Here is a 57,671-nt window from a genome sequence, read left to right as displayed (position 1 = left end):
GATAAGATCTCTTATAAAGAAATGGAGCAGCTATTGGGAAAGATTATTGGCGAATTGCCGGAAAAATGCCGTTTGATATTTCTTATGGCTCGTCAGGAGCAATTAAAACCCAAAGAAATAGCAGAGAGACTTTGCATTTCGGAAAACACGGTGCGCGTACAAATGAAAATTGCTATAGAAAAGATTATCAAGCAAATAAAACCCTATTATCCGGACTTGACTCTTTCTCTATTATGGTCTTTCTTTTTCTCTTCTATTAGTTAAAGAATTTAAAAATATGGGATGCCTTTTAAATGAAATCCCATCAAGCCTACTCCTCAATTTAGAAACAATTAATTATGAGCGAGGAAAACAAATTTATTGATATTCTACGAAATGAATTAATTCATGACATCAGTGATCGTGAAAAAGCGATGTTAGAAGACTGGAGTCATTCTAATGATGATAATCGTAGTTTCCGCCAGTTGATTCGTGAAATGAAACTTTCTTCTGAAATCGAAAAGAAAGAAGAAGAAATGAAATCCTATATCTTGCAAGAAGTTCATAAACGGATAAACAGGAGCCGATACATCAGGCGTCTTCTAAAGATCAGCACTGTGGCCGCTTCTATTGCAATTCTATTGGGAATGACCGGCTATTTTTCATATAAAGAAGGTTTCAATCAAGTCAACAGTCAACCAATAGAGATGTCTAATCCATTCGGTATGTTATCAACAATCACTTTGCCCGATGGGAGTAAAGTCATTTTGAATGCCGGAACTACAATCACTTATCCCAATGCTTTTGTCTCAAAGAACAGGGAAGTCGAAATAAATGGAGAAGCTTTCTTTGAGGTGGCTCATGATGCCGAGCATCCTTTTATAGTGAAGGCTAATCAGATTAACGTTGAAGTATTGGGTACACAATTCAATGTAAAAGCATACGAAGAAGATGACTGGATTGAGGTTTCTTTATCAGAAGGAAAAGTTGAGGTGCAGAGTAAAGACAAGAAAAGAAGAATCTTCCTGTCTCCTGGAGAACAAGCATATTATGATAAGCACAATCATTCTTTGACTACACGTACAGTGGATATTGCCCATTATACATCGTGGAGAAACGGGATCTATTATTTCAGGGCACTTCCTTTGAAAGAAATAGTCAAACAGCTTGAACGTATTTTCAATGTAAATATTTGCATAACCTCTTCTAATATTGAGGATATTATTCTGACCGGCGACTTCTTACGAGGTGAGAATCTGGAGCAAATATTGCGTGTGATAACTGCAGATAAACGTTTAAAATACAGGATTGAAGAATATATGATCTATATAGATGAAAATAAAAGAGCTCGGAAAAGAATTTATTAACCCTAAAAAAAATGCCTATGATGAAGTGATATAGTAGTATGGAAAAAGCGAAAAATGCGCTAACATTTTTCGCTTCAGTTAAGACTAAAGTCTGTAATTGTTCATGGATTTACAAACCTAAAATCAATACAAAAATATGGATTTAAATTTAAAAAATAAACACCCTCGTCGTATTTATTATCTATTTCTTGTAATTATATTCTTTTTGGCATCTACGGAAATAGCTTATTCACAGGTAAAGAACCTATCTCTCCACTTAACAAATGTAACGTTAGAAGAAGCCTTGGTGCAGATCAAGCAAAAGGGAGAATATTCTTTATGGTATCGCAATGAGGAAATCAACCTGAAGAAAAAAGTATCCCTTGATATTAAGAATGGCAGCATCACCCAAATTTTGGATGCTCTTTTTAAAGGGGAGGATTTGGGATATATAATAGAGGATAAGCACATCGTTATTTTTAAAGCAGATGAAAAGAGTAAGGCCACTCAGCAAACAGGCAAGCGAATTACGGGTATAATTAAGGATAATACCGGAGAGCCGGTCATTGGATGTAATATCATGGAAAAAGGAACATCAAATGGTACAATCACCAGTGTGAATGGAGACTTTTCCCTGAATGTTGCGGAAAATGCGGTTCTACAGATTTCTTATATCGGATATCTTACCCAAGAGATTCCTGTAAAAAATAATCAGAATATAACAGTCACTTTGCAGGAAGATTCACAAATTCTGGACGAAGTAGTTGTTGTGGGTTATGGAGTGGCAAAGAAAAGTGACCTAACCGGATCTATTTCTCAGGTGAAAGCGGAAAGTATGCAAAACTATACTCCATCCAGTGTTGGCGATTTATTGCGCAACAGTATTCCGGGTATGAGTGTGGGATACTCTGTTTCAGCGAAGGGAAATAGTGATATGATGATTCGTGGTGACAATACGTTGACTGCCGGATCGAGCCCTCTGATTATTGTCGATGGAGTGATCTATAATGGTGATATTTCAGATATAAACCCGAATGATATTGAGAAGCTGGATATTATGAAAGATGCAAGTTCCGCTGCGGTTTATGGTTCGAGAGCCACCAATGGAGTGGTCGCTATTACAACCAAGAAAGGAAACTCTCAAAAACCTGTTGTCAACTTTAATGGAAGTATCGGTATAGCTACTACAGCGAACAGGGTAAAGCCGTATGATAAAGATGGATTTATTAAGTGGCGTTCTGATATGTTTAAGTCAGTTTATAGTGCAACTGTACCACAGACTCCTTGGAGCCCTTTTGATGATCCGCGTACGATAGATTCTCAATATTTGGATCAATGGATGGCCTACCATAGTACCACACCGGATAATCTGGTAGATGCCTGGTTGTCGGGACTGCGACTGACCGGATTGGAGATAGAGAATTACAAAGCGGGAAGAAGTATTGATTGGGAAGACTATATTTTTCATAATGGTCCGAGGCAGGATTATAACATAAGTCTTTCCGGGAAAAAAGAAGATTTTTCTTATTACTGGTCATTGGGGTATATGTCGAATGAGTCATTAGTAAAGGGAGATGAATTTTCTACCATACGTTCAAGGGTGAATATAGAGGGGAAACCTGCCCGCTTTTTGAAAGTAGGTCTGAATGCCCAATTTTCTTATCGTGACGAAAGCTCTGTTCCCGCAGATGTGGATCAGTATACCAAACTCACTCCTTACAGTTCCTTTTATGAAAGTGATGAAGAAACATTGAAATTGTATCCTAATGATGATAATCAAGCAAAACATCCTTTATTAAACTCTACATACAGGTCGCGGGAGCAGGAATATTTTACCTTTTTTCCTAAAATCTATGCCACTCTGGATTTGCCATTTGGAATTACTTATACGGTGAATTATACCACCCGGTTTGTCTTCTATCATAACAACATACATGATTCTTCTGAACACCCGGAATGGAAGTTGTTCGGAGGACGTGCTTCGCGTGAAAATTCTTTGAGAAGAGAGTGGCAAGTCGATAACATTATAAACTGGAATAAGACTTTTGCGCAAAGACATAAGGTAGATGTCACCTTACTGGCAAATGCAGAAAAATTCCGTAATGATACGGAGAAAATGAGTAACCAGAACTTTACTCCGAACGATATACTCGGATATCATGATATGGCTATAGGTAATTTGCCGGAACTTTCAAGTAATGATGAGGTCAGAACATCGAATGCTCTGATGGCCAGACTCAACTATGGTTTCATGAACAAGTATTTATTGACTTTATCGGTACGGAGGGATGGATCGTCTTTGTTCGGATATTCCAATCCTTATGCTACCTTCCCGGCCGCTGCTTTGGGATGGGTGATTTCAGAAGAAAAGTTTTTCAAAGTGAAGTTTGTTGATTATCTGAAGTTAAGAGCATCTTGGGGAATAAATGGAAACAGGGACATTACAAATTATGCAGCTCTGTCTAAAATGCTTGCTGAAAAATCATTGAATACCGATTTAAATGGAAATCCGATTACAATTCCTACTCTGGAAATAAATACAATGGGAAACAAAAAGCTTAAATGGGAAAAGACAGAGGCTTATAACCTGGCTTTGGACTTCAGACTATTTAATGGCCGTTTAAACGGAACCGTAGAAACCTATTATATGTCGACCACGGATGTATTGGTAAACAGAGAACTTCCTACCATCACCGGATACAAAAGAGTGTACGCCAATTTGGGAGAAATCAGAAACAAGGGATTCGAACTTTCTCTGAGCAGTATCAATATGAGGCAACATAATTTTGAATGGACATCCAATTTGATCTTCTCATTAAACCGGAATAAGATTATTACTATAACCGGTGAAAAGTATGATGTTTTTGATAAAGATGGTAACTTTATTGGGCAAAAAGAACCGGATGACAAGACCAATAACTGGTTTATCGGTCAGGCAAAAGATGTGATATGGGACTATAAGATTCTGGGAACCTGGAAGATCGGACAAGAAGAAGAGGCTGCCAAATGGAATCAGGCACCTGGTGACTTCAGGTTGGAGGACGTAAATGATGACGGGTTGTTGACAGATGAAGACAAGCAATTTCTGGGATATAAAACCCCACGTTTTTCGTGGACTTTGAGCAATACTTTTACGTTGTTTAATGACTTTGAATTCTCTTTTGTTCTGTATTCTCTCTGGGGGCATAAGGGGAGTTATAATTTGGCAAAACATGCAGATCATATTGAAGATCGCTGTAACTCTAGGGATATTCCTTATTGGACTCCTGAAAATCAGTTGGATGATTTTGCCAGATTGCGCTCTGCACCTGCAAAAGGAGTCGATTATTCAGTATGGTTCGATAAGTCTTATATACGTTTGGAAAATATAGCCTTAGCTTATAAAGTTCCTGCTAAGTTCTTGAAAAAGACTCCTATATCCAATCTTAAACTAACACTGAATGTAAAGAATGCAGCTATGTGGGCAAAAGACTGGAAATTCGGTGACCCCGAAGATGGAATGCGTTCACAGAGAATATTTACTTTTGGATTAAATATGACCCTTTAAGTTCTAAATTAAATTATATAGACATGAAAACCATTATGAAATATAAAACAGCGATATTGTCATTTACTGTCTGCCTGTTTAGCTCATGCGGATCAGATTTCCTTGATCCTAAGCCACTCTCTTTTTATGCTCCTGAAAATGCATTGATTGATGAGGCTGGATTACAAGCGGTATTGGATAAAGCAATGACGACTTTCAGAGGAGAATTTTGTGCCGATCAAGCGCCGTTCTGTACAAATATGAAATATTCGGATATAGCTGTAGACGGTACAACCGATAAAGCGACTCCATGGCAGGATTTGAACAATCAGATGCTTCCTGATGGAAAAAACAACGATTTGGCATATACCAAAATCGGATGGTACTGGGATAATTCTTTTATCAACATTAAAAACTGCAATACGATTATAAACAGAATCGATGAAGCTACATTCAAATCGGAAGAATCGAAGAATGCGCTATTAGGTGGAGCCTATTTTATAAGAGCCTATCGCTACTATATGAAAACCTTGCAATATGGAGATGTACCTTTGGTCTTGGATGAACTTACTGAACCCAAAGTTGACTATTACACCACCACAAAAGAATCCATCTGGCTGAAAATGATAAAGGACCTGGAGTTTGCCGTACAGCATGTTCCCGAAGCTAATAAAGTAAATGGTGGACAGGTGACCAAAGCTGCCTGTAAGCATTTGCTTGCTAAGTACTACTTGCTTGAAGGAAGATTCGATGATGCTATCCGAATTACAACCGAAGTGATAAACGGTGGAGTTCATAAACTCTGCACTGAACGGTTCGGATCAGATAAAAGCATTGCCAATAAAGATGTAGTATGGGATATGTTCCGTATTGAAAATAAAAGTCTGCCGGAAAATACTGAAGGTCTATTGTTAACTATCGATAGATATGGTATGGAAGGAAATACGAATGGTACTAATGTCATGCGTAATGCACTTCCTTATTTCGGACTGACCGGAGTTATTAAAACACCCAATGGAGCGAATGGTTTGTCGGATGCAGCTAAGAATGAAATCGGGCTTGTGGAAAAATACGGCAGAGGAATCAGTCGTATCCGTCCCACTTGGTATGCACAAAAAGGTGTATGGATTATCAACCAGGTGGAAGATTTTTCAGATTACAGGCATCGGACAGATAATGAAAACTGGATGACTATGGAAATGTTGGTCTATAACAATCCTGCGCTGAAGAAAAACGGAAATGAATGGTATGGAAAGAATCTACAATTGTATAATGATCAGGGAAACATTTTATGTAACGATACCATCAGATGCTGGTTTAGCTGGCCAAATTATAAAACCTGGTATCCCGATCCTGATCGCGTACAACCACAGGGAGGTCCGGGCGACTTCTATATTTTCCGTTTGGCTGAAACCTATTTGCTCAGGGCAGAGGCTTATGTATGGAAAGGCGAGTGGCAGAAGGCTGCCGAAGATATAAATACGATACGGAAAAGAGCCAATGCACAATATATGTATTCGGCTGCGGATGTTGAAAAGCAAAAGATAGGTGCCGTATTGGATGAAAGAGCGAGAGAACTGTACTATGAAGAACCGCGTAAAGTGGAATTAACGCGAATGGCTATTATTTATGCCCGGACAGGAATTCCTTGTTACAATGGGAAGACGTATACGATGGACAGGCTGACGGAAGATAATTTCTGGTACGACAGGGTAATAGAAGTCAGTGACTTTTATAATAAAGGTGTACGGACTCCATACGGAAACTATTTCACTTGTTCACCTTTCCATATATTCTGGCCTATTCCTTCGTATGCCATCAATACGAACTCCGGGGGAATCATCAATCAGAATAAAGGGTACCCTGGTACGGAAAAGAACATTCCTCCTTTGGTATACGAGGGTGATTAAAAAGAATAGAAGAATAAAATCAAAAATAATATGTTTTTAAATAACGATCCTATGAGATATATAACTGGAGCTGTGCTACTTTCATTAAGTTCGGGGGTACTTGCTGGAACTAAAGGAAAAGAAGAACCTGCCAAACGTCCGAATATCTTATTCGCGATAAACGATGACCAAAGTTATGCACATACCAGTTTTGCCGGTAGCCGGTTTGTAAATACACCGGGATTCGACAGAGTGGCTTCTAATGGAATCTACTTCACAAATTGTTATGGCGGCTCTCCGGGGAGTGCACCTTCCAGAAGTAGTTTGGTAACAGGGCGCCATCACTGGCAAAACAAGCAATCCGGGCAGCATGCTTCTTCCTGGATGAAAGAGCATGTTCCGTTTGTCGACCTTCTGGAAGCAAGCGGATATTACACTGGTTTTACAGGAAAAGGTGTAGACCCTTTCCAATATGCACGGAACGATCAGGATACATTATGGAGAAAAGGAAACGCTGCCGGGCATCCATTCAATAAACATAAATATGAAAAAAACATTTCTTCGGATTTGCGTACGGCCAAAGGAATTGGATTGACGAACTATTATGAGAATTTCCGTTCCTTCATGCAGCAACGTAAAGACGGACAGCCTTTTTATTTTTGGTATGGAGCTACCGAGCCTCATCGCGTCTATGAAAAGGGTTCATGGAAGCGCAATGGAAAAAGCCTCGATCAGGTAGATGTCCCCGGCTTTCTTCCCGATTCGGAAGAAGTGAGAGGAGATATGCTGGACTATGCCGTAGAAATAGAATGGGCTGATTCGCATTTGTCTAAAATGCTGGAATATCTGGATTCAATAGGTGAACTCAATAATACAATTGTTATAGTAACGGCAGATAATGGTATGCCTTTTCCCCGGGCAAAAGCCAATTGTTTTGAATATGGGGTACATGTTCCTTTCGCAGTTAGTTATCCGAAAGGTTTTCCGGGAAAACGCCGGGTAGATGATCCGATTAGCTTTGTGGATATTGCCCCTACCATTTTGGAAATAGCGGGAGTGAAACCGGATGGAATGCTTCCTATCTCAGGACGAAGCTTTATGAATATACTTAAATCGAAAAAAGAAGGAATAGTAGATCAGTCGAAAAAGTATGTGTATATGGGCCGTGAGAGGCATTCTTCTTCCCGATGGCAGAATTTAGGATATCCGCAGCGTGCTGTCCGCAACCAGGATTATCTGTTAATCTGGAACCTTAGACCGGAACGTTGGCCTGCCGGAGCTCCTCAGATGCTAAATAAGAAAACGGGCGAACTATGCCCCATGTACGGAATCGGTGAAGATGGTACCTTCCATCCCGATTGGGCATTTACTGATGTGGATGATGCACCTTCTAAGACGTTTCTGATAGAGAATCATAAGGACCCCGTTATTCGTCCTTATTTCGATCTGGCATTTAATAAACGTCCTGAGTTTGAGTTGTATTGTATTGGTAATGACCCGTTCTGCCTCGATAACCTGATAGGCAAGAAGGATTATGCTGAGATTGAAAATGAACTGAAACAAGCTTTATTAGAGGAACTGAAACGATCGGAAGATCCCCGCATAGTAGGACCTGATAAAGAAATATTTGAATCCTACATCCGGTACAGTCCGATAAGGGAATTTCCTAAACCGGACTGGGCAGAATGATTTGATTGCTGGAGGGGTGTCCTCGTTTCTAGATACCTCTCATTTCTTTATTTTCCCAAAGAGGATGTGTTTTTAACAGATCTTCTTTGGGAATTTTAATCCAACACTTTTTTAGATCTATGTCGGTTGCCTTATATAAGACGAAAAATTGCGTAATTTGTGTTCTGTCTTTATTCCCCATTTGCTTTTTTTCCGTACTTTCGTGCATCCATCCAATAAAATTAAAGAAGAACGATATGAAAATACGTGTAGGCTTTGGCTTCGATGTACACCAGTTGGTGGCAGGGCGTGAACTTTGGTTAGGCGGTATCCGCCTGGAACATGAGAAAGGATTACTCGGACATTCGGATGCCGACGTGCTGATTCATACCATTTGCGATGCCTTGCTGGGAGCCGCCAATATGCGTGATATCGGTTATCATTTTCCCGATACCGCAGGAGAGTTCAAGGATATAGACAGCAAAATATTACTGAAGAAAACCGTAGAACTGATTGCAACCAAAGGTTATTCCGTGGGCAACATTGATGCAACCATCTGTGCAGAACGCCCCAAACTGAAATCCTATATTCCTGCCATGCAGCAGACGCTTGCCAAAGTAATGGGAATAGATGAAGACGACATTTCCATCAAGGCTACTACTACGGAAAAGCTTGGTTTTACCGGTCGCGAAGAAGGTATCTCAGCTTATGCAACAGTCCTGATTACCAAAGAATAATTGATTCTGACCTGATAACTACCTAAAACTAATCACTAACATGAGGAGAATCTCTTTAACCCTTAGTCTGGCTTTTCTGACAGTTCTGTTCTGCCAGGCACAGGTTACCCCTTTAAAGTTTAACAAGAACGGAGAGTTTAAAATCGTCCAGTTTACCGACATCCATTTTCAGTATCACAATCCAGCTTCAGCCATTGCCTTGAAGCGTATCAACGAAGTGCTGGATGCCGAACGTCCCGATTTGATTGTTTTTACCGGAGATGTAGTTTATGCACCGCCTGCTGATACAGCCATGCGAGCCGTACTTGATTGTGCTTCCTCCCGTAAGATACCTTTTGTCGTGACTTTCGGTAACCATGACAACGAACAAGGCAAAACGCGTGCCGAATTATACGATATTATCCGTTCCATGCCTTACAATATCCAGCCCGACCGCGGTAGCGTTGAGTCTCCCGATTACGTCCTCACCGTGAAATCTTCGGATGGTAAGAAAGATGCCTCTGTGCTCTATTGTCTCGATTCTCATTCGTATTCCAAGTTGCCCGATGTGAAAGGGTACGACTGGCTCACGTTCGATCAGGTAAACTGGTATCGTCAACAAAGTGCAGCTTTTACCGCCAAGAATAACGGAAAGCCTTTGCCGGCTTTGGCATTCTTCCACATCCCGCTGTCCGAATACAACGAAGCGGCTTCTGATGAGAACGCCATTCTTTATGGTACACGTATGGAAAAAGCTTGTTCAGCTGCTATAAATACCGGTATGTTTGCTGCTATGAAGGAAGCAGGTGATGTAATGGGTACTTTCGTCGGACATGACCATGATAATGACTATTCAGTCATGTGGAAAGGTATCGTACTGGCTTATGGACGTTTCACAGGTGGTAATACGGAATATAACCATCTATCTAATGGTGCACGCGTAATTGTGTTGAAGGAGGGGGAACGTACCTTTACTTCCTGGATACGCCTGAAAGGTGGTGAGTTAAAAGATAAAACAGTCTATCCCGATAGCTATGTGAAAGACGACTGGCGTAAACGTCCGTTGGTTACGGAATAATACTGCAAGGAAAGTATATATTCAAATAGTTGAGGCTGAATCAAAAATCCTAGTTTGATTCAGCCTTTATATGTTATGACAATCTTATAAAGAATGATGTCATTTTGTGAAAGAGGATTACTTTACTTTTACAATAATCTGTGTGAATGATCGCGGAGCAAATGAATATGTTATTTTCTCACCGGAAGTTTTTATTTCTTCTTTCTTTATATCAACGTTCTGTTCGTTTACAGAGTTTGTAATATTTGTGTTTGCTCCTGATACAATATTGGCTGTCGCTTTTTTATCGAAAGAGCCGGTTTGAGAAAGGATATCAGCTGTAATAGCTTTGTCTTTATTACGGTTAACGACGTTGATCACTACTTCGTTCCGTGAAGGTTCGTAAGTGGATGAAACGTCCAGATAAGGAACTTCTTTATATTTATCAGTAGAATACGCTGGACTTTTTATGTATATGTCCAGTGCTTTTCCACGGCAGTTATTGGCAAAAAGATAGAGTGGGTAATAAGTGGTTTGCTTCCATAATTTATCATTGTCAACACGCATCGGAGCAATGACATTTACTAATTGTGCCATATTGGCCATCTTGACAATGTCACAAGTACGTAAGAATATATTGAGGTATTGAGCTACAATAAGAGCGTCCTGTAAATCATATATTTCCGATAGGGTATTGTCAGTACCTCCGAATGTCCGAGTCCATGCATTCCATTCGTCGAAAGCTATAAAAACATCTTTGGAAGAACGATTCTTCATTTTCGCTTCCTTTATCTGTTGTTCTACAATACGGATGTAGTTCTCTACTTCAATAGTATTTGTCAGATATGTGTAGTAATCTGAAGTGTTGTGCGAATAATGATGAAGAGAGATGTAATCGATGTAGTTATACATTTCGTCCAGTATTGTCCGGTTCCATTTATTCCAGTCGGCATCGTAATTGCTTGAACCGCTGGCTATGAGCTTGATGTCTTTATCAATCCAGCGCATTAATTTTGCTGTTTCTATTGCTATTTTAGAATAATCTTCGGGTGATTTGTGTCCCATTTGCCACGGACCGTCTACTTCATTGCCTAACCCCCAATACGTTACTTTATGCGGTTTTTCAAATCCATTTTTACAGCGAAGGTCTGAGTAGTATGTTCCTTTCTCCACATTGCAGTATTCCACCCAATTTCGTGCTTCATCCAATGAACCGGTTCCCAGATTGACACAGAAATAAGGTTCCACTTTTGCTTTGCGGGCAAATTGAATGAATTCATCTGTTCCTATCATATTACTTTCTTTACCTCCCCAAGCTAGGTCAATCCGAGTAGGGCGTTTGCTACGCTCTCCAATACCATCTTCCCAATGGTAACCTGAAACGAAATTCCCTCCGGGCCATCGTAAGATGGAAACTTTTAACTCTTTTGTCTGTTCGATGACATCTTTGCGAAAGCCATCTTCATCTGCTTGAATAGACTTCGGATCATAAATACCTCCATATATACCTTGTCCCAGATGTTCCGAAAAATTTCCGTATAGATGAGGATTAATCTGGTCAATTATGCGATCTGTGTCTATTTTTATAATTGCTCTTTCTTGAGCAATCGTATCATTGGGAAATAGAAATAAGAGAGAAGCAAATAATAAATTATAATTTTTCATAATGGTTGAATTAATAGATTTATAATAATACGGGAGTGTTGTTAACCGCTGCAAACATACATATAACACTCAAAAGTAATCATTCAAAAAATACTAGAAATCATTCAAACGCCTCAAATAACAGATTATTGATACTTAATGACGGCTTATTTTTACTTGTATTTGAATGAGGGGGATATCTTTGCATTACGATGTTGTTAACCCTCGTTAATGTTTTTATTGAACCTGTTTTATTAATCTTTAAAACTAATAAGATGATGAACGATTTCTTTAATAACAAGCTTGGCTTGTTAAAATTTATTCTCTTATCAATAGCCTTTGGAAGTTTCTTCGTATCAGAAGGCTATGCAACGACAAAGTCTGTTGCTATTACTCAACAAGAGAAAACTGTAAAAGGGAAAGTTACCGATGACAATGATGAACCTTTAATAGGGGTATCAGTACGGGTTGCCGGTACGAGTGCAGGTACTGTTACTGACTCTGATGGAATGTTTCAGTTGAATGTTGCTGGTTCCGATGTTTTGGAGTTTTCTTATGTAGGCTATAAAACTGTAAAAGTTACAGTTGGAAATAAACCATTTCTTTCTGTCATATTGAAAGAAGATCAGGAAATTCTGGATGAGATTGTTGTGGTGGGATATGGGACTAAACGTAAAGGGAGTATTGCTGCGGCAGTTACTACTATTGGTACAGAAGATATCGCCCGTACTACTTCTTCGACTGTTTCTGGAGCATTGGTTGGTAAAATAGCCGGTATCACTACCCGTCAGAAGTCGGGACAGCCGGGTAGCGGTACTTCTATTCAGATCAGAAATATGGGTACTCCTCTCTTTGTGATAGATGGTATTATAAAAGATGAGGCGCAGTTCAACAATCTGGATGTAAATGATATTGAGAACATTTCTATATTGAAAGACGGGGCTGCTGCCATCTATGGAGTAAAAGCGGCCAATGGAGTCGTACTGGTTACTACAAAAAATGGCTCTAAGAATCAAAAGGCTGCTGTAACTTTGGACTTCAATTACAGTTGGCAATCATGGACTTCTTATCCCAGAATGTTGAATGCGTATGAATGGCAATATGCTAATTATATGAAGGAGGCTAATCTGGGTACCCTGTCAGTTTCTCCGGATGTGGCTAGAGCTGAATTGGAAAAATGGCGTACGGGATATTATAATCCTGAAACCGGTGAAGACTATCGTGGATTTGATTGGAGAGATAACTATGTTAGTAATGCAGCACCGCAATCTTACATACATGCAAACCTGAGTGGCGGTGGAAATAAGACAACCTATTATTTATCAATCAGCAATATTGACCAGGATGCAGTTTTCAAGGACTATAATTTTCAGCGTACTAATATTCAGTCTAATTTCAATATTGATATCAGTGAAAAACTGAAGTTAGGTTTCCGGTTGAACGGACGTTTGGAGAATCGTACTAATCCAGCTCTTCCGGGTAGTGATGATTATGCAAATGCCCGTCAGGCGGTTTTTAATCTTCCGCCCATTTACCGTCCTTATGCAAATGATAATCCCAACTATTTGAATAATGTACCCGGTGCTTCTGGTCTTAACCTGGCTGCACTAACTATTGATAATGCAGGTAAATCAGATAACAATACTACCGTGGTACAGATTGATTGGGATATGGAGTGGAAAACACCCATTAAGGGGTTGACGGGAAAAGGCATTTTCTCCTATTGGACCTCTCAGAATAAGGTGAATAATCTGGAGAAAGGTTGGAAAGAGTATACTTATGACAGGGCTGCGGATGAGTATATTGTGGCCTATGATAAGTCAGCAGCTAATGAAACTTGGATGGAAAGATTTGATACGACTATCAAAGAATTTTCCGGGCAGTTTCTGCTAAACTATGACAATATGTTTGGTAAACATCATGTAACTGGTGTAGGTGGTTTTGAGTTTACCAAACGGGATTATCATTCGCTAAATGTACAGCAACATCCGGTTGAGAATGAGTTTATAGATCTTATTTCAACTAATGATAACAACTTGGTAAGCGAGAATAAAGCTATAACTTCTACAGCTAGCTGGGTATTCCGTGCAGGTTATGATTATGAAAACCGTTATATTCTTGATTTATCGGCCCGTTATGATGGTTCATGGAAATTCCCGAAAGGCAACCGATGGGGCTTTTTCCCCTCAGTTAGTGCGGCATGGCGTATTTCGGAAGAGAACTTTTTTAAGAATTCATCCGTAAGTAGTTGGTTCTCGAACCTGAAGTTGAGAGCGTCGTATGGTATGATGGGAGATGATAATCTGGGCGGTTTATATCCTGACTTTGCATACCTTTCCGGGTATACTTATTACAAAGGTCAGTCACTTATGCCTGATGACCCGTTCAGTTCTGTGAAAAGTAAAAAAGTAATAGGCTCGGCACCTAAGGGAATTCCTGTAACCACCATTTCATGGATGAAAATTAAATTGATGAATGTCGGTATTGACTTTGGTTTCTTTGATAATCGACTTACAGGAGAGTTTGACCTCTTTAAACGTATGCGTGATGGTATTCCGGGCACACCGAGTGATATTATGTTTCCGTTGGAGACAGGTTTGAGTGCTTTGCCTGAGAATATGAATTCTGATATGACGGTAGGATTCGATGCATTTGTGAAATGGAATGATAAAGTTGGAGATTTAAAGTATAGTGTTGGGGCTAATATAACATTTGCCCGACAGAAAAATGGTAAACGCCATGGAGAAATATTCGGTAATGCATGGGATAAATATCGTTGGGCACAATCCAATCGCTGGTCCAATGTAGTGCTCAATACAGATCAGGGTAATGCCGGAGGTGTATGGATGTGGGAAGTAATCGGTCGTTTTGAAACACAGGAACAGATTGATAGTTATCCGGTTGATCAGGACGGTCAAAACAATGCTACTGTTCGTCCAGGTGACGTAATACTTCGTGACGTCAATGGTGATGGAATTATCAATGATTTTGACGAACGTCCTCAAGCCTATGCATCGGCTGACTGGCCCTGGGATTCAAGTACATCCAATAAGAATCCGTTGATTTCAATGGGCATTAATTTAGGATTTGAATGGAAGGGGGTTGATGTGGCTGCTGACTTTGCCGGTGGTTTTAAAAATACATTTGTTGCTGACTGGGATTTGAAGTGGGGTGTAACGCGCAGCGTGAATGGATATTACTATAACAATATTGACGTATGGAGGCATGAAGATATTTTTGATCCGAAGTCTCCTTGGATTCCAGGGAAATTCCCGGCCTTGCGTGGACAGGAAAGTCATTCGGGGCGTTGGTGGAACAGTTTCTATACGAGAGAAGTTAATTACCTGCGTCTCCGTAATCTTGTAGTTGGCTATTCTTTACCCAAAAACTGGATAAGAAAGGTAGGTATGGAACAATGCCGCATATATTTCCAAGGAACCAATCTTTTCTGTCTGAGTTCGTTGCATGATTATGGTTTTGATCCTGAAATTTCAACAGTGAATGGTCAGGACTATCCGCAACATAAGGTATTGACATTAGGTGTTAACGTTAAATTTTAAAAGAAGAGCATAAATATGAAAACAAAAATATTAGTATATGCATGTGTCGCTTTGTTGAGCTTTACCTCGTGTGAAGACTGGTTGAGTCAGAACGATCCCAAAGAATTATCCGAGGATCAAGCATATTCATCTGTTGCCAGTATCAGTAGTATTGCTGCAAATTTATATGGGCGCATCAAGTTGGACCAGAACTTCGCTTCGGATAATGAATCTTATGATATATGCAGGTGGGATGAAGCTACCAGTAATAGTTATTATTGGCAATTTTCGAGTAATGTTGGTCGTACCTACCGTAATTACTATGATTATAATCTGATACGGGACATCAATATTCATATCAGGAATTTGTCAGAGAAAACCTCGCATTTGCCTGAAAATCAACGCGCTTATTTTCTCGGTGAAGCACGTTTTCTAAGAGCATTTACTTACTTCAATATGGTGAAAAATCTGGGAGGCGTACCTTTAATTACAGAAGTGTACGATTATAGTACTACTCCGATAGAATATGCTAAACCCCGTGATACAGAGGCAGCCGTATATGAGTTTGTTGCGACAGAAATGGATGAAGTGAAAGAGGCGCTTGATATTGCTCCGCAGGGAAGTAGCTTACTTACACGTGCCACTAAGGCTTCTGCATTGGCACTCAAGTCACGTGCAATGTTATATGCAGGTACTTTAGCCTATAATGAGGATAAAAGTAAAACAATGGGATTGACCTTGACAAGCGGAGCAGTCGGAATCTCTAAGAATAAAGCAACAGAATATCTGCAAAGTTGTATTGACGCCTATCTGGAGCTAAAGGAAATAGGGCGGTATTCTTTGCTAAAGGGTACTGGAAGCAGTCTGGGTGAGAACTTTAATAATGTGTTTGTATCCAAGACGAATAATCCGGAACTTATTTTCATTCGTGATTATGATGGAAGTACTGATTTCCCAAACAATTTTACAGTGTGGAATATTCCTCGTTCTCAACGTTCAACTGCTAATTTTGGTGGCCATGTGAACCCGACGTTAAACTTGGTCGAGAGTTTTGAAACTATAAATTCCGGTTTATCACAGCTGAATGCTTATGTGGGTAATGAGATTATCGAATCAATGGGAAATGAAACTTCCGCTTATAACTATGTTCTTTATGATTCTCCGATGGGTATTTTCGAAGGACGTGATCCGCGTTTGTGGGGAACCGTAATTCTGCCTGGTGCGGATTTCAGGGGAAAAGAGATTCAATTACAGGCAGGGCTGGCTGTGAAAACAGCTTCCGGTTATGATTTGAAAATGCTGGATTTAATCGAGAATGTATACGATCCGGACAAAAACTTTTATAATGGGCAGCAACTGACCAGCATTGACGGTCCTATCCGTAATAGTTATTATACCAGCCATACAGGTTTCTTGTTGCGTAAATATATAGATCCGGTTACTGGTTCCGAAGCATCAGGAAAGAGCGCAGTACCGTATATCATTTTCCGATATGGAGAGATTCTGCTTAATGCGGCTGAGGCTGCTTATTATCTTAATCAACTTGGTGTTGCTAATTATAAAGGCAGCAATACATTACAGTTGTCTTCTGATTGTCTGAATGAAGTAAGAGAACGTGCCGGAGGTACTGCTTTCCGTATTGAAAGTTCTGATTTGACACTTGCACTTTTGCAGAATGAGCGTAAGATAGAGTTGGCATTTGAGGATCATCGTTTTTATGATCTGAAGAGGTGGCGTATTGCTGATCAGATATGGTCGGGTGACTGGAATACTTCGACAGCCCGGATGACTGGCTTGTGGCCTTATAAAGTGTATGCTCCAGGACAGCCGGAAGATGGAAAGTGGCTTTTCCGAAGGGTGTATATTGAGCATCGTGGTAATGATAATGAGAAGGGATTACCTATCCGGTTCGGACAAGATATGTATTATGCAGAATATCCGATGACAGAAGGTAATCCGTATATTGAGAAGAATCCGAAACACTAAAACCTATTAATAGTAAATTGATTATGAAGAAGATTATTATATTATTATTGGCTACGATATTGTTTACTGCTTGTGAGTATGATAATTATGATGCGCCGAGCGTAACTTTCTCTGGGCAATTACTCTATAATGATAAACCATTTCTATGTGATGGTAATGATGCGCGTGATATATTTCTCTTTTTCCAGGAAGGGTTTGGTAAGGTAGACTGGGGAACGAAAATGCACACTTTGGCTGATGGTTCATACCAGCAATTGCTACATTCCGGAGAATATAAACTAACTTTAGGGAATGTAAAGTATCCGTTTGAAATAAATGAGTTTCCAGCTGGGACAGTAGGATATGATTCTATTTATTATGATCTGAAAAAGGATGTACGTCAGGATTTTCACATCACACCTTATTATGAGATATCTGATTTGGATGCAAAATTGGAAGGCATTAACATTGTTGCCAAGTTTAAGGTAAAGAAAGTTTCCGGAACGAGTAAGCCTGCTCCACGTATAGTGAAAGCTCGTATTTATTTAGGTATTAACCACTTTGTAAACAGTAAAAGTCCGGTTGTTGCCGAACAGGAAGTGGATGCTAATTTTAGCGGTGACGGAGAACTGACGGTGTCTATAGATGCGATAAAATATCGTACCGGCTATAAAGAGAATTACAGAGACAATGCTTTTTATCGTGTGGCACTTGAGTTGGAGAACATTCCTGATTATTATCTTTTCTCAGAAACGAAAGAAATTGCTGGGATTCCGGAAGAGTTTGATGATATTACGAATCAATATCTAAAGAATTATAAACAGCCGTTTAATGTTGTTTCCTATTTTCCGGATTCTCGCCGTGGCATCCTTTCAGACTGGTTAACATCTAACGCAGCCGTACAGTATACAATGTATGACGGTTGGAGTGACCGCTTGTTTATGTGTGCTGAGAACTGGGGGAATCCTACTGCCTTACAGGGGGCTGTTTATCAGACATTCACTTTGCCTGCAGGAAAATACCTGTTTATAGCTACCCGTGGTTTCAATTGGTGGGATATTGAAAATGAAGGTGGAAAAGACCGTGCTTTCTTTGTTGTAGCAAAAGGTAAAGGAATTGAATGGAAAAGTCCGAGTATTATAGCCCAGAGTGATTGTGGAGATCCTGCAAGTCGTGTTTCCATGCCACTTAATATAACTTTGGAACAAGAAACGGAAGTTAGTATGGGATATGTAGTCAATTTCCCGGGTGGAGAAACGAATGCATTATCATTTACAGCATTTACTATCTATGCAATTTAGAATATGAACAATAAAATAATGAAAATTATAGCAGTTGTTTTTTGCCTGATGCTGAATGCAGGATGTTCAGATAATGATGATTTAACAGAGGAGCCTCCAGGCCCGGTTCATAATGAAAATATTAGTATAGGTTCCGGTAATCCGGAACTTATGCTCGCCTGGAAAGAGAATACGGGTTATACAGTAACAATAGCAGGATGGGGGCAGAAATATATACCTGTCGATGAAGCGATTGTGTGTTTAGAGGTATTCCCAGTAGGTGTACAGTCGTCTAAATGGTACAGGGCAGCGTATCAGGAAGCAGAAAAACAAAATGATCGATTGGTTTGTAAAGCCAGGATAATCACGGACTCCGGTTCTGATTTTGAAGTGACAGATGTATATACGGTGGCGGAGAATGAAGATAAATTACGCTTGTCGAGAGTAGTAGATGTCATGAAAGCTTCCGGTAAGGATCATGCGTTTAACTCTTACTTTATGGTACGGAATGAAGTACAACAAGCTATTACCGGATGCGAATATTTCATACCTTCTCTCATATATAAAGATGAATCTAATTTAAGTGAATCCTCCATAGGCGCAGATTTTACTCATGATTGGATACTGGCTCGTGAGGAACGTATGGGATTACCTCTGGCCATGTTCAGAAATAAAAGTTCGGAGGTATCTGTTGCTTTGGCAGACTATAATCTAAATCCGGTTACTTTTAAGGAAGAGGTGGGAATGGATCATCTGGTAAATGCGGATATGCATTTCGGCTCATTGGGTTTTTATTTGGCAAGCCAAAGTCCTGCATTAGTATATTGCTTTCCTGGTTCTGAAGGTGAGCATACTTATGCAGACGGAGGTGGAAGTCGTGAAAGACGTTGGGCGCGTCGGAGTCATCCTGTACGGATTGGTGTAGAGCATGCCTATATGCTGGAATTGCAATTTAAGAAAGAAGTAGCTTTCCCAAAAGCGCTTGAGGAACACTGGAAAGCGACGTTCAATCTGTACAATCCTGAAGTATTGGAGGTGGATAACGAAGATGTAATGAATTACGGCTTGGAGGTTTTAGATCGTTATTGGCTGAAAGATAATGATGCCCCCGGTTTTCCTTTCTCCGTACATCTTCCAAGTGGGGAAGTGAATGAGATTTCTTATTCTATGGGATTTGTGGGGATGCAGATTCCTTGCGCATATTATCTTTACCGGAAAGGCTTGGAAACCAATAATCCCATCTATACGGATAAAGGAGAGCAGATACTTGATTTCTGGGCGGAGAACAGTTCGGCACCTAATGGGATGCCACGGATATGGTGGGATATATCTCCTTGGAATTTCTTTCGTAATCATAATGACTTACGTAATATGCAAGGTGGATTGGAGGCTATGATTTTAGCATGGTCGCATGCTGAAAAACATTTTCCCGGAAGTAAAACTAATTGGTTGGATTATTGCCGGCGGTCAGCTGACTGGATGGTGAGCCGACAACATGCTGATGGTAGCTGGGACAAAGCTTTTGACAATGGCGGGACTTCTATAGATTCGGGTAAACTACTTACTTCCAATCTGATTCGTTTTCTTACTTACATGTATATAGTTACTAAGGAAGAATGCTATAAGACAGCTGCTGTTAAAGCCGGAGAATTTTGCTATCGCGAGATTCATGAACCCTATAAATATGTGGGAAGTGTAATTGATAATCCGTATGTAAAAGACCGTGAGTCCGGGCAAAAGATTATTGAGGCTTTCCTTTGTTTGTACGATTTAACCAAAGATAAAAAATGGCTTGAAGGAGCATCCCAAGCGGCTTATTACACTGTAACCTATATGTATGCCTGGAATATTCCGGCGGCTGGAGGAAATAACCTCATGGCTTGGGATAGCAAAAAGACTACTGTTGGAATTACAATCATTTCCACCGGACATTCCGGAGCAGATTGTGGACTTTCATATAATTCTTTTGAATACCTGAGACTCTATGTTTTGATAGGCGATGAGTATTTCCTGCATATTGCCCGGCTATTGGAGAAAAATACGAAACAGACTATGGATTATGATGGTACGTTGGGGTATGCTTATCGAGGATTGCAGACGGAAGCCTTAAGATTGGTCACCCGTTGGGGAGATGGAGTAAATTTGTGGCTACCCTGGGTTACTGCATCTGCTTTAGATCCATTGTTCAAGATACGGGATGCTTATGGAGATATGGATATAGAACGTATAGGAACAGAATCTTTATCTACATTGAGACAGAAAGATGCGGTATATGCTGCACATCAGGGAATAATATATTAATTCAGGAGCTTATGGAAAAAGATGGAAGAATAAGAAAGGTTGTATTCCGGATACTGATGATATCAGGATTTTGTCTATTGGGCATATCCTGCCATTATCATGCCATGATCGGGAAAAGTGATTTGAAAACTATTTCTCAGGAATGTATAGAAGAAAGTGGTACAGAGAAAATCATTAAAAATGGTGATTATTCCCTTATACTAAGAGAAGGGGATGAAGGTTTTGCTGTATTTTTACAGAATGGTAAAGGGATAGTGGGAAGCCAAGAACTGCCTGCATGGATCACTGTCCGGGGAAGTGATACTTTACCAACGGGGGAATATATCGAAACTGATTATAAGCAACCTTATTATCAGGTCATAAGAAAGAAATATGGCTTTTGTGCTACAGCCAGTGTCAACACGGAAAAAGGGTCTGTATTTATTGTAGAAGATAAGTATACTTTATTAAAGGATGGGGTATTTGGGATATATAGAGATGTGAAGGTGAAAGAAGCGCGGGTAGAGGATGTCGGATTTGCCAGTACAATTTCATTTCAAACCGGGCTTCGTTCGTCTGATAACAATGATTTCGAGTATTTTATTCCTTCTGTTTTATATAGAAATACCTCTGAAGTAAGAGAGGATGCGGTTGCTGCTGACCTGAATACTGACCGGATGTATGTAAAAGAAACGCGTACGGGACTGCCGCTGGCTATGCTTCGGGAAAAGATAACAGGAACTACTTTAACCCTCATGCATTATAATCCTAGGATAGATGTCGGACAAAATCCTGGTGGTGGAACATTCTATGAGGTGAATGATGCGTTACAATATGGTTCAATAGGTTACTCTATATATCCTTTATTGTCGGTGGATTTTCATTATCCGTGTGCAGAAGGGCCCAGAACGTATGAAGTTGCCGGAAGAAAAAGGGATGCAAAGACTATATGGTCCAAAAGATACCATTCGGTGAAAGAGGGCAATATACATAGCTATTCTGTAGCCTTGATTCCTGATAAAAAGGATAATTATAATGAAGCTATGATGTATGCGTTTGGTATGGGCTATAAAACGGAAGAGCCGACAATCGTGGATATGAATATGGATGAAATCTACCGGCAGAATATAGAACTTTTTAAAGCTGAATATCGGATGTTGGGAAAGGGAAACATAAAAGCGGCAGGTTTACCATGGTCACTTGATTTACCTGATGGTACAAACACTGAAGGGATATCTTTTCAAATGGGTTTTGTGGGACAACAAATAGCCGTTGGATATCACATGTATCGTTATGGTCTGGATCATCATGATTCAGAGACTAAGGGGAAAGGTAAATCAATGGTTGATTTCTGGATTTCTGATGCCATCATGAAAACTTATTTCCCCACTGTATGGTGGGATCCTGCTGATAATGCCACAGCCGGACAAAGGCGGGAATATCCAAGTTTTCTTCGATGTTTTGTAGATGGTATGGAAGGACTACTGGATGCCTACCGTATTTCTGTGGCTCACAATGAACCTCAGGAAGCGTGGAATCAAGCTCTTAAAAGGGTTGCTTCTAATTTGGTGAAGAAACAAAATGAAGACGGTTCTTTTTATAGAGCATATAAGACGAATGGTGATGTTGAGACGGGAGGGGATAGGAATACTCATGGGACTTCTAAATTGAATACTCCGGTGGCTATTAGATTCCTGGTGAAGATGTTTGAACATACCGGAGAGACTAAATATAAAGAAGCTGCAATCAAAGCTGCTGATTTCTCTTACAATGAACTGTATTTGAAATTAGGGAAATATGTAGGTGGAACTCCAGACAATCCTAATACTGTTGATAAAGAGGCAGCCATATTTGCTCTCTACGGATTCAATGCTATACATGAACTGACAGGGGATCTGAAATATCTGAAAGCGGCAGAACATGCTGCAAACTGTGCTATGAGCTGGACGTATTGTTATGATTTTGCCATTCCTAACCGAGATGCAATGGATGCCCAAAAGAATCCTTTTGTTAAAGGAGGTATTACAGGGTTTTCTATTATTGCTACGGGACATTCGGGTGCTGATAATTTTATAGCTTATATGTTTTATGAAATGTATAAATTGTATATCAAAACCGGAAATGAACTCTATTTACATATGGCAAAACTCTTACAGAATAATACGAAACTGAATACAGACTTTGACGGTAGAATGAATTATAAATATCGTGCATTTATGCCAGAAGCAACTAATGTTGCTGATTTAGCTTTCAGGTCTGTATCCTTGTGGCTCCCATGGGCAAGCATTGCGAACATTGAGCCGATTGTTAATCTGGAAGAAGCTTTCGGAAAAAAAGATCTATCTCAGATTGATATGAGTTTACCTGAACTTCGCAGTAGATTGACAATCTATGGAGTAGGTGGAAAACCTCTCCATAGATAGAATGGCTTTGGTCTGATATATGATCGGAAAAGAACCATCTATTGTTGAGGGAGTAGTCTGTTTTGTGTATATTTGTAGATCACTTTCAATGAATCATATTGTATAGTTATGCTCATAAAGAAAAAAGAAATAGCGTTATTACTAATTTTTCTCTCTTTGGTAGTAACTAACCTTTTTGCCGAAAACTATTATTTTAAGCGATATGACAAAGAGAACGGGCTTTCTCAGCAAACTGTTTTCTGTGCAGTTCAAGATCGTAGAGGTTTCCTGTGGTTTGGTACGAAAGTTGGTCTGAATAGGTTCGATGGTACAAAGTTTAAGAACTATGTGGCCGATCCGGAACAGCCCAATTCTCTTCCCAACAATACAGTTCTTGCTCTGGCGGAAGCACCGGATGGTTCTCTCTGGTTAGGAACTTCAGATGGTTTATGTATTTACAATCCGGAGAAGGATACTTTTGCTCCGTTTGTCAGTGCTGACTTGACAATTGAAGGTTTAATAGATAATTTAGTTTTTGACAAGCAGGGAAACCTTTGGGTTATAAATTCCAAGGGCATATATTGCTTGGATGTAAAAAATGGAAATCATAAGTTTTTTGCTGCATCTGATTTCTTTGTGCCTACAGGGATAACAGTGACTCAGTCCGGTAGTGTGTGGGTATTAGGTCTGGATGGTAATATCTATTTGTTTAACCCTCAACGCATGGAGTTTTCGTCTTATCCTATATTGACAAAAGAAGAGAAAACAAAACATATTCTACTTTATCGGATTCTGGAATGTAGTAATGGAGACTTGGTTGTGACTACAGATCGTATTGGGGCCAGGCGTTTTTCCCCTAACAATGGTGAAGTTAAAGTCTTGTTTAGCAATGATTCTCAGAATAATCCTATTTATATCCATACGGCTATTCAACGGAATAAAGATGAATTCTGGTTTGGTACAGAGTCAGGCATTCATATCTATCAATTGGATTTGGGATTTATTGATCATTTACAGAAGTCGTATAATGATGCTTATTCGCTTTCTGATAATGCTGTTCATATGTTGTTGAAAGATCGTGAAGAAGGTATTTGGGTAGGGACTTTTTTTGGTGGTGTGAATTACTTGTCGAGTAATAATACATTGTTTGATAAGTATTTGCCGAAAGATGAAAAAGGAAGTATAAAGGCAAATGTTATTCGTGAAATTCATCCGGATGTGGAAGGAAATTTATGGGTAGGAACTGAAGATGGAGGGTTATGCTATTTTGATACCAAGACAAAAGTATTCAGGGCATTGACTAATCTGAAATGGGACGGACGTCCCATTTCCAAAAATATACAATGCTTGCTGGTTGATAAGAATATGATATGGATTGGAACTTTTGATAGTGGTATCTACCTGTTTGATTTGAAGTCGCAAAATATAATCAATCATTTCTGTAGTGAGAATACTGGTTCCGGATTATTGGTTAATGGGATCGTTTGTTTCAGGAAGACTTCTTTTAATGAAATATTGGTTGGTACAATGGGAGGGTTATACCGCTATGTAGAGTCAAAGAATAGATTTGAAATTGTTCCGCAACTGGACTGGGGACTTGTACATTCCATTTATGAGGATTTAGATCATACTTTATGGGTTGTTACAATGGGGAGAGGATTGTTTACATTTAAATATAATGGGATACATGAGAAGATAACAGTTAAGACAATGCCATTCATAAGTAACTATATCACTACTATCTTCGAAGATTCCCGGAAGCGTTTATGGATTGGTACTGAAGGAAACGGGCTTTTTCTTTATGACAGGACAGATGGGACATTTACTCAGACTTTATCTAAACTGGATTATTCCGGACAAATTATTTATCAGATTATAGAGGATGCCACAGGAATGTTATGGGTGACTACTTCGAATGGCTTATTGCATTATGATCCTGAGCTGAAAGCTTTAAGCAGGTTTACAACGTCGAATGGATTGCCGATAGATCAATTTAATTATAATTCCGGCTATCAGGATCGAATAGGCAATATTTATTTTGGCTCATTGAAAGGAATGATAGCTTTCTCGCCAGAGAATTTTATAAAGGTATCAGAACCATTAAAAGTATTCTTTACAGGTTTTCAGTTATTTAATAAAGAGATAGAGACCTATCAACCGGATTCTCCTTTGAAACAATCGATTATTTTTACAGTTAAAATAACATTGCGTTATGATCAGTCTACTTTTAGTATTGATTTTGCTATACCTACTTATTCTATTTCTCAGGATGTATGGTATAGATATAAGCTTGAGGGGTTAGATCATGAATGGATTGTTAGTCAAGGACCTAAGAAATTGTATTATACAAAGTTACCACCGGGGAAATACACCCTTCGTGTACAAGCTTCAAGAGAAAGCGGAACATGGACTGGCGAAGCTTCTTCATTGGCTATCATTGTAAAACCTCCATTCTGGAGTATGCCGTTTGCATATTTCTTGTATGTTCTTATTATCTTTACTACATTTACTTGGTTTTTCATCAGATATAGAAGAAAACTCAAAGAGAAAGAACGACATCAGATAGAAATGTTACAGAACGAGAAGTATAAGGAAATTCTTCAGGCTAAGATTAGTTTCTTTACAAATATTACTCATGAAATAAGAACCCCTTTGACATTGATAATGGGGTCACTGAACCGTATAATAAAGTCGGGAGAAAAGAAACTTGCTGAGAATGAAAATATAGCTGTTATGAGTAAGAATACTCAGCGTTTGCTCGATCTGGTAAATCAGTTACTTGATTTCAGAAAGATAGAGTCTTCTACCTTCTTGATGAGTTTTGTAAAACTGGATATCAAACAACTACTTGAAGAGACTTATAGCCGTTTTACTCCGATAGCTCAAACCAGATGCATTGATTTTCATTTTTCCATGCCTGATGAGGGATGTGAAATAATAGCTGATAAAGAGGCTTTGATAAAGATATTAAGTAATATGTTGAACAATGCGATTAAATTCTGTGACCATATTGTTGAGGTATCTTTAGTGAGTATACAGAAAGAAGACAATTCTATTGTTCGGATTAGGGTGAATAATGATGGAGAAAGAATCCCAAAAGATGTGACAACAGACATCTTTAAACCTTTTTTCCAGTATTTCGGAGAAGATGCAAGAGTACCGGCAAAAGGTTCCGGATTAGGGTTGCCTTTAGCTAAATCACTGGCCGAGATGCATAATGGCGCTTTTTATCTTGATAATTCCATTACTGAGATGAATTCCTTTGTGCTTGATTTACCCTTGGAACAGCATGATGTTGCAGAGCCGGGACATTCTCCTTTTTATAAGGAAACCTCTTCTGTAGAAGGAAATAAAGACTATATGCATAAGAGTATGTATAATGTACTGGTGGTTGATGATGAAGTGGAATTGCGTCAGTTTGTTTGTGAAGAATTAACCCCACAATATAATGTGTTGGTTGCTGATAATGGAAAACAAGCATTGGAAATATTGGAAAGTCATGTAGTATCGCTGATTATTAGTGATTTGATGATGCCGGTAATGGATGGAATTGAATTGTGTAAGTCTGTCAAAACAAATATAAAATATTGTCATATTCCTATTATTGTATTAACAGCTAAAGTTTCTTTACAGGCCCATATTGATGTACTGGAATCGAAAGCTGATGCCTATATAGAGAAGCCGTTCTCTACAGAGCATTTACTGGCTCAGGTCTCAAATCTTTTAGCTAACAGAGAGCTTATCCGTTCTACATTTGTCCGCTCACCTCATGCACATCTCATAAGTGTCGCGTCTAACAGTATAGATGAGAAATTTATTGGCAAGATGAATGATTATGTGATGAATAATTTGTCTGATTCCTGTTTGTCGGTTGAAAGTCTGGCTGAATATATGAATATGAGTGTATCTACACTTTATAGAAAAGTGAAAGCTATCACTTCTTTGGCACCTAATGACTTTATCCGTTTATGCCGATTAAAGAAGGCTGCCGAAATGTTGGCTAAAGGTGATCTTCGGATCAATGAAGTTGCTGAGAGTTTAGGATTTTCTACCACTTCATATTTTACCTCATGTTTCATGAAGCAGTTTGGAATTACTCCCAGTGAGTTTATTAAGTTGAATAAGAATAAATGAAATATCCCCATGTTTTGGACATGGGGATATAATCCTTTCTGTTGTTAATCAGTTTGCTCAGCAGAAGTAATCTGTTTTCCGTTCACCTCAACGTTTTCGAGTGTTAAGTTCACTACATTGTCCATCTGTATGGCTTTCGGTGCTTTCTTCACCTTTATATTCCGCAGGGTAATGTTGTATAGTTTGGCTTCCGGTAATCCATTTGCCATAAGTGCTACGCTATCTACACGGTTACAAGTCACATCTTCTATACAGATATTACGGAAGAGTGTCGGATGATTTCCACCGCGGTATCCGTGGTAGTTCGTACGGAAATTAATCACTCCCCACAGGCAGACATTCGCTTCTATCCGGCGCATATTCAGATTCTCGAAGTATCCGCCACGGTCCAGATTTGATTTGAAGTAAATTCCGTTGCGGCAACTGTCTATCTTGCAATCCTCGATAAAAATATTCCGTACTCCGCCGGACATTTCACTACCGATGGTAATAGCCCATCGGGCGAAGTGGCAATTCCGGATAATTACGTTCTCCGTAGCCTGTCCGATGCGCCAACCGTCCTGGTCGCGCCCAGATTTGATGGCGATACCATCATCCCCCACGTTGAAGTCCATGTTTTCAATCAGTACGTTGGTACTTGATTCCGGGTCGCAGCCATCGTTATTGTAGTTGTTGCTGTCTATATATACATTGCGTACGGTGACATTATCGCAGAATACAGGATGAATGATCCAGAAGGGAGAATCGTAGATTTGCACATCTTCCACCAGTACATTTTTGCAGCCGTAGAACTGTATCATGCAGGGGCGCAGGTAATGCCCTTCTCCAAATACACGTTCGTATACCGGAATGGAGTCGATGCCCATTTGACGCAGACGATTCACAGCAGGCTCTTGCAATGCATGCCAGCCGTTGAATGTTACAGCCCCGTTTCCATCAATCGTACCTTTACCGGTCAGGGCAATGTTGGTACATTGATATGCATAGATGAAAGGGGAGTAGTTGAAACATTCTGTTCCTTCCCATTTGGTCAATACCATGGGGAGATAGTCGGAAGCTACGGTGGAGAATTCCAGGCGTGTACCTTCGGCTACATGTAGATTCACGTTACTTTTCAGAAGGATGGAACCTTTGCTGAAATAGTTTCCGGCAGGAATGAGTACAGTGCCACCACCGTTTTGATTGCATTGGTTGACGGCTTCCAGTATGGCAGGACGGCTGTCGAAAGTCGTATCACTCTTTGCTCCATAGGCAGTTACGTCATATATGCTGTCCGGAAACGTAGGGGGAACAATCTTTTTCAGGATTTCGGGAACCCTTGCCCATTCACCGGATTCTTTGCGGGGAGTAGCGGTATTGTTGCATGCTGTCCAGAGGATAGGGAACAGACAGACCCCAAAAATAATTTTCTTCATGGTATTTATATAAATAATGTGTGCGGCAAAAATACTTGTTTCTTACCTAATATAAAGCGCAAAACATAATGTAACTTATAAAAAAACATTTTGTTTATGAATTACATTTATTAACTCAAAACAAATTGTGCTTTTATCCTACTTTCATTTACTTATTTTTATCCCAATATACAATGTTTCTTTTTCTGTACGCAAACCGTTTGGAAAATCTACATCAGGTATAAGAGCCGTAATTTGCATCTTAATATTTCCAGATCCTATTTCTTCACTATTAATACAAGCTATATAATTGTCCTGATTAACCATTATCATATCCTTTTTTTTAAATTCTACGAAACGATCTGTATACACATAAAACCTACAAGTAAAGTCGTAATCACTCATGTGCAACCCGTCTATCGGTTCCACATGAACGTTAATCTTAAATTCCGTTCCTAAGCTGCTCATAACATTATAATTTATTGTTCAACCATTTCACTGCAAGATATACCAGCCAGGCCGCAACAGCCCAGAACAGCAGGCAACAGCCCCACCCAAGACCGCCTATCCAAATGGGAAAATCTATCATAAGGCTGCTATGGCTTCTTCATAAACTGAATAATCAAAGGCATCTTTTCTTGCCCATCCTGCAGTATAGCACCCTTGGATGTATGCCATCGTGTAGGTATAGAACTCCGCAAGCTCATCAAGCGTGGTGAACGTGTGATAGACCGGCTCATCGTCCGTGCCAAACTTGAACTGTACCGGAAGGACGGATTTAGGTCTTCCGGTAGACACAGGCATTTCAAAGCTCTCACCGTCCACACCCGTAACTGTCTGCACGATGTAATCTTTCCCCGCCTTGTCCGGATTAGCCGCATCCCATGCCTGAACCTGCGGCTCGGTCATAGCGGCAAGGTCAAACACAGACTTATAATTAAACTGGTTCTCCATTGACAGCCATACAGGGATATCGTTCCACCGGCATCCTTGCAGAATGGAACCGTCCACCTGCTTGTTATGCCAGGCGGTTATCATCCCCTTCACTTCGTCAAGCTGCGGAATGTGGTACAACACTTCTTCCTCGTAGCTGTAGTTTCCTGTCTCGTTGCCTTCTTCATCCCTTTCAGGCATAAAGTCCCATCGTACCGCCCACTCTCCATCGGGAAGGGCTTCCACAAGGCTCAATATCTTATCACTCTTTTTTCTCATAATAGTATGATTTTCATTATTACCATTCCGGAGACAATTCCCACTGAGAATACTGCTATGGAAACCTCTGCCATCTGCTCTATTGTGAATTTCATTTTCATCCTCATAACACCGTTATTCTTGCATATCCGTTACCACTGTGTCCGGTCTCATTGCCTCCGCTTGGAGAAGGGAAAGAAGTAGAACCATCTTGTGTGCTTCCACTGTCAAGCTGCAAGCCCGTATACCCCGAAGGCCGATATCCTGCATTGGCTGCTATATTCACGAAACCAGAACCACCGCCTGAGCTATTAATCTGGCTCGTTGATGAATCGGAAGATGAAGAACCGCCACCGTACCAACCGCCACCGCCTGCACCACTGGCATACCGATAATTGGTAGTGGACTGGTTTTTACCCAAACCAAATTCACCGCCTCCGCTACTTTGTGTTCCGGGACTTGTGCCGCGACCGGAAGTTCCGCCACCCTGTTGGGAGGAGATGGAGGAACCGGAAGAGGTGTCGGTGGAAGTGGTTTCTATTACTTCATCCAGTGTATAACTATAAATAGAAGCTGAATCAGTTTTGTTTCTCACGTACAATATATACGTATAATTACCATTTGGAGCAGTAAATGTTGTTCCTAAATTCCCCATATTTGTAGAACCCTCATAATAAGATACATACGACACTTCATAATCATCACCTGATATAAGAAATCTGTATTTCTTTCCACCTTGTAACATACCCGCTTGATATCTATATAGGTAGTAAACACCACTTTGGTAGTAGTAAGGAACACTGCCACTTGAAATTCTATTGTAAGAAGTGCTAGAACCTGTTACTTCCGTATACCTTGCCGATCCTCCGGCACCACCGCCAGCCACAATAAACCGTGACAGCAAAGAAGCTGATGTACGGTTGGTGCGTCCGCCTGAATAGGACATGCCGGAAGTAACCAAAGCGATATCCGTAGCTCCACCACCACAGGCAGGATAACTTATGCCATAAGTATTACCGCTATTGTATGATGAGCGTCCGACACTTCCACCGCCACCATTCCAGCCGCCATTGACAAGCGATGTTGAACTTCCATTTCCACCTTTGCCTCCGACAAAGATGTATAGTGTGGTGACTTCGGTCAGCGTTATCTCACCTTCTGAATAACCGCCTTTAGAGCCGGTTCCAGAATATGAGTAGCTGTTTCCACCCTGCGCGCCCCAACACTGCAGCTTGTATCTGCCGGGAGGCAAGGTCACTTCCTGAACGGTCCCGGTATAGCTGTAATTGAATACCGTTCCGGACGGATATGTCTTACCTTTCTGTTTGACAAGCAAATCTACCGCCTTTTGAGGACTTCCTTTTGTAGTAGCGATGGAAACGTATTGCTGTCGGTCACTGAACGATTCATTCGCGTCACTTTTCACAGAGATAGGCGCGTTGCCTATCCCCGTGTAAGTGAGCGTGATGTAACCACCGCCCGATTCCCATGCAACCGTTTTTTCCATTACGATACTGTCCAGCTTGTGTTAGACGTAACATTGACAGATACGGCAGTACCATCCTGCGGTATGGTAATCTCGGTAGGACTGACAGACAAAGTAGCATCTCCGGCAGCTTGCTTAATCGTAATCTGAACGGATTGACCGCCTTTGGCAGTAACCTTCAACACTCTTTCCATTTCCTCTACTGTTTCATTCTCCGGTATGGAAAGCTCAAGACTGAATGAAAATTCGCTTGACGCTCCCGGATCGCCTTCAATCATTGCAGCATTATCCGTGGACGTACCGTTTGCTTGATACTGTGCAGGAATATCTACTTCGTGGCTGTCTCCAACAAAAGCGAAAGTCAGCTTGCTTGAATTGGATTTACCCTCAATAGTCAGCGTACCTCCGCCTTTCGGTGCAGCCATTTCCGCACCATTGTTGAAGCTGGCAAACTCAGCTTTCGGTTCCTGTGTTACTTTGTAGGTTGCCGGGGTAGTTACACCACTTCCGGTCACTGTGACCGTTCCGGTGCGAGCTACACGCCCGGTATGTGCGGTTGCACTGTTGCTTACAGTACCGTTTCCACTGCCCGATGCCGGACTTACATTTAACCAATTAGGTTTAGCCATAATTATTTTCTTTTTAGTTGAACAATTAGTTATTATCTATATGCCATTCCACATTGGAGATGACGCACACTTCTTCTGTATATCCGTTTTCCTCCATCAGGAATATATGCTTCGGCTCGACTTTAAGTATTCTCGCGGCATTGACCGAGCAGACCAATCCGCAAGATACTTTTAAACCTTCACCGACACGATGACAAGAAACCTTAATTCCTTCACCAATTCTTTCTGTATGTACATTTAAGCATCCCATCTTACCTGTATTTTTGGATGAATGCAGCCAAAGGAATTCCCATTGTAGGATAGGCAGCATACGGGTGCGGATTGCCAGTCTGGACATTATATCTATATCCACCACTATAACCCGCATAAGGCTTGGTTATCTCTTCATCGTTTACCATGTTGTAGCCATATTCATTATCACAAGTAATGGCTATATCAAGTATATAAATACTTTCTGACTCACGTTTATCAAAAGTATCAATGATATGTTTGCGGGCAGTCCACATAGCTGCACTCTTTTTGGTGTTGTACAAACCACTATCATTATCTTCCGTACCCATTGTAGATAATGGCAGCATAACAACAAATTTACCATCCGGAACAGCTTCCTTGTAAGAAGCAATCATAGTTTCCAGATTTGCATCCCATGTGCTAAAATCTATTTTATCGGGGTTTTCGGAGTTCATGAAATCATTTACTCCAAGAAACTCGGCACAAATAGAAGGTGGCGTCAATCCCCATGCCGAAAGGTATTTAGCGTAATTGAATCCCCATGTATAAGTATCATAAGTAGTATCAATCCAAGAACTGCCATTATATAATATATACTTACTGTTGGCATTGTCATACATTATATCTCCTGATGCAGGGTTTAATTTCAATCCTGTATTGTCATCAAATTTGATGGATTGAGTCTGGAAACGTCCCGCATTGTAGCTCTCATCAAAAGTCCAGTTGCCCGATGTGTTCTTGCGTATATCATTTGCCAATTTCCAGAAGGCCGTATCACCATAGTAACGGAAATTTCCTTCCGGTTGCCAAAAACCGTTATAGGCCTCCGTCCTACCTGTTGACACACGGAAATACCGTGCGAGTGTCCAACCTCCACGGCCTTCGTCGTAATATCCTGAATATCCAAGAGAATCACGAAGGCCTATAAGATTTATTCCAGGCACATAATTATTTGTAATAAGCGCATTTCCGAAGAATGCTCCATTGGTAATGCTGTCTCCGATTATCTGTACAGCTATTTCCCCGTCACCGGCCGAAGGAATGGACACTACCAATGTGGAAATCTGTTTGTCAACCTCCGTAAAATTTATACGCTCAATCAATGATGCTATAACGGTTTTTCCCTCCACTGGATTCTTGATGCTTGCCACTCTTTTCAATCTTCTCTGATAGGTAGCTGTCCCTGAGAATCTGACATCTTCCATATATGGACGGTATCTTTTTGTAAATGCTTCAACAAACAAGTCATTCTGCACTCCGTCCAGCATATATAATTTGCTTGGCAGACATATTTTGTTAACGAAGCTATCTGCAATCAAAGAGTCTGGAAGATATTTCTCTTTCAATTTATTCCCATATGGTACATATGGCAACAATGAATTTCCTTTATTTACCATAAAGGAGCCCTTATCATTGATCGGGATAGACACCCGGATGTATACCGCATTTTCAGGAGCCAGAACAGTCTGTAGGCCACCGGGATGATTATTTATTCCCGATATAAATTTCTTTGAAAGATCATACCAAGCGTTATATATACTATGACTGATAGTATAATTTTCTCCAGCTACTACAGCAATGAATCCACTGGCATCATAAGAAGGATTTGCAACGATCGTTCCATATACATAATTGACGTAATAACCAGATTTATAATCCGGATCGTTAGGATTTAACAGATTGTCCGAAGGTTCAAAAAAAACACTTTTCTCTTCCGTTACTGCACTGTCAGCTATCTTAGAAGTGGTAACAATACTATCCGGTAATTCAATATCAGTTGCATTATCAGGAATAAGAGACTTATTTATTTTTTTCGATACAGCGTAAGGTTCGTATGTTGTTGAAGCGGTGCCTTCCTCTACCTGTATGTTATCAAGTGAGGGAAAAAATACTTTGTCTATGCTGAACCTTGCAAATGCGGCACCTTCCTGCCATGTAAGAATTTTACTCGTAGAGTTTTGTACAGCAGCTATTACTGTGGTTTTATCGGAAGCATAAAGGAGGTTGTAAGAATTGTTTGTGTTTGTTCCATTGCAACACAATGTCTCACCTTCGTTGATTGGGATAAAACCCGTTACAGCGTAAGAAGAATTGGAAGCAAGCTGTCCCCATTGGTTCAGATATACATTGTCTTTTACATCCGCAGGATTGCAGCGATTTTTACCCATAACCTCCCGGATAAATGATACCTTATCTTCTGTAACAGCACCATCCGTAATCTTCTCAGTCGTAACATCAGGCAATAGCTCTTCTTTTACAATATTCTTTGGTGCCACATATTCTTCATAAGAAGTAGGCGAATTGCCTACTTCTACCTGTACATTGCTCAAATTGTTCTGAATAGAGAACCTCGCAAACGAAGCACCTTCCTGCCATGTCAATATCTGGGAAGCTGAATTTTGAAAGGCAGCTATTACAGTGGTTTTATCGGCAGCATAAAGGACATTGCAAGCTACAGAAGATATAGTTCTATTGCAACACAATGTCTCACCTTCGTTGATAGGAATAAACCCCGTTACGGCATAAGAAGCCCCATTTTGTGTGCCACCGGAAGAATTAAGATATACTCCCGCTTTTAAATCTTCCGGATTACAAAGGTTCTTGCCACGTATGACATTGAACATTTCATTTTTAGACACATAGTTAGCCAACTCCGTGAAGTCATACGTGCCAAGTGTCGCGCTAAGGTCATTCCATCCGGCAACATACCCAATAGGTATATTGCCAGCAACATAATAAGCATACGGTTTTGCTGTTGCCAAATCTCCTGCCAAAGCCCAAGCCGGTTCCGTCCGTGCAGGCAGCTTACCTACCGAATCAAAATACCCTACAAACGGACTTTCTGAAAAATGCTTTAACTTTTCTATCTCCACCTTTATTTTGGAGAAGTTCTCGTTCAAACGTGAGGCTGAGTTGCCCCAATTGCCTGTATTTTTAATTGTATTCAGATCCATTATACATTTATTTTACAAGTTAGCTGTAAATTTACGGCCAGCATACCAATGATATTCTTCACCCTCCTTGATGGATTCGATGGTATCCTCTGATATTCCCGTATCCTCGTCTCTCATGATATATATGGACTGCACTATATCATAAGTTTTGGTGTCAGGATTGTATAGCTTTATGCCACCGTCCGCAAGGCAGCTTACGCTATAGACATCCGCAAGACGACTGATAAGCAAAACTCTCATGTCCAGTACCATGTCGGGAGTTTCCGAAGCCGAAGGAAGATTGATTGTCCTATTATCCGTAAATATTTTTGTAATATCAAGATAGGTTCCACCGTGAAAATCGATATCGTATTGCCCGGAAATACCCTGTTCATCCATCTCTTTTTTAATATTCCTCCATACGGTGATGGACCGGCTCTTCTGGAACATGCGACCAAAAGAATCCCAATAAATCGTTCCGTCTGCCAACTGACCGCTTCCATCCTCATTCAACAGTATCTTTCCGTCAGCGATTTCCACCGTTCCCTTAAACATCCCGCCAAGCGCATAGACATATCCACGAAGGATGACATCGTTAATAATAGTCCTTCCTCCGTGGGTAATGACCGCATTAGCCATTGTCTTAAGCTCTTCCTCCGTAGGCTGATACTTCGGATTATTCTTATACTTCATGACGGTGCGGATGGCCTGTTCGAATGTGCCGCCTCCCCATGTGTATACGTCATCTTCATCATTGTATATGCCGCTTATACCTGCCGTCACACGTTTCATCTTACCATCCTGATAGTTGCCAAGCTGGATCATGTTTGACAGTATCAGACCGCCGATAATGTCCACACTTCCGTTTTTCAGCACATCATAGATGTAACTGAGCGATTGAAACTCCGCCATGCTCTTGTCATTGTCAAGAGGTGAAGGCTTCCAGTCCGTTGCTATCGTTCCTCTCTCTAACTGAACGTCACAAACGGTTGCGGTACCACTGAGCATGAATATACCTGCGCCTGAGAAGGTGAAGCTGTGCTTGTATCTCTTATATTCGGATGTGAGAGGCTGAGCCACGCTGAAATCACCGCACGACACAGCCACAGTCTCACCCTTTGCTTGATACGATATGACATATAATTCCTGATTAATGAGTGCAACGGATTGGGAAAGGCTACCTATTACAGCCGATCGACCGGAAACAGCCGTGGCATCTTCCTGAACCGTGGCCATGCCCGTCCAAAACTCCAACGCCTTGCTGTACATTTCGGTATCTTCGGTCAGTTCAGTGTCCGCATTCAATTCTTCCGTCTCATAGTCACCCGTGAATCCACTGTTGCGCAGCAGGTTCACCGTGCCCATCTGTTGGGCTTGCTGTATGAAGTCGGGAAGGTCGGAAAGATTACCGGCACCGGTACTACCTTTCTCAATATGAACGACACCGCTCAATTTGTTGTCACCCGGCTTAAGTTGCGTTTCCGGTTCAGGCAGGTGAAAGGAGTTTATACCTACATACTGGCGGTAATAGGGTGCTCCCTCACCCGCACCGGCATCAATGACCGCAACCTGACGAGACGGGTCATCCGTACCACGATAGCCAAGTTGCACGATGTCGTCAAAGGCTTTCGGAGCATCAGAGGCCAATGCGCACACAGCTTTGGAAAGGTCGATGTAATCAGGTCCCACTGCAGTGACAAGTCTCCAGAAGAAGTGGTTGCCAACTGTCCCGTCAGCCTGACGCTCCAGATTGAACGTCTGAACGTATGCCTGATCGTTTACCTTGAACTGGTTATATATCACCTGACCGTCGCCGTCGGAAGTATTCATATAACAACGGTATACGTCATCCAGTTCCTCCACACGGACGCACTTCATCGAGGCCGATGTCTTGAGCTCAGAGCCTCCGATGTGGAATACCTTCTGTATCTCCACCTCTTTGGCCGTAAACCTCATGCGGACATCCAGATAGTCAGTCTCGATATGCCAGTTGCCGGCATCATCTTTGTAGATGCCTACACCCGTGCTGCCCTGAGACCAGTCGCCGGTAATCAGTCCCTGAAGGAAAGTGATAACATATTCTACCGTGTCAGGAGCATTTTTTCGCAGGAACATCTCGAGACTTCTCAGAGAAGAATAAGCAGTATAATCACTCGGATTCTCCCTGTCTCCAGTTTTTAGAAGACGCACTATTGATTGCAATATCTCTTGTGAAACTGTATACTGCAAGTTATTAATGGAGTTTTCAACCGAAGATTTCCAAGAAGTATTAACCGAATTAGTACATTCAATAGTAGCTTCTCCCAAGTTATTCAGTTTGCGGGTCACGCGAGTGATACGGCTATCCCGGTATCCTTCATCAAAGTAAAGTGTACTTTTCAGGCGAATCCTTTGTCCCAAATGTAAAGGAATGTCGTTTTCATCTACATAGATATAATCCGTTTCTCCGGAATAAATAGACACATCCTTACTATATTCTTTAAGGAAATCATCCACAGCAAGCTTGTACTGCTCTTCCGCTTCAGAATAATAACTTTCTGGCATCCGGATATTTGTAAGCACATAAGTATCTCCGACAGCCGGAATTAGATTCCCTCCCGGTATCTGTATATTATCATCCGGATAAGTATTGATAATTTCAAATTCACTTGTGGCGTTATGCCAGTTACATTCGAAGGTTTTTCCAATCAATGCCCCGGATTTAAAAGTAATGTTGATCACTTCTCCGAACAGCATATAATCATCCGGATTGAACGGCAGCTCATTGTCACTAACGTAATATACCGTAAAATCTCCAGTCTCCTCATTAGTCTTTTCCTCTGAACGTGTAGCAGACAATGTACCTGTACGGTGTGGAAATATGCCAGCAAATGCCGCTTCTTCCCGGTACTCCTTGAGACCGAGATTGGTGTTCAGGTCAATATACTTCTCACGCGAGGGTAATTGTAATGTTGCATAGCCATAAACCGAAGGATCAATATTGATACTACTTCCAACAGGTATCAAGCGTGTAAACCATTTGATGGCATTCGTATTTTCCTGTTGTGACAATCCGGATTTCAGACCTTCCATATAACCAAGTTCCACCCTTTCTCCACGTTGACATTTGGAGAAATTCAGGTATTCACCATCCATCCACCATTCCGTTTCAAAAGTCTTGGCAATTTCTGCTGCTGCATCCCAACAATACATGCTGTTAAAATTGATATTTTGCCGATCTGCAACAATCGCTTCCCCAACTCTCCAGATGCCACCAGAAGTATTACGGTTCATGTTATCAACCAGTTTCTGAAGAAATTCTCCCGGTGTGCCATCATAGGAAAATACTGATTCAAGATCATTATCTCCATGATTGAGACGACAGAAGAGAATATCTTCCATGTCATGTTCGCGTGAGTAGAAGTTGATATTATATGTATATTTCTGAGTATTGGCCTGTTTAGGACGATATTCTTTCTTGATAGAAAACCGTTTACCGTCAACAAGTATATAGTCGCCTACGGAAAGTACAAAAAAATCCCAGGTAGTGAAGTTTACACTCACCACAAATTCCACGCCTACTTCCTCTGTCCATGAGGAAGTGGAATCCGGACTAACTATCTTTTTAACCTGTCCGTTTCTGTTATATATCGTCAGCTCCATTTATGATATTTAAATTGTTTTTAAACCTCGCTTAAAATACAGGTTTCGGTTCCCGAAAAGTTACCGAGAATCCGGCTACCTGTTGTCCTGTATCCCGTAGCAGCGTAAATTGGCTGTATTTGGGAAACTTCTTAAGATATACTTTATAGGTTTTCCCGATCTCTGGGACCCTTATCTCCAGCCATCCAGACCTTAATAACGCCAACACGCTGTTATAATATTCAAACCATTGGGCCTTCGTTTCAGCAACAATGGCCAATTTCAGGATGATATCCCGCGCTTTATATTTTGGTATCAATTCAGCAGGAAGCTCTTCACCGTCCATTTCCCTAAATTCTACCGTCGTATATTCTTTCATCTCAGGAGGCGCCATCAAAGCATCATAATTAGCATGTCCTCCCTGATTCTCTTCCCAAAGGAAACAACCATATGTGGCCATATCCGTGTCATTGATAAATAATAGCCCACTCTCTACCTCCATATCCTAACCATTTATTTTCACACCTCTGTTCCTCATCACCGATAAATTATCTGAAATATCCGACAAATATTTCAGGTAAGTACTATTCTCCGCAATGACAGCCATAGAGTCCGCCATCATCTCCAAGTTATCCGACAAGTTGTTGTCAATAGATATTACGTGATCCAAAGTCGCATTACCGATACCTTCAAGCCTTCCTCCTGTCTCTTCTGTAAGAGATACGTATCCTCCTGGCCTACCTGACTGGGTAGAACTTTCACTACTGCTCCAGCCAAAAAGGTCTTTAAGAATATCACGTTCTTCAAGTGCATCCGCTACTATTTTATTCCATCTTTCCTGCAAGTCACGATAATCATCCTTGCCTATATCTCCTGCATTGCTGTATTCGACGAATTTATCGTACCAATTTTCAAGCTGTTCAGTAAATTTGTCTGCAACCATATCCGTTAGGATCTTACGCTGCATATATTGCTCAAAATTATCAGCAAAGTCCTCGGCGTCGCTACTCATATCCATCAGCGTATCCAGAAAGTTATCACGTATGCTATCAAAAGACACCTGTGTCAACTGTTCTTTCACCTGTTGCTGTATATCCTCCAACCTTTCCGATCCTTCTATGATGCTGTCCAGATATCCACGTACATCGTCATCCAGTTTCGCCCAAAATGTAGGTGCTTCATTCTTAAGTTTAGCCAATTGTTCCGTTGACAGGTCAAACAGTCCCGTCATACGACCTTCTCCAATTTTGAACTCATCAAAAGCACTTCCAAGTGCCGCTCTTGCTTCATTCCAACCTACACTACTCATGTTTTTCCGTTGACGTACACCAATAGAATGAGACCCTATACTACTTCCTGAGTCCAGTCTTTCCCGGCCGAGTATACGATAAGACTCAATGCTCTTTTCTATCAGTTCTTCAGCTTCTTGTCCCACTTTGGCTGCTTCAGGGCCATAACTCATGGATATATATTCAGACTTCTTATCGATCAACTCATCCCATATTTGATTAAGTTTGGCGTATTCCTCAACCATTTCATTATAATCGGAATAATCTGCTCCTTTAAACAGCTTATCTGCTCCAATCCAACTCCAGGGATTCCAATCCGCCCCCATAATACCGCTGACCATATTACCAATACTGGAAAAAATATTGCTGACGAACTTGTCAATTCCTACTTCTCCGATATTATCAAGTATGGCAAATATCGCTCCTATGAGGCCACCGATTTTCTCCCCACTTTCCGAAAATACATCAACAACTTCTCCGACTATTCCTCCAAATGTGGATAAGCTCATTTCAGCATTTTCTCCTAACTGACTGATTGCATTGCCAAGCAATGTCAGATTAGAAATGGTCCGGTTCGAAGCTGCCTCTACGGTCCCTTTGGCGGTGTTCATTTCTGCTTCCGCCTTATTCTTCTTGTCGCGCGCCGCTTCAATGGCTACCGAGTCCCCGGATTTTAAGGCTGTGTTCAGTTCATCCTGTGCTTTTGAAACTGCTTTCACCTTATCCTCGTAATCTGATAGGGCTTCTCCAAGTCCTCCGAAAAAACCACCTTTTTCTACCAGTGAGGCATTTATATTATTGATTGCCTCTTCAATAGCCTTGATTGACTCAGGAGAAGCTTTTTGTTTAAATTCAGGGGAATTCTTAAAGGTGACAAGCTGTTTCTTGACAGCCTGAAGTTGTTTACGTGTAATTACTTCCAGATTACCGAATATCATCTCCCAATTGATTGATTTCTTCAGTTGTTGGAAGTCCAATTCCGACAAGGCCTGCCCCATTTGTTTCTCCAGAATTTTCTTCCTGTTCGGATCTTGTTCTGCAGCTATCTTAACCGCATATTCTTGTGCAATGGCAAGCCGTTTCTGCTGGATTGTTCCGAATTGTTTGTTATATTCATTCCAAGACTTTGTACTATCTGACAGGAAATCCCGCTGTATCTCCGTATATTTTTTTACGTACATCTGATATGCAGCGATACGTGACTGGTTGGCAGTAGTCTTTATCGCCTGTTCTTCTTCAGGGGATATTTTCACCCCGGATTCCCGTGCTTTCCGAATACGCTTAAGATCTTCACGCTCATACTTATCTATCTCGGCTATAGAGTCATTATATTCCTTGCTGGCCTGTGCCTTACGCTTTTCGTATCCTTCCTGCATTACAGACAACAATGTTTCTTCAAGTTTTTTTTGTGCGCGTATGCGGGCATCTGCAAGCTCATTCTGATAATCCAGAGAACTTTTCCCGGATGGTTTATTGTCTTTATAATCATATGCCTTCAATTCTTTTTGGGCTTGCTTAAGTTGCTCTGTAGCATTTTGGTACACTTTGACAATATCTTTATCTATACCGATGGAAAACAAATCCTTTCCTTCTTTTGCCGCAGCATCCAATGTCTTTTTTATGTCAGACTTTATCTTGTTCAAAACACCTTCTGCTCGCTCCTGCTGTTGTTTCCAATAATCAGAAGTTCCTTCTTCCGGTTCAGGAAACAGTTCAAGAGTATTAATATGGTCTGATATTGTTTCGATATCCTTGTCGTATTGCTTTACATTTGCACGAAGATCAAGCCATAATTTCTTCTGTTCTTCTACCATATCCATCTGATCCCTAATGGCCTTATTGGTAGTGACATCATAATCATCACCTTGGCTCTTTCTCAAATTGGCAATAGCCTTATCCAACGTTTCTTGGGATTTTAAATATGAAACATACTGATTCTGAGCTTTCGTCAATTCCTGAGCTCTTTTTATGGAAAGATCTGCGGCCTTATCCGCATAATTTCTTGCTACGGCACTTGCATATATCTCTTTGCTTAGAGATTTATAGGCTGTCCCCAGTTTGTCCAGGTTTATATTTTCTCCATCCAGAATATTGGCATACTGAGGATACTTCTTCATCCATTCATTAGCCGCAGTGGTACGTTCCTTTGTTGACAAGGACGTGTTTTTTAATTTATTATACAGTATGTCCAGGTGTGCCTGTTCGTCTTTAACATCTTCAGTCGCTTTTTTACGTGCCAATGCCATCTGTTGTTCAGCACTCAGCATTTCCAGAGTGGCATCTTTTGCCTTGAAAAGTCCCTTTGCCCATTCTCCTATTTCCTTGCCATATGTCACACTTATCATGATCGCTGCCGCCATCGCCGTCTGCCAGGAAAACAGAGATGAAAGTAATTGTTTCCAAACCGGCGTTGCTTTCTGGCCGGCTGCTATTAACCGTTCATATTCCTTCCGTGCGGAGGCTATGGCATCCGTAAATATCGGAATGTTATTGGAGATAGCCAGGAAGAACATCTGCGGTCCCATCGCCAGTGCCGGAAGCTCACGGGCGATCTGTTGCAGACTCATACGGACATTGTACAGTTTTGGTGCGGGATCTTCCGCAATAAGAGGAGTGGAACTGGTCTGTTTTTTCTGCTTTTCATATTCAGCAAGCTGTTCTTTCAGGTTATTGATAACTCCGGTAAGAGCCTGTACATCCGCCAGGTCCTTATCATTGACAATCCCTGTCTTTCCTGCTTGCTTATTAATCTGTACACCCAAGGCCTTTAACTCTGCTTCCATTTGCGCAATGACAAGTTTGACATATCCGGACATATGGTCAAGATTGCCCTCCACTGATTTTCTTCCTTGCAGTGTCTTGTCATCCAGCAATATTTCCAGCCTTACAGGTTCCATTTATTTACAGTCCTAATTTTGTTTGATAATATTCTGTTGTAAATCCTTCCGGATCATTTTTTGATTTTTCCGCCATATGTTCTTTCTCTTCTTCCGCAGACACATAGCGGGAAACATCCATGTTCATAGCCAACAATTCGGCATAGCTGAGTTTCCAAAGGATATAATGCTTGCTGGCTGAGAATCTCTCCATGCTTTGCGCGACGATACCGAGGATGCTATGAGGTGGCTCCTGGTGCCCCTTTAACTCATCCTTTGATTTTGGCTTCCGATTGGGTTTAGGATGCTTTCGATCCTTGACGCCAATGGAATAATACTGCAAAAAGACTTTATATCTATATCCCTGAGCAGATGCATCATCGCTTCCGCCATCATGGCGGGGTGCACCCTCCATCTAAGATACCAGGCTACCGGCTTCACCAACAGAAAGCCTGATAAATATCCCGTACATATAGAAAGAGCCACCATTTCACTGACTATTCTGGCATTCTCAGCAATAAACTTCATACGGCCATTATAATCCATTGCCTCTACCTGTTGCGGAGTGACGTTTATTTTCAGGTATTTCAATGCGATCCTTAACAGGCATCCGGTAGGAGGACGGCGCATCACCAGATGTGACTTTCCCGTCCTTCTTCCGAATATACGCTTGGGGATGACAGGTATTCGTATACCTGCATCGAGCAGCATCTCGGCTGCGCGACGTTTCTCATCGGTTCTCATCATGCATCACCCGTAGACGGTAATTCCTCCTCAGGAGGCACCTGCCCCGGAGCAAAAACCTTGTAAGGACTCTTTCCCTCACCGGCATCCTGCATTTCCAGTTCGCATTCAATTCCGAGTACGTTGGTAAAGTTGATACCATTGCTGAAATTGCATGTCAATGTGCCGTTATAAATACGGATGGTATGTCCGGACGTACATTCGATGTCGAATACACCAGAGATTTCCTTATCCTCGGAAGGAGGAGTGTAATTCCCGTTGCTGTCAACCTCTCCACCCATGACCTGCTTCATATTCTCTCCCGTAAGCTCGATCAGGGTAAGTGTCCACATCTTTGTACCAGGTGAGGACTTGAGGACTTTGAACGGTGCATTACGCTTCTGGGCCGCCCATATACGTGTCTTGGTAGGCGCGTCTCCACCGGGCTGTAGCCCGTCCTCTGAGATCAGCCCCAATTTTACACCATTGTGCTTCAGGTTCGTTACGCCATAGATGGCGCCATCGTCTTTTACTGCCATATTGTTTTTCTTTTAAATGTTCTAAATCTGTTTTTAATCCACCACAGTCCTATTATAAGCATTATCGTTACGCTGATACCTGTGGCAACCTTTATCTTCTGCCATAAGGAAGGTTTCGCTTCCTTGGTCTTTTCCTCCTCCATCAAATTGGAAACAGAAGTCTCCAATATTTTTTTCGTTGTCACTGTTTTCCGCAGATCTTCCGTCTCGGCGGTAATGACCAGGCCGCCTTCACCGTCTGATTCCACCTTTAGCCCGATACCATTCTGCTTTATTGAGGTTCCGAATCCTTGTGGCAGTTTACCGACCATCTGGAGGTGGTCTGGAGGCAGAGGCAGGCTCGTCTGCGTCATCGGGACCGATTCGTAGGTTGTTTCCTCGGTTTCGGTCCTGGAAAGAGAGTCCAAGCGGATGGCTGTTCGGCTTTCCCTGCCCGCTGCGCATCCAAACAACAGCAGGACAACACTCAGCATACTTGCATTTATAGCACTCCCTGATAGCTTGTTCCAGATAGATGATTTTTTCATTGACCTTGCGTGTTTGTTCAGATAATGAGATTATTGTTTGTGAAAGGTCATCGTATAATTGCTTATAGGTACCTTCACTTTCCTTGACCGCACGGACCTTATAGACCTTGCGGTCCCGGTACCAGCCTATCGCCATGGCTATGCAACCTGTAGGCGCCAGCCAGTCCTGCAATAATGTAATGATAATACTCCAGTCCATACGTATGTACGTTAATGATTACAAGAGATTCCAGCCTGCCTCAATATCTTCCATCACGGCAGGGATGCCATTTTCCACCTGTGACATCGCAGCGACGAAAGCGCACATGGTTTGGCGATCGTCCACATCCGGTATATAGCTTTCCGGCACATGCATTTCCTTGCATACCCGACTGATATACCCTGAGGTATTGTTTTCAACCGGAGGGGCCCACCGGTGAATGAAATCCGATATTGTACGGCAACCGTTTATATTACGATAGTTGCGCAACAGCTTCAGACCTGCACGGTAACCATAAGCCATGCTCTCAAACTGGCAGAAAGAACGGTCACTCGAAGGGCGTACTTCACCCAGCCACAGTGTGGTGGCAGAGAGGCGGATATTCAGCGGGTTATTGTTCCTGAGTCCACGTGGTACAGCCATGATTATTCTTCTTTTACGGTCGTTTTTGTAGTCTGTACGGTCTGTACTTCCGAATCTTCGGATGGTGACTCAGAAGGTAATTTGACTTCCACAACATCTCCTTCAAACCAGTTCTTTCCGTCATAATATAGAGAAGTTGACTTGCCAGCCGGTATTTCCACAGCCTGTACGGTTGCCTTGTATGTGGCAGCCTTGTTGACTACGGTCAGACGGGCGCCGGGCAGTATGTCGGTAGCGACAATGTTGTATGTGGTCGCTGCAGTAGGCGCCAGTTCCACCATGTCGTTTTGCGTAGCCATTGTGATGGTTGTACCCGTCACGGTAATCAGATTGCCTTCACGCGCATCAAGCAATACCACTTCCTCACCAAAAGCCGTATTGGTATCTGCAGTCATCAGCATCTTGAAGAAATAACGTTCACCTGCATTGGTAAGCTTGTCGATCTGCACGACATTGAAATCATTCTGCAGATTGACTGCACCCCAAAGGTTAGATTTGTCCGTGGGTGTGGCTACCGTTCCGACAATTAGACCATCCGGCCATGAGGCCACCGTCTTGATGGTGGTTCCCTTGAAACGGAGGGAATTGGTTTCCGTCCAGTTCGCACCCTTAGCATAACGCATGGTGAGTTCGTCATCATAACGGTCCGCATCGTTCACGGACATAATATACACGAAGGAGGGATTGTTCCTCAATACCTGGGGAGTGGCCTTGCGCACACGCATCAAACGGGTAACCATGGAATCCTCGGAGGAAGATTTGACACGGATCACTTCCGGATCTTCGAAGATACGCATCAGGATACCGTTGAACAGATGATCGTCATCTGAGTTGTCATCGACATAGATGCCGTTCACGAAGTGATCTCCCAGCTCAAAGTCCACCTGGTCTGCAAGCGAGGAAAGCATGGTATTCTGAACATCGGGTGGCAGTTCACGGAACACAAGCTCGCCCTTGGGTTGGAAAGGACGCCATATTTGCTCAAAAGAACGCGGGTTGAACGTGGTGAAAGCCATGAAATCGACCGGCTTGAGTTCCTTCTCAGAATAGTCAAAATCGCCCTTGGAATCATTGTCTTCCGGCTGTTCGACACGTTTTCGCAACATTTTCCCCACCTTCATGCGTGGGATTGAGTATTTCTTCTCTACATTTGGGACTATGTTGATAAGTCCTTTCTGCACCAGCTCATTGCCGGTAGAAGCTTTGGTGAGTATCTTAGCAAGTACCTCACCGTCGTAATTAGTGTTCTTGATATTAATCATATTCCTTTTTTTTATCAATTGAAACCGTTATTTTTCTTGATCTTGTCCCAAGTCTCCTCCCAAGTGTCCTTGTGGTTCGCCGGCTGATTGATTATATCCATAATGCGCTTCTTCACCGGAAGGGCATTCACAAGGGTCTTGCCCTGTTCATAGTCTTTTTCCAGCATGGCTTCGTAAGCCGGACGTTGTGACGGGGAAAAACGTTCCTCCATCTCGGCCTTGTCCAGAAATTCCTTCATCTCCTGCTTACGTGCTTCCACCTCTTTTTGTTTATACCCCTGGATCTCCTGCTTAAGGGATTGGTTCTCAGTGACAAGGTTGTCATACTTTCCGGCCTTGTCTTCCAGTGAGCCGATAATCCTGATCATATCGGCTTCGTTCGCACAGTTGGCAAACGCAGTTCTCTTCTTTAATTGTTCATACATAAAAGTATCGGGTTTTGAGTTAGTATTCAGCCGGTTATTGAAGATGGCATAGATATCTTCGTTCGTGCTTTCTTCCGGAACCGGTTCTTCCGTATCGTAAATTCCGTCAATAAAACCAAGGTCCAACGCCTCTCTTGCCGTCAGCCAATGATCCTTTCCGTCAAAGTAGGTATCCTTAATCTCTTGTTTCTCCTTACCAATACGGGCGGCATACATTTCCGCCAGAGTATCTTCCAGCCCTTCTATTTCCATTGCCATATCCTTGAGGTCCTGTTTGTTGCCATAACATCCTCCATAGACATTGTGCAGCATTAACCGGGCATAACGGCTCATTTGTACAGGCTTTCCGCAAAGGGCGATCACGCTGGCCATACTTGCAGCTACGCCATCCACATATATGTGTATGTCCGCGTCACTATTACGGATGGCATTAAATATGGCAAGTCCCGTATATACACTGCCGCCAAGGGAGTTTATACGAATGTCGATACTCTTATATTGCGCAGCATAACCATATAGTTCTGCTGCGATATCGGCATCGTTTACTGGACCGCCAATATCTCCGTATATGAGAATGCACGCTGTATCGGGTGAAGGAATCATATTGAAGAAAGTCTTTTTCATCGCTTTCATTGTTTTTTGCTGCAAAGATGAGCGTTTTTTTTACCAAATGCAACCCGTATAAAACATGATGCATTTTTACAGGTGCATGATACTCCTATAAAGCCTTATTATATATTTAACACATTGCATATCTTTTGTTTATATCCTAACTTTGCGAATAAATAAGATATAAATATGGCAGACCTAAAAACAGAAGAAAAGAAAGCACTTGCTAAAGAATTATTCCTAAAATGCGACCTTACTCTTGAAGAAATCGCAGGTAAGGTAGGAGTAACCAGGCAAACCATTGCCAGATGGGCGTATGCAGGTACGTGGAGTGAATTGAAGGCGAGCCTGTCCATCACACGCGAGCAACAGATAGCCTATATGTACCGGCAGATTTCTGAAATCAATGATAAGATACTCGGAAGGAATCCGGGAGAAAGGTATGCAACTGCTGCGGAAGCCGACACTCTGAACAAGTTGGCGGCTGCTGTTAAGAAGATGGAGACGGATATCGGAATTTCGGATATTATCAGCACAGGAATAAGGTTTATCAACTGGCTGCGTACAGCAGACCTGGACAAGGCTAAAGAATATACCATATTGTGGGATTTGTTTATTAAAGACCAGATAGCCAAATGAGATTGACACCCGACGAAAGACAAGCATATGCCTTATGGGAAGAATTCAAGCTAAACATGGAAAGGGTCACTCCTGCGGAAACGGAGCTGACAGAAGCTGAGAAAAAGAAAAAGCTGAAGCGTCTGGAAGCAGACCCTGTAGAATGGATCATGTATTTTTTTCCGGAATTTGCAAAGTCCGAATTTGCTCCATTTCATATCCGTGCGATTCGCAGATGCACCACCCACATGGAATGGATGGAAGTGTTGTCCTGGGCGCGAAGCCTGGCAAAGAGTACCGTGGTCATGTTCATCGTGCTGTATCTTGTGCTTACCGGAAAGAAAAAAAACGTGATGATGGCCAGCGCAACGGTGAATGCGGCCATCCGCCTGTTGGCTCCTTACAAGAAACAGTTGGAGACCAACGCTCGCCTGAAGGCCTTTTATGGGAATCAGGTGACACTCGGAAAGTGGAGTGAGGAAGAGTTTATCCTGAAGAATGGGGCGTCCTTCCGTGCCATAGGTGCAGGAAGTGCTCCACGCGGATCACGTAATGATGCAGACCGTCCGGATGTACATCTGCTGGACGACTTCGATACCGATGAGATATGCCGCAACCCCGACCGTCTGGAAGCGCAATGGAAATGGTGGGAAGAAGCGTTTTATGGAACACGAGACATTGCTGTGAAACTGCTGGTCATATTCTGCGGGAATATCATTGCAAAGGACTGCTGTATTGTGCGGGCGGGGAAAATGGCTGACTCTTGGGATATCGTCAACGTACGTGATGAACATGGGAAATCCACCTGGCCGCAGAAGAACAGCGAGGAAGCCATAGATGTCGCGCTTGCCAAGACCAGCACGGCCTCCGTACAGAAAGAGTATTATAACAATCCGGTATCCGAAGGGTCGATATTCAAGAACCTGGTCATGGACACAATACCACCGCTCAGGAAATTCAAGTTTCTGGTCATATACGGTGACCCGTCCCCGGGAGAGAGTAAGAAAAAACAGGCAAGCTATAAAGCGGTATGGCTTATGGGAAAGATTCAAGGCAAGCTGTACATCATCAAGGGACGCCTGTTCAGGGGAAGCAACGAAGAGTTTATCGAGTCATTCTTCGACCTGTATAGTTTTGTGGGAGGAAAGACCAACGTGTATTGCTATGTGGAAAACAATAAGCTACAGGACCCTTTCTTTAAACAGGTTTTAAAACGTCATTTAAATCGCCTGAAAAAGAAAACTACAGTCCAGTTGAACATACTACCGGACGAAGATAAGAAAACCGATAAGGCGACCCGCATCGAGGCGAACCTGGAACCTATGGACCGGGAAGGAGAACTGGTATTCAACCGGGAGGAGGCAAACAGCCTGGATATGAAAGAACTGATGGAACAGTTTAAATGTTTTGAGATGACTTTACCGTACCCGGCAGACGGACCTGACTGCATAGAAGGTGGCAACAGAATCATAGACAACAAGACCGCCTTAATGGACAAGACATATACCCAATCCCGCGCAAACATGCGCAGATTGAATAAATACAGGAGGTGATTATGGCAGAATTTATTAACATGGAAGATTATGACGCAACCATCCATCAGGATATCCTGAATGCAGTGACAAGGGAGGATGATGCCATTGTGGAAGTCTGCGAGGACCAGGCTATAGCTGAAATGCGCGGATATATGGAGTCGCGCTATGATTGCGATAAGATATTCGCTGCAAGAGGAAATGAACGGAATACGCTTGTGCTGATGTTCGCAAAAGATATTGCGATATACCATGTGCTATGCGTGCATAACCCTCAGAAAATATCCTCTATCCGTAAGGAGCGGTATGAAAGGGCCATAGAATGGTTGAAATCCGTTGGAAGGATGGAGATCAGCATTGCAGATGTGCCGTTATTGAACAAGGACGCACTGAAAGAGAAAATGCCTTTCCAAATGAGAAGCAATCCGAAACGAGTTACACACTATTGATATGACAAGAAAAAAGAATAGAGGACGGATTACCGTCAGCGGAAATATGCCGTTACCCGGACGAAAAGAACCGGGAACGGTCATCATAACACAGCCCAAGAGGTTTTTCCTTGATATGAGCGCCTATATGATGGGTGTCAAGGGAGCGGAGAATGTGGATTTCTCACAACGGACGAAACTGTATGATATCTATACGGACGTATTGTCAGATGGGCATTTGTCAAGCGTCATAGAGAAAAGAAAAGCCGCCTTGCAATGTTCACAGATAGAATTCAGGAGAAACGGAAAGCCCGATGAGAAAATAAACACCGTTCTGAATTCACCGTGGTTCTTTGACTTTATAGGAGATGTAATGGACGCCACCTTCTGGGGATTCTCCCTCTTCCAGTTCTACCTGGACAGTAAGGGATGGATGAATTACGAGCTGATCCCTCGCAAGAACTATGACCCTGTCAGGAGACTTCTTTTACACCGTGAATCGCAAATGACAGGTACCAGCATTGATGAGTTCAAGCACACGTTGTTTGTCGGGAAGCCTCGGTCACTCGGAAAACTCATGGATATCGCTCCCTATGTTATATATAAAAGGAACGACCTGGCCGACTGGGCGCAATTCTGCGAGATCTTCGGCATGCCCATACGGGAATATACCTATGACGCCGGAGATGACGAAGTGCGTAACCTTACAGTCAAGGATATGGAAGAACAGGGAGGAATGGCGGCATTCCTACATCCGAAAGGCAGTGAGTTGAAACTTATCGAAAGTGCCGGAAAAACGGGAAGCTCTGATCTCTACAAGTCTCTCTATGACACCTGTAATGACGAAATCAGTAAAATCGTACTCGGTAATACGCTGACTACGCAAGCATCCGAACGGGGGACACAAGCTCTCGGTACCGTTCAGGAGAAAGGAGAGAAACGCATCAACCAGGCAGACCGCATACGCATACTGAACATCCTTAATTATGATATGACGGATATATTCAACACTTTTGGATACAACACTGCAGGCGGTGAATTCTATTATGTGGAGCCCAAGGAACTGACGGCGACACAGCAAATGGACATCATCGGAAAGATGAAGAATATGGATGTGCCGGTATCTGATGATACTGTATACGAGATATCCGGTATACCCAAACCAGACAATTACGAGCAACTCAAGCGGGAAAAGAAAATGGAAGCGGGACAATCGCAACGTCCTGCAGAACAACCGCCTGGTACCGGAAACAGGGAGAAGGAAGAAAAACAGAGGAATGGGTTGTTAAAGGAACTGAGGGATTTTTTCGTCGGAGCCCCGAAAAAAGGGGCTTTAGAATGGTAATGAATGACCTCTACGGGAAGAAATGCCCCGTTTGCCATCCAAGAAATACGGCGGCGGGAGGCATAAGTATATCCGCGGAAATAATGGCGAAGGTCCTGAGGGATATTTTCGAAAAGAAATTCAATGTCAGGGAAGATATTGATGGGGAACTGTACGAAGCAACATTGGAAATATTCAACCGGGCTGCCGATGAAGGGTTCACAAGCATTGAACCTGATGATCCAGAATTCGACTTCCTGGAGCAAATACGTGGAAACAATGAAGTATTCTCTGCCTTTCGGACGCATCGGATGCAGAACGACATAGCTGCACAACTGCTTGATACGGATGGACGCCTGAAACCTTTCCCGAAGTTCCAGGAAGACGTACAGTCCATTATCGGCGAATACAATACCAACTGGTTGCAGACGGAATACGATACGGCCGTATTGCGGGCTCACCAGGCTGCAGACTGGAAAAAGTTCGAACGGGACAGTGACATCATGCCCAACTTGAGATGGATGCCGACAACCAGCGTTGAAGTAGATGAAATACACCGTCAGTTCTGGAGCATAAGGCTCACATTGCCAGTCAACGACAGTTTCTGGAAATACCACCGTCCGGGAGACCGGTGGAACTGCAAATGCAGCCTGGAACAGACGGATGATAAGCCTACCCCTGCAGATGGGATACCTGTTACCGATGAGAAGCCGGCACCCGGACTGGATAACAATCCGGGAGAGGACGGAAAGCTGTTCAGCGATTCGCATCCGTATATAGCTGACGCCTACCAAGGAGCCGGTAAGGCTGTAGAAACGTTTTTGAAGAAAAGGAGGTAACATGACCATCAAGGAAGCCATCAGGATGCTGGAAGCTAAATGCAAGCTGATAGAGAAGACTTGTAAGGATACCATACCACGGAAGATAGGCGTTAAGGCTGTCAACCTTACCAACCGGAACTTCCGGGAAGGAGGATTCAATAACGGAAGCCTGCAGCCATGGAAAAAGGCCAAGAGGCAGGAGGATGATTTCCAGAAGAAAAAGATGGCATCGAGGTACGGACCCTTGCTGTCATCCAGAAATCATCTCTCCAGAAGCAACGGATATGAAGTGCAGGTGGAAGGGAACAAGGTCAGGGTAATCCTAATCAATCCGGTGGATTATGCAGCCATAAATAACGAAGGAGGTACCATCCAGACTAATCCCAGGGTAACCAAAAAAATGAAAAAATTTTTCTGGGCAAAATACTATCACCTGGCAGGCATTACAAAAAAAATGGGTAAGAAAGCCCGCAGGCAGAAGCAGGAGAACCTGCCACCGGAAGCGTTGAAATATAAGCGCCTGGCATTGACAAAGAGGGCAACCCTGAGAATCAGGGCGGATATACCGAAACGTCAGTTTATCGGGCCAAGTAAAGACCTTGATGAAATAGTGAAGACAACCGTTATAAATGAACTTGAAAAAATTTGGTAAAATGACAGAAACATTATTTAACGACGTTCAAAGTCGTATAGCAGAGAGAATGCCCTGGCTGAAGGGCCAGGTGGATGAAGATTACGGGCAATTGGAAATGCTCTATCGTGAGGATGCGGATTCAGACACATATCCTCTTATATTTCCATTGGTGCTCATTGATGCTCCCACATGCGAGTGGTCCACGCTCAATGGTGTAGGAGTGAGCATACAAGATGGCGTATGCCGTATTGTGGTAAAACTGGCGATAGATTGCTATGACGACACGCATTATACCAGCGGAACTGCTGACAAGGCCAAGGAACGTATGCAGAAAAACAGGGAGGTCAACAGGGCTTTGCAACTGTTTAAACCGGAAGGAGCGAAAGGACCGATGTTGAGGGTGTCAAGTAGGAACTATACCATGCCGCACGGTATCAAGGTCTATGAACAGACGTATGAATGCAAGGTAAGGGAAAACCTAATCCTTGAAGAGGGATAGCTGACGTGAAGGACGGGAACGGCGGACACGTGGGGAAGGTTTTATCTCCATATTGTCCAACATTCCAAGATTGGCATGAATAATGGCGCGAATACGGTCTATGCTCAGGAAAAACTCTTCCTCGGAGAGGATACGGTAAGTATCATCGAACCGGATTCTACGGATTTCCGTCCAATAATAATAGCGGCGCAATAATGCCTCGTTACGCAATTTGATAAGATTAGAACTACGACCTTTTACCATACCTTGAAGCTAACTAACTGCAAATATACTAAAGATTTAATACTTATGCAAAAAGGAGGGTTATTAAATGAAAAACCCTCAACGCTTTCATTTTAAACTACCACGTAAAAAACGAAACGACACACCGGTCTGACGTTGAGGATGAATCTTTAACGCAGGCCGGTGCGCTTATGTTCACCTGCCATATAATATTTAACTATTAAATCGATAATTATGTATAAAAGCGAGGTTTTCATGAAGTTACTCAAGTTAGTGGCAGAAGAAACAGAAGTTCCGGAAGAAAATATATTGGGGAACGATAAGGACATGGAGACGACCGATGCACGCTATGTACTGGTAATATTGCTTTCAGAAGTCGGAATGTATCCTAAACAGGTAGCTATACTGCTTAACAGGACATCGCGCGGAATACGTCACCTGATGTCCCGGAATATGACCTCACCGATGATTGGAATATATCTGGAACGAGTGAGGAAGAGGGCTGGAAGTGAAGACTCAAAGAGGGTACGCTAAGTGAGTACTTTTGCTGCACGGTCACATGGCCGGAATTCCAAAAATATTTGTTATGGAAGCTGAAGTAAAAGAAGTTATTAAGGAAAAGGAGTATGTTCACGGGGATCGTGACTACGACTGTTATGATTATGGACGTGACCGCTTTGCATCCAAAGGGGTAGCAGGTGCAGGCCTTGGACTGGGTATAGCTGGTACTGCCCTTGGACTGTGGGCACTCTCCCGTAGAGGAGGCTTGGGGTTCGGAGGCGGAATGCCGGAGAATGTCAACATCAACACGGTCAGTGATGCAATCGCCGGACGTTCGGGTGGTGCACCCACTGCATTCATGGCGTGGGAAAAAGGTTGTGAGGAAGCACTTGCTTTGACTAACGCAATGTGGGGACTCAAAGTTAACACTCAGGAGCAGATGTATGCTCACCGCGATGTTGACGTAAACGAAAAGTTCCAGCTATGGAAGTCACAAGTAGATGCCGATTTCGGCTTATACCAATCACAAGTGAACGGCGACTTTGGTCTATACAAGTCACAGCGTGACTTATACGACGTGTTGAACGAACGCTACAGTGCCAAGTTCAACGAACTGGACAAGAAGATTGCTGTATTAGAAGCTACACGTCCTTACCAGGATCGTTTGATCCAATGCGAGATTGACAAGGCTTTCACAGCCTCAATCAATTACACAGACCGTAAGACTTGTCGCGCAATCTATGGTGTTGTTGGTTTGCCTTCTACTCCGACTGTTACAGTTTTGGAGGGTGCAAACCCTTTCGGATGCAATTGTCGTACTCAGGCAGCGTCAAATCCAGCAGCATAAAAACTGCAAAAAGCGTGAAGAAACGCAAGAAACGTTAGTGGTAAAGCCCCTTCGGGGGCGATACCACTTTCATTTACCAACCACTAACAACGATTTATTATGAATTTTGGAGATCCGTTATTACAGCAAAGAACTTTTTCATTGCCCGAACTTGAAAAAGAACAGGAAGTAATGCAGCAGAAAATAGCTGAAATGAAAAGAAATTATCAGCAACCTTCTCAGCCGGTTACTCCCGTATGGGATGAGATAGATCAGGTAACTGCTTCACTGACAGACAAGGAGTTCGATTACTTACAACATAACCAAGAATTCCAGGAAAGCAGTGCAAATATACAGCAAATATTACATCGTGAATATATGCGTATTATGCGCCCTATTGTGGAAAATAATACAAAAGATGGAAAGGATGCTTTAGACAAACATCTGACGCTTTTAAAACGCATTCAAAAGACAGCTAAAGACGAAGCCAATAAAAAGGAGGCACTTATGAATGAATACATAATGCAATACTCTCATCTTACCTGGCAGGAATTCATTGATATGAAAAACGGCAAGCAGCCAGTACCCAAAACACCTAAAAAATAAATTCGATGGAAGCAAAGGAAAAACTTTTAGATTTGAAAAACAAGACCATAGACTCACTGGAGGTATGGATTGACGGAAGGATAGATGACTTTGTTGCTCAGAATCCTAATTTAAAAATCGCCTCTGTATACATGAAGAGAGGAGCTAAGAATTATCTTACACGTGAGAGGGGTAAAATAGAGAATGTAATTGATAATGCCGCATTATTCATTTGCGATGAACAGGGAAATATAGATGCGGACATGTTGTTCAAGGACATGATGACCATGTTCCGTGAAATGGATGAAACACCGTTCGGGAAAGGATTAGTACAGGGAACTGTAGGAAAGGGAATAATTCGTCTTAAATTACCGGATAATCCGATATTTAACCTTATGTTCGGAAATACGGGTGCAATCAAAATTACCGAAGCTGATTTCCTTGAGTTGAAAGAACTTTTTAATACATAAGTATGATGGATTATAAAAATATGATAATGGCGGCCAAGAATACCGGCATATCGACAGAAAAAGCCATGTGGCAAAGTATAGACGGAATCAATGGGATGCTCTGCAAGATGAAAGAGGAACATCCGGACTTATTCTGGAAATTTATGCGTGAACAGCATGGAATACTTTACGGAAATCATTATGACGAGGCGTTTGCCATATATGACGCATCATTGATACGTTATACTGATAGGAACGGAAAGAAATGTGAAGGGCCATACTGGACACTTGAACAGATTGAAATCTCCACCAAAGGTATGACTTTTCCTGCAGGGACTACGAAATGGGACAAATACGTCGCTTTTAACTCCTTCTATGCAGATACCTGTACTGTTTTGGAGGAAGAGTCGATCATCAAAACCGCACATAAATTCTATTTTATGGATGAAGATGGTCCACAGGGAAAAATATGGATATCTATGGAAGCCATGTATGAAGCCAAATAAAAGATTTACCCAAGAAAGACTGGAAAAACTGCTCTGTAAAACAATACCCTTGGCTATACTGGCAAGGGTATTGCTGTTATTTACATAAAATTTCATGAAAAGTTATCCATTCATTTTTTTATAGATTTGAATTAAACAAACCCTAATAGTTTACCATGTTTTTCCAACACTTTTACTAATTCATCCTCCTCTATTTCCTTCATACTTTTCCTGATGCAGTACTCTTCATCGGAACAGTGGTAAAATAATTCTCTAATTTCATTTACCATTTCCCAGCATTCTTGACGTATCTCCATTGCCTTGTGTTGGAGAGAATAAGCATTCTTTATTTCCTGCTCCATATCCGGCAAAAGAAGCTTGATAAGTTCGTCATACTCACATTTATATAAGTGAATTGAAACACCGTCAGTTATATCAATATCAATTCTTCTGTCTGATAGATCATTGTTTCTTATCTTCATAGTCATATTATTATTATTTATTTTCATCTTCTCTGTCGCCAGACTTATATTTCCAATAGCTATCCAAACAAGAATATATTGTAACGCAGATTACCAAAACTATTACAGTAAACCAAAACCAATCAAATTCCATATTATTAGTTATTCGTTTATATTAGGAACCTGGCCCACTTTCATATAGTAGTCAATGCTTTCAGGTGCAGAGGGTATCTTTCCTTTTATCATATCAACTACATGATTCCATGAACGCATTACATTTCGATCTAAACATGATTCTCTTTTAGGAGAATCAAGCGCATTTGCTACCATCCGAAGTGTATCAGCTATTTCTTTTAGCTCCCAAAGAGGAACTTTTATCATTTTAGTCAATTCGCTCATATTTATTCAGTTTTGAGGGTTATTTTCCTAATGATTTTATAATTTTCCGTTCTCTTTCGGATAACTCCCATATTATAGTATTATCCTTTTCTGCTGCTGCTTTCT

General features: G+C 41.8%; 47 protein-coding genes (1 of these 47 running past the window's edge). 25 read left to right on the top strand and 22 right to left on the bottom strand.

From position 1 onward, the window contains the following. The 7 genes from DW182_RS16005 to DW182_RS15975 form a co-directional block, all read left to right on the top strand. On the top strand, positions 1-264 hold the 3' portion of the coding sequence (locus DW182_RS16005) for an RNA polymerase sigma-70 factor (RefSeq protein WP_118217011.1). The gene continues 357 nt to the left of window position 1, outside the view; 264 of the gene's 621 nt are visible here — the last part of the coding sequence; its start codon lies beyond the left edge, outside the window; it ends in the stop codon at positions 262-264. A 74-nt stretch (positions 265-338) separates the two neighbouring features. Beyond that, entirely contained in the window at positions 339-1,346 is a 1,008-nt protein-coding gene (locus DW182_RS16000) for a FecR family protein (RefSeq protein ID WP_118296163.1), read from the top strand. Between the two features lie 136 nt (positions 1,347-1,482). Then, positions 1,483-4,872, top strand: a complete 3,390-nt coding sequence (locus DW182_RS15995) for a SusC/RagA family TonB-linked outer membrane protein (protein ID WP_118296162.1) — start codon at positions 1,483-1,485, stop codon at positions 4,870-4,872. 35 nt (positions 4,873-4,907) lie between these two features. Further along, positions 4,908-6,761 carry a RagB/SusD family nutrient uptake outer membrane protein gene (locus DW182_RS15990; protein ID WP_225663101.1) on the top strand — a complete coding sequence of 618 codons (1,854 nt, stop codon included), beginning with the start codon at positions 4,908-4,910 and terminating at the stop codon, positions 6,759-6,761. Positions 6,762-6,812: 51 nt separating this feature from the next. Next, positions 6,813-8,429 carry a sulfatase gene (locus tag DW182_RS15985; RefSeq protein ID WP_118296190.1) on the top strand — a complete coding sequence of 539 codons (1,617 nt, stop codon included), beginning with the start codon at positions 6,813-6,815 and terminating at the stop codon, positions 8,427-8,429. A 236-nt stretch (positions 8,430-8,665) separates the two neighbouring features. Beyond that, positions 8,666-9,145, top strand: coding sequence for a 2-C-methyl-D-erythritol 2,4-cyclodiphosphate synthase (ispF, locus tag DW182_RS15980; protein WP_118296161.1), 480 nt, complete (start codon positions 8,666-8,668; stop codon positions 9,143-9,145). A 40-nt stretch (positions 9,146-9,185) separates the two neighbouring features. Next, positions 9,186-10,202, top strand: coding sequence for a metallophosphoesterase family protein (locus tag DW182_RS15975; RefSeq protein WP_118296160.1), 1,017 nt, complete (start codon positions 9,186-9,188; stop codon positions 10,200-10,202). A gap of 117 nt (positions 10,203-10,319) precedes the next feature. Here DW182_RS15975 and DW182_RS15970 read toward each other — a convergent pair whose 3' ends face one another. Then, positions 10,320-11,846, bottom strand: a complete 1,527-nt coding sequence (locus DW182_RS15970; protein ID WP_118296159.1) for an alpha-N-arabinofuranosidase — start codon at positions 11,844-11,846, stop codon at positions 10,320-10,322. Between the two features lie 254 nt (positions 11,847-12,100). Here DW182_RS15970 and DW182_RS15965 point away from each other — a divergent pair, with 254 nt between their 5' ends. The 6 genes from DW182_RS15965 (at position 12,101) to DW182_RS15940 (ending at position 27,425) form a co-directional block, all read left to right on the top strand. Then, positions 12,101-15,385 (top strand): TonB-dependent receptor, encoded by a 3,285-nt coding sequence (locus tag DW182_RS15965; RefSeq protein ID WP_158580812.1) that lies wholly within the window; start codon positions 12,101-12,103, stop codon positions 15,383-15,385. A gap of 15 nt (positions 15,386-15,400) precedes the next feature. Further along, on the top strand, positions 15,401-17,350 hold the full coding sequence (locus tag DW182_RS15960) for a RagB/SusD family nutrient uptake outer membrane protein (protein WP_118296157.1): 1,950 nt from the start codon (positions 15,401-15,403) through the stop codon (positions 17,348-17,350). Positions 17,351-17,373: 23 nt separating this feature from the next. After that, positions 17,374-18,630 (top strand): DUF5013 domain-containing protein, encoded by a 1,257-nt coding sequence (locus DW182_RS15955; RefSeq protein ID WP_118296156.1) that lies wholly within the window; start codon positions 17,374-17,376, stop codon positions 18,628-18,630. An 18-nt stretch (positions 18,631-18,648) separates the two neighbouring features. Beyond that, positions 18,649-20,910 carry a hypothetical protein gene (locus DW182_RS15950; protein WP_118296155.1) on the top strand — a complete coding sequence of 754 codons (2,262 nt, stop codon included), beginning with the start codon at positions 18,649-18,651 and terminating at the stop codon, positions 20,908-20,910. Positions 20,911-20,921: 11 nt separating this feature from the next. Continuing rightward, the gene (locus DW182_RS15945) at positions 20,922-23,312 is read left to right on the top strand and encodes a hypothetical protein (RefSeq protein ID WP_118296154.1); all 2,391 of its coding nucleotides are present in this window, start codon (positions 20,922-20,924) and stop codon (positions 23,310-23,312) included. Positions 23,313-23,420: 108 nt separating this feature from the next. Then, positions 23,421-27,425: a two-component regulator propeller domain-containing protein gene (locus tag DW182_RS15940; protein WP_118296153.1), complete on the top strand. Its 4,005-nt coding sequence runs from the start codon at positions 23,421-23,423 to the stop codon at positions 27,423-27,425. A 44-nt stretch (positions 27,426-27,469) separates the two neighbouring features. On the opposite strand, the gene DW182_RS15935 is transcribed toward DW182_RS15940, so the two are convergent. From DW182_RS15935 to DW182_RS15850, 18 genes are all read right to left on the bottom strand, one after another. After that, positions 27,470-28,840 carry a glycoside hydrolase family 28 protein gene (locus tag DW182_RS15935; RefSeq protein ID WP_118296152.1) on the bottom strand — a complete coding sequence of 457 codons (1,371 nt, stop codon included), beginning with the start codon at positions 28,838-28,840 and terminating at the stop codon, positions 27,470-27,472. Between the two features lie 144 nt (positions 28,841-28,984). After that, on the bottom strand, positions 28,985-29,287 hold the full coding sequence (locus tag DW182_RS15930; RefSeq protein ID WP_118296151.1) for a hypothetical protein: 303 nt from the start codon (positions 29,285-29,287) through the stop codon (positions 28,985-28,987). 117 nt (positions 29,288-29,404) lie between these two features. Beyond that, positions 29,405-30,031: a hypothetical protein gene (locus tag DW182_RS15925; RefSeq protein WP_118296150.1), complete on the bottom strand. Its 627-nt coding sequence runs from the start codon at positions 30,029-30,031 to the stop codon at positions 29,405-29,407. A gap of 103 nt (positions 30,032-30,134) precedes the next feature. Then, positions 30,135-31,517 (bottom strand): glycine rich domain-containing protein, encoded by a 1,383-nt coding sequence (locus DW182_RS15920; protein ID WP_118296149.1) that lies wholly within the window; start codon positions 31,515-31,517, stop codon positions 30,135-30,137. Continuing rightward, complete coding sequence (locus DW182_RS15915) at positions 31,517-32,125, bottom strand: BACON domain-containing protein (RefSeq protein ID WP_118296148.1); 609 nt, start codon at positions 32,123-32,125, stop codon at positions 31,517-31,519. The genes DW182_RS15920 and DW182_RS15915 overlap by 1 nt, the downstream gene beginning before the upstream one ends. A gap of 25 nt (positions 32,126-32,150) precedes the next feature. Then, positions 32,151-32,375 carry a hypothetical protein gene (locus DW182_RS15910; protein ID WP_118296147.1) on the bottom strand — a complete coding sequence of 75 codons (225 nt, stop codon included), beginning with the start codon at positions 32,373-32,375 and terminating at the stop codon, positions 32,151-32,153. 1 nt (position 32,376) lies between these two features. After that, positions 32,377-35,310, bottom strand: coding sequence for a hypothetical protein (locus DW182_RS15905; protein WP_118296146.1), 2,934 nt, complete (start codon positions 35,308-35,310; stop codon positions 32,377-32,379). Between the two features lie 12 nt (positions 35,311-35,322). Continuing rightward, positions 35,323-38,931, bottom strand: a complete 3,609-nt coding sequence (locus DW182_RS15900) for a hypothetical protein (RefSeq protein WP_118296145.1) — start codon at positions 38,929-38,931, stop codon at positions 35,323-35,325. Between the two features lie 31 nt (positions 38,932-38,962). Continuing rightward, positions 38,963-39,412, bottom strand: coding sequence for a hypothetical protein (locus DW182_RS15895; RefSeq protein WP_118296144.1), 450 nt, complete (start codon positions 39,410-39,412; stop codon positions 38,963-38,965). Positions 39,413-39,415: 3 nt separating this feature from the next. After that, positions 39,416-43,096, bottom strand: a complete 3,681-nt coding sequence (locus DW182_RS15890) for a hypothetical protein (protein WP_118296143.1) — start codon at positions 43,094-43,096, stop codon at positions 39,416-39,418. Positions 43,097-43,100: 4 nt separating this feature from the next. Continuing rightward, the gene (locus DW182_RS15885; RefSeq protein ID WP_118296142.1) at positions 43,101-43,289 is read right to left on the bottom strand and encodes a hypothetical protein; all 189 of its coding nucleotides are present in this window, start codon (positions 43,287-43,289) and stop codon (positions 43,101-43,103) included. A 50-nt stretch (positions 43,290-43,339) separates the two neighbouring features. Next, positions 43,340-43,822, bottom strand: coding sequence for a hypothetical protein (locus tag DW182_RS15880; protein ID WP_118296141.1), 483 nt, complete (start codon positions 43,820-43,822; stop codon positions 43,340-43,342). Continuing rightward, positions 43,819-44,337 (bottom strand): hypothetical protein, encoded by a 519-nt coding sequence (locus DW182_RS15875; protein ID WP_118296140.1) that lies wholly within the window; start codon positions 44,335-44,337, stop codon positions 43,819-43,821. Before DW182_RS15875 ends, DW182_RS15880 begins: the two co-directional genes overlap by 4 nt. Then, entirely contained in the window at positions 44,328-44,648 is a 321-nt protein-coding gene (locus DW182_RS15870) for a hypothetical protein (protein ID WP_118296139.1), read from the bottom strand. Before DW182_RS15870 ends, DW182_RS15875 begins: the two co-directional genes overlap by 10 nt. Further along, positions 44,638-45,063 carry a hypothetical protein gene (locus tag DW182_RS15865; protein ID WP_118296138.1) on the bottom strand — a complete coding sequence of 142 codons (426 nt, stop codon included), beginning with the start codon at positions 45,061-45,063 and terminating at the stop codon, positions 44,638-44,640. Before DW182_RS15865 ends, DW182_RS15870 begins: the two co-directional genes overlap by 11 nt. Positions 45,064-45,081: 18 nt before the next feature. Continuing rightward, the gene (locus tag DW182_RS15860) at positions 45,082-45,486 is read right to left on the bottom strand and encodes a structural protein P5 (RefSeq protein ID WP_118296137.1); all 405 of its coding nucleotides are present in this window, start codon (positions 45,484-45,486) and stop codon (positions 45,082-45,084) included. A 2-nt stretch (positions 45,487-45,488) separates the two neighbouring features. Beyond that, positions 45,489-46,748 (bottom strand): hypothetical protein, encoded by a 1,260-nt coding sequence (locus DW182_RS15855; RefSeq protein ID WP_118296136.1) that lies wholly within the window; start codon positions 46,746-46,748, stop codon positions 45,489-45,491. A 14-nt stretch (positions 46,749-46,762) separates the two neighbouring features. Next, positions 46,763-47,806 (bottom strand): head maturation protease, ClpP-related, encoded by a 1,044-nt coding sequence (locus DW182_RS15850; RefSeq protein WP_233564173.1) that lies wholly within the window; start codon positions 47,804-47,806, stop codon positions 46,763-46,765. A gap of 165 nt (positions 47,807-47,971) precedes the next feature. On the opposite strand from DW182_RS15850, the gene DW182_RS15845 reads away from it, so the two are divergent. Genes DW182_RS15845 through DW182_RS15815 form a run of 7 tightly spaced genes read left to right on the top strand, consistent with a single transcriptional unit; the run spans position 47,972 to position 53,638 of the window. After that, complete coding sequence (locus DW182_RS15845; RefSeq protein ID WP_118296135.1) at positions 47,972-48,421, top strand: DDE transposase family protein; 450 nt, start codon at positions 47,972-47,974, stop codon at positions 48,419-48,421. After that, positions 48,418-49,953: a hypothetical protein gene (locus DW182_RS15840; RefSeq protein ID WP_118296134.1), complete on the top strand. Its 1,536-nt coding sequence runs from the start codon at positions 48,418-48,420 to the stop codon at positions 49,951-49,953. Before DW182_RS15845 ends, DW182_RS15840 begins: the two co-directional genes overlap by 4 nt. A 2-nt stretch (positions 49,954-49,955) precedes the next feature. After that, positions 49,956-50,381 carry a phage protein Gp36 family protein gene (locus tag DW182_RS15835; RefSeq protein WP_118296133.1) on the top strand — a complete coding sequence of 142 codons (426 nt, stop codon included), beginning with the start codon at positions 49,956-49,958 and terminating at the stop codon, positions 50,379-50,381. A 1-nt stretch (position 50,382) separates the two neighbouring features. After that, entirely contained in the window at positions 50,383-51,705 is a 1,323-nt protein-coding gene (locus DW182_RS15830) for a DUF935 family protein (protein ID WP_118296132.1), read from the top strand. Further along, positions 51,699-52,523 (top strand): hypothetical protein, encoded by an 825-nt coding sequence (locus DW182_RS15825; RefSeq protein ID WP_158580811.1) that lies wholly within the window; start codon positions 51,699-51,701, stop codon positions 52,521-52,523. Before DW182_RS15830 ends, DW182_RS15825 begins: the two co-directional genes overlap by 7 nt. Position 52,524: 1 nt before the next feature. Then, positions 52,525-53,157, top strand: a complete 633-nt coding sequence (locus tag DW182_RS15820) for a hypothetical protein (RefSeq protein ID WP_118296131.1) — start codon at positions 52,525-52,527, stop codon at positions 53,155-53,157. 1 nt (position 53,158) lies between these two features. Continuing rightward, the gene (locus DW182_RS15815; RefSeq protein WP_118296187.1) at positions 53,159-53,638 is read left to right on the top strand and encodes a hypothetical protein; all 480 of its coding nucleotides are present in this window, start codon (positions 53,159-53,161) and stop codon (positions 53,636-53,638) included. Here the strand turns inward: DW182_RS15815 and DW182_RS15810 are convergent. Next, positions 53,618-53,881: a transposase gene (locus tag DW182_RS15810; RefSeq protein ID WP_118296130.1), complete on the bottom strand. Its 264-nt coding sequence runs from the start codon at positions 53,879-53,881 to the stop codon at positions 53,618-53,620. The genes DW182_RS15815 and DW182_RS15810 overlap by 21 nt on opposite strands. A 234-nt stretch (positions 53,882-54,115) precedes the next feature. Here DW182_RS15810 and DW182_RS15805 point away from each other — a divergent pair, with 234 nt between their 5' ends. The 5 genes from DW182_RS15805 to DW182_RS15785 all read left to right on the top strand — a co-directional run bounded on the left by DW182_RS15805 (position 54,116) and on the right by DW182_RS15785 (position 56,727). Further along, positions 54,116-54,394: a hypothetical protein gene (locus DW182_RS15805; protein WP_233564172.1), complete on the top strand. Its 279-nt coding sequence runs from the start codon at positions 54,116-54,118 to the stop codon at positions 54,392-54,394. A gap of 52 nt (positions 54,395-54,446) precedes the next feature. Beyond that, the gene (locus tag DW182_RS15800) at positions 54,447-55,208 is read left to right on the top strand and encodes a hypothetical protein (RefSeq protein ID WP_147400132.1); all 762 of its coding nucleotides are present in this window, start codon (positions 54,447-54,449) and stop codon (positions 55,206-55,208) included. Positions 55,209-55,307: 99 nt separating this feature from the next. Continuing rightward, positions 55,308-55,793: a hypothetical protein gene (locus tag DW182_RS15795; RefSeq protein ID WP_118296127.1), complete on the top strand. Its 486-nt coding sequence runs from the start codon at positions 55,308-55,310 to the stop codon at positions 55,791-55,793. A 5-nt stretch (positions 55,794-55,798) separates the two neighbouring features. Next, the gene (locus DW182_RS15790; protein WP_118296126.1) at positions 55,799-56,242 is read left to right on the top strand and encodes a hypothetical protein; all 444 of its coding nucleotides are present in this window, start codon (positions 55,799-55,801) and stop codon (positions 56,240-56,242) included. A gap of 2 nt (positions 56,243-56,244) precedes the next feature. Further along, positions 56,245-56,727: a hypothetical protein gene (locus DW182_RS15785; RefSeq protein WP_118296125.1), complete on the top strand. Its 483-nt coding sequence runs from the start codon at positions 56,245-56,247 to the stop codon at positions 56,725-56,727. Between the two features lie 131 nt (positions 56,728-56,858). On the opposite strand, the gene DW182_RS15780 is transcribed toward DW182_RS15785, so the two are convergent. Together DW182_RS15780 and DW182_RS15775 are read right to left on the bottom strand one after the other, a co-directional pair. Next, positions 56,859-57,194 carry a hypothetical protein gene (locus tag DW182_RS15780; RefSeq protein WP_147400131.1) on the bottom strand — a complete coding sequence of 112 codons (336 nt, stop codon included), beginning with the start codon at positions 57,192-57,194 and terminating at the stop codon, positions 56,859-56,861. Between the two features lie 135 nt (positions 57,195-57,329). Then, positions 57,330-57,566, bottom strand: coding sequence for a hypothetical protein (locus DW182_RS15775; protein WP_118296123.1), 237 nt, complete (start codon positions 57,564-57,566; stop codon positions 57,330-57,332). Positions 57,567-57,671: the final 105 nt, after the last annotated feature.

It is taken from the genome of Bacteroides sp. AM16-24 (genome assembly GCF_003471885.1).
In the GTDB taxonomy this organism is placed as follows: Bacteria; Bacteroidota; Bacteroidia; order Bacteroidales; family Bacteroidaceae; genus Bacteroides.
The sequence above is the reverse complement of the archived record's forward strand: the minus strand, read 5'-3'. Positions and strand labels throughout refer to the sequence as shown.

What these genes read in the sequence shown, in the direction of transcription:
- DW182_RS16000 (WP_118296163.1), top strand. Translation starts at nt 339, where the DNA reads ATGAGCGAGGAAAACAAATTTATTGATATTCTACGAAATGAATTAATT.
- DW182_RS15995 (WP_118296162.1), top strand. Translation starts at nt 1,483, where the DNA reads ATGGATTTAAATTTAAAAAATAAACACCCTCGTCGTATTTATTATCTA.
- DW182_RS15990 (WP_225663101.1), top strand. Translation starts at nt 4,908, where the DNA reads ATGAAATATAAAACAGCGATATTGTCATTTACTGTCTGCCTGTTTAGC.
- DW182_RS15985 (WP_118296190.1), top strand. Translation starts at nt 6,813, where the DNA reads ATGAGATATATAACTGGAGCTGTGCTACTTTCATTAAGTTCGGGGGTA.
- ispF (WP_118296161.1), top strand. Translation starts at nt 8,666, where the DNA reads ATGAAAATACGTGTAGGCTTTGGCTTCGATGTACACCAGTTGGTGGCA.
- DW182_RS15975 (WP_118296160.1), top strand. Translation starts at nt 9,186, where the DNA reads ATGAGGAGAATCTCTTTAACCCTTAGTCTGGCTTTTCTGACAGTTCTG.
- DW182_RS15970 (WP_118296159.1), bottom strand. Translation starts at nt 11,846, where the DNA reads ATGAAAAATTATAATTTATTATTTGCTTCTCTCTTATTTCTATTTCCC.
- DW182_RS15965 (WP_158580812.1), top strand. Translation starts at nt 12,101, where the DNA reads ATGATGAACGATTTCTTTAATAACAAGCTTGGCTTGTTAAAATTTATT.
- DW182_RS15960 (WP_118296157.1), top strand. Translation starts at nt 15,401, where the DNA reads ATGAAAACAAAAATATTAGTATATGCATGTGTCGCTTTGTTGAGCTTT.
- DW182_RS15955 (WP_118296156.1), top strand. Translation starts at nt 17,374, where the DNA reads ATGAAGAAGATTATTATATTATTATTGGCTACGATATTGTTTACTGCT.
- DW182_RS15950 (WP_118296155.1), top strand. Translation starts at nt 18,649, where the DNA reads ATGAAAATTATAGCAGTTGTTTTTTGCCTGATGCTGAATGCAGGATGT.
- DW182_RS15945 (WP_118296154.1), top strand. Translation starts at nt 20,922, where the DNA reads ATGGAAAAAGATGGAAGAATAAGAAAGGTTGTATTCCGGATACTGATG.
- DW182_RS15940 (WP_118296153.1), top strand. Translation starts at nt 23,421, where the DNA reads ATGCTCATAAAGAAAAAAGAAATAGCGTTATTACTAATTTTTCTCTCT.
- DW182_RS15935 (WP_118296152.1), bottom strand. Translation starts at nt 28,840, where the DNA reads ATGAAGAAAATTATTTTTGGGGTCTGTCTGTTCCCTATCCTCTGGACA.
- DW182_RS15930 (WP_118296151.1), bottom strand. Translation starts at nt 29,287, where the DNA reads ATGAGCAGCTTAGGAACGGAATTTAAGATTAACGTTCATGTGGAACCG.
- DW182_RS15925 (WP_118296150.1), bottom strand. Translation starts at nt 30,031, where the DNA reads ATGAGAAAAAAGAGTGATAAGATATTGAGCCTTGTGGAAGCCCTTCCC.
- DW182_RS15920 (WP_118296149.1), bottom strand. Translation starts at nt 31,517, where the DNA reads ATGGAAAAAACGGTTGCATGGGAATCGGGCGGTGGTTACATCACGCTC.
- DW182_RS15915 (WP_118296148.1), bottom strand. Translation starts at nt 32,125, where the DNA reads ATGGCTAAACCTAATTGGTTAAATGTAAGTCCGGCATCGGGCAGTGGA.
- DW182_RS15910 (WP_118296147.1), bottom strand. Translation starts at nt 32,375, where the DNA reads ATGGGATGCTTAAATGTACATACAGAAAGAATTGGTGAAGGAATTAAG.
- DW182_RS15905 (WP_118296146.1), bottom strand. Translation starts at nt 35,310, where the DNA reads ATGGATCTGAATACAATTAAAAATACAGGCAATTGGGGCAACTCAGCC.
- DW182_RS15900 (WP_118296145.1), bottom strand. Translation starts at nt 38,931, where the DNA reads ATGGAGCTGACGATATATAACAGAAACGGACAGGTTAAAAAGATAGTT.
- DW182_RS15895 (WP_118296144.1), bottom strand. Translation starts at nt 39,412, where the DNA reads ATGGAGGTAGAGAGTGGGCTATTATTTATCAATGACACGGATATGGCC.
- DW182_RS15890 (WP_118296143.1), bottom strand. Translation starts at nt 43,096, where the DNA reads ATGGAACCTGTAAGGCTGGAAATATTGCTGGATGACAAGACACTGCAA.
- DW182_RS15885 (WP_118296142.1), bottom strand. Translation starts at nt 43,289, where the DNA reads ATGGAGAGATTCTCAGCCAGCAAGCATTATATCCTTTGGAAACTCAGC.
- DW182_RS15880 (WP_118296141.1), bottom strand. Translation starts at nt 43,822, where the DNA reads ATGATGAGAACCGATGAGAAACGTCGCGCAGCCGAGATGCTGCTCGAT.
- DW182_RS15875 (WP_118296140.1), bottom strand. Translation starts at nt 44,337, where the DNA reads ATGGCAGTAAAAGACGATGGCGCCATCTATGGCGTAACGAACCTGAAG.
- DW182_RS15870 (WP_118296139.1), bottom strand. Translation starts at nt 44,648, where the DNA reads ATGGTCGGTAAACTGCCACAAGGATTCGGAACCTCAATAAAGCAGAAT.
- DW182_RS15865 (WP_118296138.1), bottom strand. Translation starts at nt 45,063, where the DNA reads ATGGACTGGAGTATTATCATTACATTATTGCAGGACTGGCTGGCGCCT.
- DW182_RS15860 (WP_118296137.1), bottom strand. Translation starts at nt 45,486, where the DNA reads ATGGCTGTACCACGTGGACTCAGGAACAATAACCCGCTGAATATCCGC.
- DW182_RS15855 (WP_118296136.1), bottom strand. Translation starts at nt 46,748, where the DNA reads ATGATTAATATCAAGAACACTAATTACGACGGTGAGGTACTTGCTAAG.
- DW182_RS15850 (WP_233564173.1), bottom strand. Translation starts at nt 47,806, where the DNA reads ATGAAAGCGATGAAAAAGACTTTCTTCAATATGATTCCTTCACCCGAT.
- DW182_RS15845 (WP_118296135.1), top strand. Translation starts at nt 47,972, where the DNA reads ATGGCAGACCTAAAAACAGAAGAAAAGAAAGCACTTGCTAAAGAATTA.
- DW182_RS15840 (WP_118296134.1), top strand. Translation starts at nt 48,418, where the DNA reads ATGAGATTGACACCCGACGAAAGACAAGCATATGCCTTATGGGAAGAA.
- DW182_RS15835 (WP_118296133.1), top strand. Translation starts at nt 49,956, where the DNA reads ATGGCAGAATTTATTAACATGGAAGATTATGACGCAACCATCCATCAG.
- DW182_RS15830 (WP_118296132.1), top strand. Translation starts at nt 50,383, where the DNA reads ATGACAAGAAAAAAGAATAGAGGACGGATTACCGTCAGCGGAAATATG.
- DW182_RS15825 (WP_158580811.1), top strand. Translation starts at nt 51,699, where the DNA reads ATGGTAATGAATGACCTCTACGGGAAGAAATGCCCCGTTTGCCATCCA.
- DW182_RS15820 (WP_118296131.1), top strand. Translation starts at nt 52,525, where the DNA reads ATGACCATCAAGGAAGCCATCAGGATGCTGGAAGCTAAATGCAAGCTG.
- DW182_RS15815 (WP_118296187.1), top strand. Translation starts at nt 53,159, where the DNA reads ATGACAGAAACATTATTTAACGACGTTCAAAGTCGTATAGCAGAGAGA.
- DW182_RS15810 (WP_118296130.1), bottom strand. Translation starts at nt 53,881, where the DNA reads ATGGTAAAAGGTCGTAGTTCTAATCTTATCAAATTGCGTAACGAGGCA.
- DW182_RS15805 (WP_233564172.1), top strand. Translation starts at nt 54,116, where the DNA reads ATGAAGTTACTCAAGTTAGTGGCAGAAGAAACAGAAGTTCCGGAAGAA.
- DW182_RS15800 (WP_147400132.1), top strand. Translation starts at nt 54,447, where the DNA reads ATGGAAGCTGAAGTAAAAGAAGTTATTAAGGAAAAGGAGTATGTTCAC.
- DW182_RS15795 (WP_118296127.1), top strand. Translation starts at nt 55,308, where the DNA reads ATGAATTTTGGAGATCCGTTATTACAGCAAAGAACTTTTTCATTGCCC.
- DW182_RS15790 (WP_118296126.1), top strand. Translation starts at nt 55,799, where the DNA reads ATGGAAGCAAAGGAAAAACTTTTAGATTTGAAAAACAAGACCATAGAC.
- DW182_RS15785 (WP_118296125.1), top strand. Translation starts at nt 56,245, where the DNA reads ATGATGGATTATAAAAATATGATAATGGCGGCCAAGAATACCGGCATA.
- DW182_RS15780 (WP_147400131.1), bottom strand. Translation starts at nt 57,194, where the DNA reads ATGACTATGAAGATAAGAAACAATGATCTATCAGACAGAAGAATTGAT.
- DW182_RS15775 (WP_118296123.1), bottom strand. Translation starts at nt 57,566, where the DNA reads ATGAGCGAATTGACTAAAATGATAAAAGTTCCTCTTTGGGAGCTAAAA.